Origin of the sequence: Rathayibacter sp. VKM Ac-2879, from assembly GCF_015351245.1 — a bacterium.
Taxonomy (GTDB): Bacteria; Actinomycetota; Actinomycetes; order Actinomycetales; family Microbacteriaceae; genus Rathayibacter.
Genome location: NZ_JADKSO010000005.1, coordinates 113917 through 171587 on the forward strand (window position 1 = coordinate 113917; position 57671 = coordinate 171587).

Here is a 57671-nt window from a genome sequence, read left to right on the forward strand (position 1 = left end):
GGGCTTTGGCCCGCGCCAAGCGCAAGCCGGTCGACGAGATGCGCATCGCGGTGCTCGACCGCCCGCGTCACGCCCAGCTCATCGAGGACATCCGCGCGGCGGGAGCCGGCACTCGCCTCTTGCTCGACGGCGACGTCGCGGGGGGCATTAACGCGGCGCGCCACGATTCGCGCCTCGACATGTGCGTGGGCGTCGGAGGCACGCCCGAGGGCATCATCACGGCCTGCGCCATCCGTGCGCTCGGCGGCGTGATCCAGGGGATCCTGCGCCCGAAGGACGACGATGAGCGCCAGCGTGCGCTCGACGCGGGCCACGACCTCGAGCGGGTGCTGCACGCGAACGATTTGGTGCGCAGCGACAACACCTACTTCGTGGCGACCGGTGTCACCAACGGAGGTCTCGTGAAGGGCGTGCGCAAGGAGGGACACGTCATCACGACGGAGTCGATCGTGTTGCGCTCCCGCTCGGGCACCATCCGCCGCGTGACCGCCCAGCACCTCGCCGAGAAGTGGATCTAGCGAGCGCTGTCGCGCGCGTCGCGGTGCCTGGCTGTCCATCGGAATCTGGCCGTTCACCGGGGTCGGGCCGTCTGCTCGGAGGCGTCGGGGGCGAGGAGTTCGACGGCCGTGAGGCGCCTCGGTGACGCGGTCACGCCTCCGACGGGCTGGAGGATCCGCGACTCGTCGAGGGCGTCGAACTGCCGCGCCGTGACGAGCACGCGGCTTTCGAGCGAGCCGGCGAAGGCGTTGTAGGAGTCGACGGTCTTCTCGATCGAGCGGCGCAGCCCGTCGGCGTGGTCGGCGAGTGTGCCGAGTCGCGAGTAGAGGGTCTTGCCGAGGTCGAGGAGCCGCTTGGCGTCGTCGGCAAGGACGTCCTGCTGCCACGTGTAGGCCACGGTCTTGAGCACCGACCACAGAGTGACCGGGGAGGCGAGGGCCACCCGCTTGCGGAACGCGTACTCGAGCAGGCTCGGGTCGGCGTCGAGAGCGCTCGCGAGGAGCGGCTCGCTCGGCACGAAGGCGATGACGAACTCGGGGCTCGCGGGTAGGCCGCTCCAGTAGGCGCGGGCGGCGAGGGCGTCGACGTGGCCGCGGAGGGCGCGGACGTGCGCGCGCAGCAGGCTCGCGCGGCGCGCCTCCTCGTCGGCGCCGGCCGTCGGGGGGATGGCGCTCGCCTCGAGGTAGGCGTCGAACGGCACCTTCGCGTCGACTGCGATCGCCTTGCCACCGGGCAGACGCACCACCATGTCGGCACGGCCGCGGCCCGCCTCGCCCTCGAGACCGAACTGCACGTCGAAGTCGACGCGCTGGAGGAGTCCGGCGGCCTCGACCACGTTGCGCAGCTGGGTCTCGCCCCAGGCGCCTCGACTCGTGGTGGAGCGCAGCGCGGAGGCGAGCGTCTCGGTGGTCGAGCGCAGTCGCTCGCCGGCCAGGCGCTGACCCTCGAGCTGCTCGGTGAGGGCGCCGAACTGGGCGGCGCGCTCGCTCTCGAGCCGACGCACCGACTCCTGCATGCCGCGGAGGCTCTCGGCGACGGGTGAGAGTGTCTGCAGGATCCGGGCGTCGTGGCGCTCGCGCTCGGCGACCGTGCGCAATTGCTCCTGGAGCTCGCGGATCTGCTCTCGTGCCGAGCCGAGGTGCTCGCGATGCTGCTCGAGCACGGCCTCGTGGCGCTGCTCGAGACCCTCGGCGCGGGCGCGGGCGGTCGCGAGATCGAGGGCGAGAGCCGCGTCAGGCGTGCGTGCGCGGGCGAGGAGGACGGCCACGACGGCCGTGACGAGCGCGCCGACGAGCAGGCCGAGGATGAAGCTGGGTTCCATGCAGCCGATGAGATCACGGACCTCCGACACTGGCGTCCGGAACACGCCATGACCCTCAGACGAGGGGTGCCGCGTCGCAGCGCGCTCGGTCAGCGCGCGAGACGAGGCCTATAGGCTTCGCGACCATGGGGAACTACCGCCGCTCGTCTCGCTTGCTCACCGCCGCTCTCATCGCCGCCGTCGGTCTCGGTGCCGGCCTCGTGCCGGTCGCCTCCGCGGCCGCGGACCCGGCCGCGCCCTCGACCCTCTCGGTCGAGACCGGAGCGCTCGATCCCACCCTCGACCGTGCCGATCAGGGCGCTCCCGGGCTGAGCACGCAGGCCTATGACGGCGACGAGACCAAGAGCTTCCGCGCCGGTTTCATCATCAGCGACGCGAACTTCTTCGACTCCGACGCCCTCTCGGCGTCCCAGGTGCAGTCGCTCTTGAACGACAAGGGCAGCGGCTGCTCGACGGGCGTCTCCGTCCCGTGTCTCAAGAACTTCTCGCAGCAGACCTCCTCGAAGCCCGCGGACGCGATGTGCAGTGCCTACGCCGGCGCCTCGAACGAGAGCGCGGCGACGATCTTCTCGCGCGTGGGACTCGCGTGCGGCATCAACCCGCTCGCGCTCGTCGTGCTCGTCCAGAAGGAGCGCAGCCTCGTCACGTCCACGTCGCCCACCGCGACCGACTACAACAAGGCCACGGGCTTCAACTGCCCGGACACCGCCCCCTGCGACCCCGGCTCGGCGGGCTTCTTCACCCAGGTCTACAGCGCGGCGCGGCAGTTCAAGAAGTACGCGAACCCGCCGGGATCGGGCGCGAACTTCACCGCCTACGCGCCCGGCACCACGCCGAACATCGCGTACTACCCCGACACGCGCTGCGGATCCTCGCCCGTGACGATCGGCAACCAGGCCACCGCCGACCTGTACTACTACACGCCGTACCAGCCCAACAGCTACGCCCTCACCGGCACGGGCGACTCCTCGTGCGCGACCTACGGCAACGTCAACTTCTGGTACCTCTTCAGCGACTGGAACCCCGCCGGCACTCTCGCCAACGCAGGGATCGCCCCAGACGGCTCGGTCGACACGCCCCGCATCTCGGGCACGACCCTCACCGCCTCCGGCTGGACCGTCGACCCGACGAGCCAGCAGCTCGCGCTCGCGACGACCGTCACGATCACGGCCCCCGACGGCTCGAAGACCGTGCGCACCCAGAACGCGGGAGGCGACCGCGGCGACATCCCGGGCGCCTACCCGGTGGCCGGCCGCAACCACGGCTTCTCGGTGACGGCACCCGTCTCGGCGATCGGCACCTACACCGTCTGCGCGAGCGCCGCCTCCGCCGACTGGAACCGCTGGGTCGGCACCGGCGACTCGCGGGGCCCGGGCTCGAAGGACCTCGGCTGCTCCAGCGTCTCGTACAAGGGTGCGATCGCCGTCACGCGGCTGGCCGGAATCGACCGCCAGGAGACCGCGGTGAAGGTCTCGCAAGCGACGTTCCAGCCCGGCGTGAACGTCGTCTACATCGCGAGCGGCCAGAACTTCCCCGACGCCCTCAGCGCCGCGCCCGCTGCGGCGAAGCAGGGCGGACCGCTGCTTCTGGTCGACCCCGACTCGATGTCGCAGCCGGTCCAGGACGAGCTCTCTCGGCTGAAGCCGAAGAAGATCGTCGTCGTCGGCTCGAATCTGAGCGTCAGCGATGCCCTGTACCAGCAGCTCGCCACCTACGTCGGCTCGAGCAACGCGATCCTCCGTCTCGGTGGCGTCGACCGCTACGACACCTCGAAGAAGATCATCAACTACGCCTTCCCGGGCACCTCGGCCAAGGCCTGGATGACCTCGGGCGAGCGCTTCCCCGACGCGCTCGGCGCCGGAGCGTCAGCGGGCTCGGCGAATGCGCCGGTCATCCTCGTGAACGGTGGCGCCGCGACCGCCGATCAGCAGACGATCGACCTCCTCACCCGACTGCAGGTCACGAAGCTCACGATCGCGGGCAGCACGCTCGCCGTGAGCGACGGCATCAAGAACTCCCTTCCGTCGTCCGTCGTCTCGACCCGCATCGGTGGCGTCGACCGCTACGACACCTCGGAGCAGATGAACCGCGCCGGTTTCCCCTCCGGTGCGAAGACGGTCTACCTCACGACGGGCGAGGCCTTCCCCGACGGCCTCTCGGGAGGCGCGGCGGCCGGTTACACCGACAGTCCGCTCTTCACGGTGCAGCCCACCTGCGTGCCGCAAGCGGTGCTGAACGACATCTCGGCCTGGGGAGTCACCAAGGTCAACGTCCTGGGCGGCCCGACCACGCTGTCCGACGCCGTGCTGAATCTCACCTCCTGCGGCTGAGCGTCGGGCGGCGGCTACCGTGGAGGGATGATCCGGGCAGCGTTCTCCGTGTCCGCCGCCCGACGTAGGAGGATCGGGGCAGTCGCCCTGCTCATCCTCCTCGTGGCGGGCGCGCTCGCGGGCGCGACGGACCCGAGCCGCCGGGCGGCGCCTCCGAGTGAGCCGCCGAGCATCACGATGTGGACCACGCTCTCGGGCGGGGTCGACGCATCCGATTTCGATCCGGGCGACATGATCTCGGACGCTGTCTTCTTCGACGGCGATGCACTCAGTCCCGTGACGATTCAGGCGTTCCTCGACGCACGGGTCCCGGAGTGCGAGGGCGTCGATGTGCCGTGCCTCCGCGACTACACCGAAGACACGGCCGACATCCCTGCCGACGAGGAGTGCCGAGCCTCGCCGGGAGGCGACGGGCGCACGGCCGCCGAGATCATCGGCGCCGTGGCCGTGGCGTGCGGGGTGAGCCCCGCGGTCGTGCTCACGCTGCTCCAGAAAGAACAGTCGCTCGTCACCGATCCGGCTCCGAGCGAGCGACAGTTCCGCAGCGCGACCGGGTACGGCTGCCCGGACACGGCCGACTGCGACAGCGACTCGTTCGGCTTCGCGGCGCAGGTGTATGGAGCGGCTTGGCAGTTCCAGCGCTACCGGGCGCCCGGAAGCAGCTTCGACTGGTATCCGGTGGGAGAGGTCAGCTCGATCGCCTTCTCGCCTGACCCCGCGTGCGGCTCGGCGGACGTGATGATCGAGAACGCGGCGACCGCCGGGCTGTACTACTACACGCCGTACCAGCCCAACGCGGCCGCGCTCGCGAACCTCGAGGGCTCGGGCGACGACTGCTCGGCGTACGGCAACCGCAACTTCTGGCGCATCTTCAGCACGTGGTTCGGCGATCCGCGCGCGGGCGGGTAGAGCGGCTCAGGCTGCGGCGTCCACCTTCGGACGTAGCCGCTTGAGTCCCACTCCCGCGAGTTCGCCGAGCTCGGCCATGCTGGTCGCGCCGTGGCGGCGGGCGGCGTGCACGACGATCGCGGCACACGCCTCCGCATCGGCCGACGCGTCGTGGTGACGGAACTCGTCGAAGCCGGCCGCCAGTGCGACCGCGGGGAGGCGGTACGAGTCGAGCTCGTAGGTCTTGCGGGCGAGCTGGAGCGAGCACAGGTAGTCGTACTCCGGATGCTCGAGCGCGGTCGCGGCACAGGCCGCGCGGATCACTCCCATGTCGAAGCCCGCATTGTGCGCGACGAAGACGTCGCCGTCGGCGAAGGCCACGAGGTCGGCGAACTGCTCGACCCAGGAGGCGGCGCCGCGCACGTCGTGGTGGCGGATGCCGTGGATGCGGGTGTTCCACTCGAGGAACTCGTCGAACCCCAGCGGCGGCCGGATGAGCCAGCCGGCGCGGTCGACGACGCGGCCGTTGCGGACTTTCACCAGACCGACCGAGCACGCAGACGCTCCGTGGGAATTGGCGGTCTCGAAGTCGATGGCGGTGAAGTCGATGGGCACGCTCCACCCTCTCACGCGCCTCCGACACGACCCGCCAGGCGTCCGGTGTGGGCCGATGTCCGGTGCCGCTTCCCGTCCTCGGGGCGCGAAGCGTCACGCCGTAAGATGGATGCCCGTGGCTCTCACTCTCGCAATCGTCGGTCTCCCCAACGTCGGCAAGTCGACGCTCTTCAACGCGCTGACCAAGAACACGGTCCTCGCGGCGAACTACCCGTTCGCGACCATCGAGCCCAACGTCGGAGTCGTGAACCTGCCCGACCCGCGCCTCGAGGTGCTCGCCGGTCTCTTCGGCTCGGAGCGCATCCTTCCTGCCCCCGTCTCCTTCGTCGACATCGCCGGCATCGTGCGCGGCGCGTCCGAGGGGGAGGGGCTCGGCAACAAGTTCCTCGCGAACATCCGCGAGGCCGACGCCATCGCCCAGGTGATCCGCGGATTCACGGACGCGGACGTCGTGCACGTCGACGGCAAGGTCGATGCCGCGAACGACATGGAGACGATCAACACGGAGCTCGTGCTCGCCGATCTTCAGACACTCGAGAAGGCCGAGGCGCGGTACGAGAAGGAGGTGAAGGGTCGCAAGATCGAGCCCATCGTGCTCGAGACCGCGAAGAAGGCGCGCGAGTTCCTCGACTCCGGCCGGCCGTTGTCGGCGTCCTCCCTTGACCTCGACCCGATCCGCGAGCTGGGGCTGCTGACGGCAAAGCCCTTCATCTATGTCTTCAACGTCGACGAGGCGGTGCTGACCGACACTGCTCGCAAGGCAGAGCTTGCGGCGCTTGTGGCCCCCGCGCAGGCGATCTTCCTCGACGCGAAGATCGAGTCGGAGCTGATCGACCTCGACGAGGCCGACGCCGCCGAGATGCTCGAGTCGACGGGCCAGACGGAGTCGGGCCTCAACCAGCTGGCGCGCATCGGCTTCGACACGCTCGGGCTGCAGACCTACCTCACGGCCGGCCCGAAGGAGACGCGCGCCTGGACCATCGGGAAGGGGTGGACGGCTCCGCAGGCAGCGGGCGTCATCCACACCGATTTCCAGAAGGGGTTCATCAAGGCCGAGATCATCTCGTTCGACGACCTCGTCGAGACCGGCTCGATCGCGGAGGCGCGCGCCAAGGGCAAGGCGCGCATCGAAGGCAAGGACTACGTGATGCAGGACGGCGACGTCGTGGAGTTCCGCTTCAACGTGTAGAACGCCCCTTCTACCCCCGCCGTTACTGGGATGCGCGCTCGTCAGTCCGCAGAGAGTCCGCAGGAGCGGCGCTCGCCGCCTTCATCAGGCCGGCTGCAGCGGTCCTGGTACGGTCCTCGGCGGTGGGCCATAGGTGCGAGTAGGTCTCGAGCGTGGTGGTCGCCTTCGCGTGTCCGAGGGCGCGCTGGACGGTGACGACGTCGCAGCCGTCGGCGATGAGGCCGGAGGCATAGAAGTGGCGGAGGTCGTGCAGCCGGAAGGCGCTGACGCCCGCGCGGGCGATGGTGCTGCGCCACCAGTAGCCGACGGTGTTCTGGTGCGGAGGCCGGCCGCCTCCGCCGACGAAGAGCCAGCCCTCGTCGCCGCGGACGCCGATCTGCTCGACGTGCCGACCGAGGAGGAGCACTAGCTCGTCGGGGAGGTAGACGACGCGCTCGGACCCGTACTTCGGAGGAGTGACCTCGACGCCGCCGGCCGAGACGCGCTGCACCTGGCGCTGAACGTGGAGCTGCCGGCGTAGGAAGTCGACGTCGGAGAGCTGCGCCCCGGCGGCCTCGCCGAGGCGCAGGCCCGCGAACGCGCAGAGCGCGACGAACGGTCGGAACCACTCCTCGGCCGCCTCGAGCACGGCGCCGACTTCCTCGGGCGTTGGCACGCGCATCGCATGCTCCGCCTTCCGGCCTCGCGGGAGCGTGACGCCCTCTGAGGGGTCGGTCCCGATGACCCGATCGCGGAGAGCGCCGCGGAGGACGGCGCGGACGTTGTTCGTGCGCGTCCTGATGGTGCCGGCGGCGAGACCCTCGGCGCTCATGCTCTTGATCCACGTCTCGACGTGGGAGCGGCGGAGCTTGCCGAGCTCGACGTCGGCGAAGGTGCAGCGCCGAACCGCAAGGCTCATCGCTGTCGCGGTTCCTCGTGCCCAGACCTGGCGGGTCGACCACTCTGCGAAGTAGCTGGCGAGCGTGACCCGGCCGGCGCGCGGGTCGACGTAGGTGCCGAAGATGACGGTAGCGGTTACGCCGTCGAGCCACCGCTGAGCGTCAATCTTGCGGTCGAAGTGCCGCGCATGCTCCTTGCCCTCAGCGTCGCGGTAGCGTGCGCGCCATGCACCGTCAGCTCTCTTCTTGATGCTCGCCATCTGCCTCCGCCTCCCGGCGCATCGTCTCTCGATCGACCATTTCTCGGTGCAGCAGCTGTAGGTACACAGTTCCGCCGAGCACGACGTCCTCAGCCTGTCCCCAGGCTTCCAGCTGCGGGAGTGAATCCCGGAGAGAGCCGGCGACCCGTTCGATCTCGCCGGTGAACGCCTGGTTGATGATGCTCAGTGCCGTCTCGAATGCTCGCCACTCCGGATGGATGGAAAGCAGGTGGCGAACGGTCTCGTCGTTCTCTTTGTCGAGCGGTCGTAGGCCATCCGCGACCTTCGCGAGGTCGTACTGGGCGGCCGCGTACTCGCGACTCGCATCGTCGACGAGGCGAGATGCTCGAGCCATTCGATCGATCCGCGTCTGCAGGAGACGCCGCTCCGAGCCCGGGAGTTGTCTCGCAAGGTCGCCCAGGTCCAAGCCGAGCTCGACCGACAGCGCGACCGCCTCGGAGAGCTTCGCCGGTCGGCCGCCTCCCTCGATCCGCGAGAGAGCGGACGGGTCGAGCGCATGCCCGTACTTCGTCATCCGCTCGGCGAGAGATCTCTGACTGAGCCCTCGACGCTCTCGCGCCTCTGAGACGCGACGGCCGAATGTTGAGTCGAGATGGCCATCGTCGTCTGATGTTGGATTCTGCACACAGCACATCGTATGTGTTGACAGCATCGATGTCACGACGTACGTTCATGCACAGATCGCATGAGATGTGATCCTGACGAGAGAGGCGATCCCGTGACAGCAACAGAAAAGCTCGCGGTGGTGTCCATCCTGCTGACTCTGCCCGAGACGGCGGAGATGCTGCGGAAGTCCGAGGCGCAGCTCCGCTGGATGATCCAGACGAAGACGGCCCCGCGCTCAGCGGTGATCGGGGGTCGACGCATGTTCCGGCGCGCCGACGTGGACGACTTCATCACGAAGGCGTTCGAGGACGCCTCGTGAGTAAGAAGAAAGCCCCCGGCGCTGCGCCAACAGCAACCGAGGGCAAGACCTCCACCAGAACCATGGAAGAACCAGAAGGAGTCTCAATGACTGAGAGCAACACTACTGCGGCGCTCGCCGTGTCCGCACCCCCCTCGTCCGAGCGCCACGACGGGCGGGACAGCCGGCTGGCGATCATCGAGGCGGCCTGGTCGGAGGGTGATCGGTCGGCGCTGGTCGACATCCCCTCGCCGTGGTGGGCGCATTCGGGAACGGTGGAGACGGGTCTGTCGGACCGGGAGTTCATCGTTACGTGGGTCTACGACGATCCGGAGGGTCGCGAGCGGCTGGCGACGGTCTCCCAGTTCGAGTCGGTCGACCGAGACACCGGTGAGTGGGCGTCGGAGCCGCCGGCGATTCACGTCCTGTCGAACGGTACGCACTCGATAGAGGGGACGACGGAGTCGCCGGAAGAGGCGCGACGAGTGGCGGCCGATCTGGACCGTGCTGCGTCCTGCTTGGAGGTGGCGTCTGGTTCGCGGCTGGTCGCCGGAGGCCCTCGCGGAGCCCTGACGCCGGTCGGGCATATCGTGATGCTGCGCCGGATGGCCGGGATGAGCCGGAAGGCGCTGGCGCGCGAGGCCGGCTACAGCAAGCGGACCCTGCGCCTCATCGAGAGCGGCGCCGTCCCTCTTCTGCGGGTCGATGCGCACTTGCTGACCGCCGCCATCGCGCGCCGCCTCGCCGAGGGTGCCGCCTCCGAGGAGCTCGGAGCGTGAGTCTGGTCACCACCTACGTCGTCTACTGGCCGGAGTTCGGGGTGCTCAAGATCGGCCGCGCGAAGCGGTGGGCGCGCTACCTCGACCTGCTCGAGCCGGAGAACGGCGGCCGTCTGCTGCTGATGTACGACAAGACCCCGCCGGAGTTCGAGACGTTCGCGCTGCGCGAGCTGCGGGAGCACTTCGCGCGTGCGTTCTCGTCGGATCGGGACGAGCTGGCGCTGCGGTTGCTGCCGCGGGCGCGCGGCTTCACGGAGTGCTTCTCGGTCCCGCGCGGCAAGGCGCGCGAGGCCATGGATTGGATTTTCGAGGGATTCGGGAGGGCGCTTCGTGCGGCAGAGGACTCTGCAGCCGGCGCTGGTGTTCGAGGACGAGTACCTGCGGGAGCTTCCCGCGGCGATGCGGTTCACGGCGATGGCGTTGCACTGGATGGCGGACGATCAGGGGCGCCTGGCGGCGTCCCCGCGGAAGATCTGGGCGGAGCTGTACCTCGAGGACGAGTCGACATCGGAGAGCGACGTGGAGACACATCTGCTGCGCCTGGCCGAGATCGGGTATCTGTGCCTGTTCGAGGTGGCGGGCCGGCCGTACTTGGCGCTGGCGAAGCTGTCGACGATCACGCACCCGAACCGGTCGGAGCTGCCCGACCCGCCCCCGCAACCCTGGGAGGCACCTGCTCATGCGCTGGGCAGAACCTTTCATGCGGGACGCATGGCTATAGGGGGAGGGGGGGAACAGGGGGAGGGAACCGGGGGAGCCAGTCCGAACACGCTCCCCGACAGCGACCTCGAGAACCTGCCGTCCCCGTTCTGCGACGAGCACCAGCCGAGGGGAGCGGGCAAGGGCGTGAAGTGCCAGGCCTGCGGGGATGCCCGGATGTACCACCGCACGCTCTCCGACGAGAGAGCCGCCCGACTCCACCAGCCCGACTGACAAGGGTCGACCATCAACAGCCCAGCGCCACCCGATCGGAGGACCGACCATGCCGAACCACATCGACACCGGAGAGCGCTGCGAGCGCCACGTCGGGGAGGCGTTCCCACCCCGCTGCTACGACTGCGCGGCGCTCGCCGCTGGGGCCGCCGCGCCCCCTGCCGTCAAGCCCGCGGCCGCCCCTTTCGTCGGCTGCTACGCCGCCATCGAGTGCGAGCGTCATCCCGGGTACTTCCTGCCGTGTGATCGCTGCTGGCGGGATGCTCACGCGGTCGATGCGGCGTCGGTCGTCGCCGCGTGACGGGCGGGGCGACCTGTTATCGCGGGTGCGTGCGCCGGGGGACGGAGTCGGACGAGGAGCCGGAGCTGCTGGGCGCCCGTCATGGGGCGTTCTGCGATCGGTGCTTCCTGCGGACGCGCGACGCGCTGCGGACGGTGGCTCAGGTGGCTGCGCACGTGGCGACGATGGTGGGCATGAAGTCGGGGGACCCGGGGGGCTCGGGCGTGCGCGCGGCGCGGAAGGAGGCGCCGCTGCCCCTGAACGTGCAGGCGTTCGACGATCTGAACCTGATGTACGAGACGCTGGTGCAGTTCTCGGGCCTCTTCGCCGCGCATCTGCGATTGCGCCGTCCGCCGGCGGCCCTGTTCGCGTGGCGGAACGCGACCGGCCGGGTGAAGGGCTTCCCTGCTGGGGTGTCGTCGTGGTCGGCGGAGCACGAGACGCAGCTGCAGGCGCAGTGGCTCGGCCACTACCTCGACGCGATCTTCGTCTCGGCGAGCGCCGACGAGTTCGTCGACGTCCTCGATTTCATGATCGACGAGGTCGCGCACTTCCGGTCGATCGCTGCGCGCTGGCCGCAGACCTGGGGAGCTCGGTACTCGCGGATGCCCCATCAGCGGATCGGGAATCGCGAGCTGACGGTCGAGGAGACGATCGCGTTTCATCGAGGCGGCGTCATGCCGGACACCGCGGAGGGGATCGTCTCGTGCTGGCGGGGACCGAATCGGCAGGCGATTGCCGTCTGTCCGCCGACGCAGGAAGGTGCGCCGATGCGCATTCACTGCGAGGTGTGCGGGCACGAGTGGTCGGAGAGCGAGTACGAGGCCGATCTGCTGCGGTTCGACGACATGCAGCGCGAGCTGGACAGCTCGAGCGCCGTAACCGATCACCTCGTGCGGAAGTACCGCGACCTGCTCGACCTGATCGCCAAGTGACGGCGCTCGCCGGGGTGCGTGACCGTGACCCGTCGTCGTCGGCCGCGCGGTACGCCTTTCGGGCGCGCGGGGTGTCGGTACTGCCGACACCCTCAGTACCGCTTAGCCCACCGTCAGGGGTGCGCAGCAGTTCGTACCCTCTGGTGGCCCGATGAGCGCGGCGGATGAGCGGCGGGCGTGGTCGCTGGCGCTGGGCGCGGATCCGCTGCTGACGCCGACTGCGCGATTCGTGCTGGTGTACCTCGGGCACGTGGCGGAGTACGGGCGGGCGGTGTCGAGCGTCCCGGCGATCGCGAAGGCGCTCGGCCTGTCATCGTTCGCGATCGAGGGTGGCGTCCGAGAGCTGATCGCCAAGGGTGTAATCGCTCGCCGGGGGCTCGGCACTCGTGGGCGACGTGAGTATCGGATCCTCGGGAAGGGGGAGGCATGAGGGCAGGTCACGGTGAGGTGTCTCTCTCCGAGGAGGCGGCGCGGTGGCGGCGATCGTTCCGGGCGGAGCAGCGGCGCCATGAGGCGACGGCTGACGCTCTGCGCACCGCGAACCGGATGCTGCTCGGCCTATGGCTGCGGGGGAGGCTCCGCGACCCGTCCGACTTCGACCACAGCATCGGGCTCGACACGGTAACGGACGAACTGGGCCGGATCGACTGGCGCCTCGTGTCGTCGCGCATCGACCAGCTGATCGACGCGAAGCCGCACTACGCCGCGCCGGCCGGAGATGCCTCGTCGCCGGCGGGGACTCGTGCCATAGAGTGGTTCTCGATCGATCAGGTGTGAGCCAGGGGCCGCCGAATCGGTCACGGAGCCCAGGGGGCAGCGCGGAAGAGGCCAGGGGCCGCCGCGGGACCTTGATCCCTCTTGGAGCTCCCAGTGACTCGCTCACTCCACTCGATGCACCACGCTGCGGCCGGCCCGCGCGCGTCGGAGCGCATCAACCAGGCATTCATCTCCACCCGCCTCCACCCGGCGCCGCGCGCGGCCGCGGCGCCGGTGACGCGCAAGGACTTCACAGACCGGCTCGGACTGCCGGAGACGGCCACGAACGCCGAGGTGCTCGACGCCGTCGACAAGGCGGCCGCAAAGCGCGGCGCGTCGCGTCCGGCGTCGGAGGAGGATGCGCTCTACGCGCTCGCCTTCGGCGGCAGCGACGCGCAGACCGCCCGCTCGCAGCCGTCCGGCCAGTCGGCCGATGACGAGCTCTACGCACTTGCGTTCGGCCGATGAGCGGCCCGAACGGCTACATCCTCGGCCGCGCCCGGTTCGAGGTCGTCGCGCCCTGCGTCGTGGTGGCGCTCGCCGATGGCGGGCAGAAGTACGTGTACCGCGGCGTGCCCGTGCCCCTGGACGCGCTGCCGTCGCATGTGGCTCACCTGCTCGATATCGGCGCGATCCGCTCGGTGAACGGAGCGGCAGCATGAATTGGACCGACCTGCACCGCTTCGCCCTGAGCTGCCGCTCCGCGGGGGTTGAGGCGCCGGCCGCTGTCGAACGCGGCCTGGCGCTCGTCGCGGCCATCAACGCCCACGAGCGGGCCGACACCGGCCCGCTGCTCAGCCTGACGGAGGACGAGGTCAAGGATCGCGTGACGCAGCTGTCGATCCGCGAGCACGACCGCGATGGCCGCGCCTCCCTGCGAGGCATGCAGCCCGGTATCGATCACGTGACCAAGCAGCTGGCCGGCGAGGTGCGAGCGGCTGCTCTGCCGGACCTCGAGGAGATCATCGCCACGCTGCGCCCGCGTTTCGATGAGCACGCCGCGCACTTGGTGGAGGCCGCGACGGTCTACGGCTTCACCTACGACACCACCTCCGATGAGGTGATCGACCTCGCCGACGAGCGGGCAAGCGCCGCCTGGCGTGCCGTCCCGAAGGCGTGGGGCGCGCTCGCGCCGATCGTGTCGCTGCGCATCGCCATGTCGACCCTGTTCGATGTCAGCCCCAACAAGGCGGAAGTGCGCGCGGCCTCGTTCCCGCGCACGCCGCGCAGCGAACCGACCAACTACTCGGTGTGCTTCGCGGCCGGCGACAACTGGTCACTAGACCGCGGCTACTACGTCGAAGGAAAGACGGTCGGTCACCTCGACTGGCTCGCGCTCGCCGGGGGAGGGCTGCGACTCAACAGCCCCGACGAGGTCCGGGCCAAGCTCGACGCGCGCGGAATCGGTGCGCTGCCGGCGCCCGGGCTGCCTCAGGAGCCGGCCGACCCGCTCGACGTCGTCTACCCCTCGTTCCCGCCGTCCTGACGCAGCACCCCGATCGCCAGAAGATCCAGGCGATCGGGGTGCTGCCCACCTCCCGCGCCGGTCCTGGCGCTTCTCTCTCCACGCGAATCCGGCCCTCACGCGAATTGATTCACGCGAAATCACTCCAATTGAACGGATCAGTCACCGATGTCTCGACGACGCAAGCCCTGCGGCACCTACGCCGCCTACCGCAGGCACCTGCAGGACGGATCGCCTGTCGACGCAGCCTGCCAACGCGCGCAGCGCGACCACGACGCAGGCGTCCGAAACAGGCCGTTCGAGCACGCGCAGCGGCGCCAGCTCGGACCGACGACAGCGACGCCTCCCACGCCGCCCCCCGCAGCGCCGGCCGCGGGTGGATCAGGGGTGCAAACCTCGCACATCCCCACGCCCGCGCCGGTCTCTGACCTTGCACTCCTCGCGCGGGGCGGGTGGGACGAGATGAGTCCGCCAGAGCGCTACGCGCGCTGTCTAGTCGATATGAGCATCTTCGTGCACCGCGAAGATCTTTTCGCTGTCGTCGACCTCGCCTGGGAGCTCGACGACATCCTCGACGACTGGTGCCACGCCGTGGCCGACCAGATGCGAGCGGGCGGGCTTGAGGTGCCGGACTGGTTGGTCGAGCGCCTTGGGGAGGCGGACGCACGCGAGCCGCGGTCAGACTGAGGCGGCTCGGCAGCGTAATCGTCAGTTCGAGCTCGCGGCTAGAACGCGCGCTGTGTCGGAAGTGCTCGCTAGCATGCGCGGATGGGGAATCAGTGGCGCTCGCCGTTGGAGTCGCGATGCACGACGCCGCGGGCCGAGCCGATGACATGGCTCGACTACGTCGACGACGGCGCGCCATCGGTCGCCGCCTTCGCGTCCTGGTTGTCTCAGCTGCACCCCTCCGTTCGGCGCGACCTCGTCGTCAAGATCGACGCGCTCAGGGCGCTCGCGGCAGCCGGCGACATCGTCATCTCCGGAGACGACGCAGTCGACCAGCTCGCCGCCATCCGTGCCGACCCGGATCTCTACGAGCTGCGGTGGACGCTGCTGACGAAAGTGGTGAGGCAGTACCACGGCGAACCACCCGAGGACGGCGACCTGCTGGTCGCGCTGCACATGCACATCAAGGGAGACACGACGCTGCTGCGCCGTGGAGGCCAGCGCCGAATAAGCAACCAGCCGGCCGAAATCGCTCGCGCTGTTCGCCGCTACCGCGACGGCCACGAGTCAGCATGGACCACTGACAGGGGGTGAGACAACCCGTACACAACCCCATGGTTGTGCCCCTATCATCCATACATGCCTAGCCTCAGCGAGCTTTTTGCCGACGTCCGACGCTCCGCCGGGTACCGCAGCGCCAGAGAGATGGCAGACGGCGACTACCGCCTGATCTTCGACCTCGTAAAGGTCCGCAAGCGACGAGGCCTGCGGCAGCGCGACGTCGCCGAGGCGCTCGGCGTCTCCCAGCAGGCCGTCTCGAAGATCGAGCACTACGACTCGGATCCGCGCCTCTCCACCATCCGCATGTACGCCACCGCCATCGGCGCCGTCGTCAGCCATGATGTGCGCATGGACGTCGACCAGCCCGTCGCTGTGCCGTCGACGACGGTCGATCACCGCGACCGGTTCACGTTTGTGGGTTTCGCCTTCGACTCTCATGACCGTTCGACGCCGTTCCTCCCCGGCGTCTACCTCACCAATGGTCTTGATGGCCGTCCCGAGTGGGCTCGCGAGAGCGACGCCGAACGCGAGCTGGTTGGCTGATGGATCGTCGCTTCGCTGTCGACAACGTCGACGTAATCCAAGTGCGCGCATCGATTGGCGGCAGCGAGCCGCACCTGCAGTACAACGTGACCTACGAGCCCAAGTCCCGCCCCTCGGAGCTGGGTAGCTTCTATCCCGTGGTCGCGTCCCTGCACGCTGCCGATGAGGACGGCTGGGGAGATGTGAGTATCGGGGCCTTTCTCTTGCCGCTCGGAGAGGTGCCAGACGGCATCCCGCTCAGCGAGGTGCTTGCTGACGACGCAGCGATCGAGACTCTTTACGACATCGCACGCACGCACTTGCGACACGTCCTTGCCACGGTTGGTTGCCTCACCCAGTTGCCGAAGCAGGCTCCCGAGGCTGAATTCTCGGAGCAGGACGGCGTCGTACAGGAAACCGAGCCTGACGAACCGACGAGCTGACAGAACGAGGTCTCGACCGGCGGCGAGCGCATCGAAGAGGAAGCGCAGAACCTGCCCTCGCGCGTGGCGGCCCGAACGACCTTCCTAGCTACGGTGTGCCCGTGAGCTCGAGCATTGAAGACATCATCCGGAAAGTCGTGCGCGAGGAAATCCAGCGCACCGTGCCTGCGATCGTCGCGGGCGTGGTGGCGCGCGTGCAAGATCTTCAACCGCCTCCGCCCTCGCCAGTTTCTATCCCGCTCCATCTCACGGTCAACGACGCGGCCCCGATCGCTCTCCGACACCCGGAGACGATCAGAGGCGCCCTCCGGGACGGCAGCCTGCACGGCGCTCAACCCTCGAGGAGAGCGCCTTGGCGCATTCGGCGTGACTGCCTCGTTAGCTGGATCGAAGGACGCCCCTGCCAGCATCAGGAGGCGGAGAAGTCAGCACGACGCCGACCCGAGAGACGGAGCCGAGCGTGATGCCGACGCGAGAGGAGTGCATCAAGCGAGCGGCCGGCATCCTCGCGCGCGCGGCGCTGCGGATAGAACAGGAAGCGTCAGACGCGCGCATAGCCGCTCAGTCCGCAGCCAGTCCGCAAGAAGTCCGCAACGGGGCGATTCCCGGCAACATCAGCCAACAACTGGATCCGCGTAATGACGCGGATCTCAGCTGTTGACAGGACAGGTCAACACCAGGGCCAACGTTCCGCTTCAACGTGTAGGTACCGCGCCAAGCACGATGCCTCCGTCGCCGTCATCACAGGGTGCCAGTGCCGCGAGACAGAGGCTGTGCGGGCCGCGAGCGATCGTCGGGCAGGGTGAGGTGATCCGGGGTCTCGGCAGCGAGGGTGATCCGAGCCAGGATTCGGGCGATGGCGGCGAAGAGGACCCCGGCGAAGAGGACCCCGGCGAAGAGGACCCCGGCGAAGAGGACCCGGGCGCAGAGGACCCGGGCTGGGACCCTGACGAGGAGTGAGCGGCGGCAGCGAGCATGCACGCTGACCGGGCGGTGCGCGGCTTAGAGCGCCGGGTCGGTGCTCGCCGTGTCCTCGGGGGCGACGGCGGCCTGACGCTCGCCCGCCGCCGCGCCGGCGAAGGGTGCGCGCACCGCACTGCCGCCCGACGTGGCCGCGTCGGGAGCGAGCGCGAGCGCCTCCTGGAGCAGCCCCCGGACGTGCCTGGCGAGGCCGATGTTGATGGGAGCGGGATCCTCGAGGAGGTCCACCAGGCGGCGGAGCACGGCACAGCTCGTCGGGCGCGGCATGGCCACCACGCTAGGGCGCAAGCGCCCGGCTGCGGAAGTGCCGATACGCGCCAGCGTGGCGCCTCCGCTCGCCACCTGACTCGACTCGATGGCGCCCGTCGTCGGAGCCTCGAGAGGGCCGAGACGCTCGCTCACCGACAGCCTGGAGGCTCGAGGCGCGCGGACGGTGCGATCCGGCCGCGATCGGATCGCCCTCGGCGAGGCTTCGCCCGTCGTCGAGCTGCGGGGCGAGGAGGCACCTCGGCGTCTCGGCGACGGGTTCGGGCATCGCCGGGTCGCCTCGATGGTGTCGCGGTCGAGGGCGGAGTTGTCGTGTTTGGCTGATGCGAGCCCTCCGGCCATCCGTCGTTCACCACCGCGTCGCCTCGCCGCACTAGCGTCACCGCGTGCCCGCCACTCCCGACTCCGTCCCCACCTCTGAGCTGCTGCGCACCCTCACGCCCGACGACGCCCGAGATCTGGTCGTCGTCGACGAGGATGACGACGACCCCGTGCTGCTGCGACCCGACGGCAGCGTGATCGACACGTGGCGCGAGGGCTACCCGTACGACGAGCGCATGTCGCGCGACGAGTACGAGGCGGGCAAGCGCCTCCTCCAGATCGAGCTGCTCAAGCTGCAGAACTGGATCAAGAAGCACGGTCGACGCTTGGTCGTCGTCTTCGAGGGACGCGACGCCGCGGGCAAAGGCGGCACGATCAAGCGCTTCACCGAGCACCTCAACCCGCGCGGGGCGCGCGTCGTCGCCCTTGAGAAGCCGACCGAGCGGGAGGCGGGGCAGTGGTACTTCCAGCGCTACGTCTCACACCTGCCCGCGGCGGGTGAGATCGTGCTCTTTGACCGCTCGTGGTACAACCGCGCCGGGGTCGAGCAGGTGATGGGGTTCTGCACCCCGGAGCAATACGACGAGTTCATCCGACAGACGCCGCTGTTCGAGCGGATGCTCGTCGGCGACGGCATCGACCTCGTGAAACTGTGGTTCTCGGTGTCGGCCGAGGAACAGCGGACCCGCTTCACGATCCGCATGATCGATCCGGTTCGCCAGTGGAAGCTCTCGCCGATGGACCTCGCCTCGCTCGACAAATGGGACGACTACACGGCGGCGAAGGAGGCGATGCTCGCGGCGACCGACACCGATGACGCGCCGTGGACCATCGTGAAGAGCAACGACAAGAAGCGCGCCCGGCTCGAGGCCATGCGTCACGTGCTGAGCCTGTACGCCTACGACGGCCGGGACGACGAGGTGGTCGGGACGACAGGGGCCGACCCGTTGATCGTCGGGTCGGCCGCCGAGGTCTACGAGCGCGGCGAGCACACGCCACACTGACGCGGCAGGCCGACACGGACAGAACGAGGGAGAGCAGCATGGACCGCGATCTGCCGGGAGTGCACTTGCGCTGGCTGGCGCTCGAGGAGCAGACCCTCGACGCCGTGCGACTCCTGCCGCTGCTCACGCCGCTCGAGCGCACGCGGTTCGCGGCTACCGCCTCCGCCGCCACGGCCGAGCGCTTCGTCTTCGGCCGCGTGCTGCTGAGGATGCTGGCCGGCGAGCTGACCGGTCGGCCGGCCCGCGAGATCCGGGTCGTCGCCACCTGCCCGCGGTGCGGCGGAGCGCACGGGCGCCCGCACCTGGAAGGCGACGATGCCCTCGGAGAGCTCTCGGTGAGCATCGCCCACTGCGCAGGCGCCGTGGTCGCCGCGGTCAGTAGCGCCGGAGCCGTCGGCATCGACATCGAGCCCGTCGACGGGCCGCCCGGACGCGGCGACGACATTACCCGGATCGCGGGCGCCCCCTTCTCGACCGGGGGGACGCGTCTGGCTGACCCGATCCTGCACTGGACCCGGGTGGAGGCAGCGCTCAAAGCCGACGGTCGCGGGCTCGACGTCGACCCGCGACGCGTCCACGTGCACGAGTCGCGCCTCGCGGCCGAGGCTCGGATCGACGGCATGCGCTTCCGGCTTGCCGAGCCGCACCTCGACCCCGCCTTCCGCGTCAGCGTGGCTCTCGGTCCCCTCGAGGGAACGGCCGCTGGGCCCATCATCGGCTGGCGGCGTGAGCACGGCGACGCGTTGACCGACTCCGTGCTCTCGGTGAGCGGCGCCTCAGCGAGCGGGCGGTAGCGGAGGCAGCTCCTCATCGAGCAGCCACGCGTCGAGCAGCTCGTCGACCCGGTCGCCCGCGAGCTCCGTGCAGAGCTCGCGGAACTCTTCGTCGGTCACGGCGGCGAAGGCGTGGCGCGCTGTCCACGTGCGCAGCAGCCCGAAGAACGGCTCGTCGCCCATGCTGAGCCGCAGCGCGTGCAGGGTGAGCGCCCCGCGCTTGTAGACGCGGTCGTCGAACAGGGCGACGGGGCCAGGATCGCCGACGACGAGGTCTTGCGGCTGCCGACGCAGAAGCGCGTAGTGGCGGCGGGCGCACGCGTCTGCGGAGGCCCGGCCCGACTCCTCCGACCACAGCCACTCGGCGTAGCAGGCGAAGCCCTCATTGAGCCAGATGTGTCGCCAGTGGGCGATGCCCACGCTGTTGCCGAACCACTGGTGCGCGAGCTCGTGCGCGATGAGCCGCTCCGAACCGCCGGCGCCGTCGGCGTGATTGGCGCCGAACACGGCCATGCCCTGTGCCTCGAGCGGAATCTCGAGCGTGTCGGAGGTGACGACGACGCTGTACTGCTCGAAGGGGTACGGGCCGAAGAGGCGCACGAACAGCGCGATCATCGAGGCGAGCGGGGCGAAGTCGCGGGCGACCCGCGCGGCGAGCTCGGCCGGTCGCGCGAGGGTGACCGAGACTCCCGAGAGCTGCCGGTGCTCGAGGGCATAGCGGCCGATCTGCACCGAGGCGAGGTACGTCGACGTCGGCTCGCTCTGCTCGTACACCCAGGTGCGACGACCCGATCGCGCCGCCGACTCGATCAGCACGCCGTTCGCGAGGACGCTATAGCCCTCCTCCGCGGTGATGCGGAAGCGGAACGGCGCCTTGTCGGCGACATCGTCGTTGCAGGGGAACCAGGTCGATGCTCCCGACGGTTGCGAGGCGACGAGAACGCCGTCGGCAAGCTCCTCCCAGCCCAGCTCACCCCAGTGGCTCGCGCGGGGGGCGGGATGCCCGCCGTACTCGATCTCGACGACGACCGAGGAGCCGGCAGCGAGCGGCTCGGCCGGGGTGACCCGCAGCTTGTGGGCGGTCTGCTCGACCCGCGCCCGACGCCCCTCCACTTTCACCCGTGAGACGCGCAGCCGCGACAGGTCGAGCGAGAACCGCCGCAGCGGTTGCAGAGCGGTGATGCGGAGGCTCGCGTGCGCCGCGAGGCGATTGGTCGCCACGCGGTAGTCGAGGTCGAGGTCGTACGACTCGACCCGATAGCCGGTGTTGCCGATCTCGGGGAGGTAGGGGTCGCCCGCGGTCTCGAGTCCCGTCTGCGTCGGGCTCACGCGACGGGGGCGTGGTAGTCGGCGATCCGCACGTCGCGCCACGGTCCGATCGGGTTGCCGCTCCACCGGCTGCCGGCGGGCACGAGCTCGCCGCGCATCACGAGGGAGGCGGGTCCGACGGTGCCGTGCTGCGCGATGCGCGCGGCGGGAAGGATGACGCTGTGCGGCCCGAGGGTCGCTCCCGCATCGAGGCTCACGAGGTCCATGCTCATGATTCGATCATGGAACAGGTGGGTCTGCACGACGCACCCGCGATTGACCGCCGCTCCGTCGCCCAGGACCACCAGATCGGCCTCGGGGAGCCAATAGCTCTCGCACCACACGCCTCGGCCGATCCGTGCGCCGAGACTGCGCAGCCACCACACGAGTGCGGGAGTGCCGGCGGCCGCATGCGCGAACCAGGGGGCCGCGACCATCTCGGTGAAGGTGTCGGCGAGCTCGCTACGCCACACGAACGACGACCACAGCGGCTGCTCGCTGGGCCGCACCCGCTGGATTAGGATCCACTTCGCCGCCGTGGAGGCCGCCGCCGCGACGGCCCCGGCCACGAGGAGGACGACCCCACCCAGAAGCACGGCGACGAGGGCGCCGAACGTCTCCTCGAGCGCGAGCAGGCTCACCGCGACGCCCAGGCCGAGTGCGACCGAGACCACGACAGGCACGAAGCGACCGAGCTCCCAGGCGATGCGGGCGGCGCGCAGGCGGGTGGGTGGGCGGAAAGTGAGCGACGCCTCCGACTCGATCACGGTCCGCCGCAGGCGGACGGGCGGCGACCCGAGCCACGACGACCCCGGCTTCGACGTGCGCGGGGCCGAGGAGAGCACCGCCACGAGGCCGCCGCTCGGCACGGTATGGCCCGGCGCTGCCATGCCCGAATTGCCGAGGAACGCGCGCTCGCCGATCTCCGCGCGGGCGAGCCGCATCCAGCCGCCGCCGAGGGCGTAGGAGGCGACGAGGGTGTCGTCGGCGAGGAACGCTCCGTCGCGGATCGTGGTCATCGCCGGGAGCAGCAGCACCGTTGAGGCTTCGACATCGCGTCCGACGCGCGCGCCGAGCATCCGCAGCCAGACGGGAGTGAACAGGCCGGAGTAGAGGGGGAAGAGCAGAGTGCGCGCCTGATCGAGCAGACGCTCGGTCGACCAGACCTGCCAGCCGATCCGCCCCCGCACCGGGTGGGTGCCGGGTTCGACGCCGAGCCCGAGGAGGCGTACCAGCGCGACGACCATCGCCGCGAGCACGATCCCCGTGACGGCCACGGCCGGCACGAGAGCCGCGAACGCGCGTGGGACGGCCTCGCCGAGGTCGACCGAGCCTTGCGTCGCGATGGCGACGACTCCCGTCCCCGCGCCGAAGGCGAGTACGGGCACGGCGGCCAGCCCCACCGCCGAGAGGCCGTATGCCCACACCCATGCCGTGCGCCGGGGAGGACGCTCGGACGGGAACCCGAAACTCGCCTTGCCGAGGCGCTGTGCGGGTGAGCCTCCCCAGCGCTGCCCCGCGGGGACTCGGCCGAACACCGCGGAGCCCGGCTCGATCTGGGCGTTCTTGCCGATGCGCGTGCCGGGCAACAGCGTGCTCCGTGCGCCGACCGTGCTGCCGGCCCCGACGCGGACGGCGCCGACCCGCACGATGTCTCCGTCGATCCAGTAGCCGGAGAGGTCGACCTCGGGCTCGATCGCCGCGCCGCGCCCGAGCGTGAGCATGCCGGTGAGCGGAGGGAGCGAGTGCAGGTCGACGTCGTCGGCGATGCGAGCGCCGAGAGCGCGGGCGTAGTAGGCGACCCACGGTGCACCGGCCAGGCTGACCGCTCCGAGCTGGAACGCGATCTGCTCGGCGAGCCAGAGCCGCAGGTGCACCCCGCCGCCGCGGGGATGGTCGCCCGCGCGCACACCCCGGAGCAACGAGCGCGCGGCGAGAACGGTGAAGCCCATCCTCCCGAACGGCGTGCAGAACAGGGCGAAGGCGGGTATGAGCGCGAGCAGTGGCGCGGTCGGCAGCCAGTCGAAGCCGGGCAGGAGGTCGAGGAGGGCCGTCACAGTGAGGAGGGCCGTGAGCCAGCGAGCGCTGCCGAGCACGAGCAGGGGGGCGCCGAGGAGCGTCTGCAGCACCTGCATGCGGCGTGGGACGGGCGGGATCACGTGCCCGGACGCCTCCACGGTGCTCGTCGCCCGGCTCGCGATCTCGGCCGAGAGGGAGGCGAGCCGCGGGTGCGCGTAAACGTCGGCGACCGTGAACTCGGGGTCGCGCTCACGGATGCGGGCGACGAGCTGCGCCGCGGCGAGCGAGCCTCCACCGAGGTCGAAGAAGTTGGCGCGCTCGTCGACAGGGACGCCGAGAACCTCGCGCCAGAGCCCGGCCAGCCACGCGGTCTCGGGGTCGAGCGTCGGATCCTCCGCTGCCGTCTCGGCCAGAGGCCAGGGCAGCGCGGCCCGGTCGACCTTGCCGGAGGTGCGGGTGGGCAGCTCGTCGACGACGGCGAGCAGGGGGACGAGCGCGGCCGGCAGCTCCTCGCGCAGGCGCGCCAGAGCGGCGTCGCGGTCGAGCTCGCGACCGTCGGCGAGCGCGAGATAGCCGACGAGGACCTGGTTGCCGGCGCCCGTGGTGCGCACGGCGGCGGCGGCCCCAGAGACTCCCGGGAGCCCCTGGAGGGCTGCCTCGACCTCGCCGAGCTCGATCCGCCGGCCGCCGAGCTTCACCTGGTCGTCGGCACGGCCCTGGAACACCAGGCCGGCACTCTCGAAGCGCACCAGGTCGCCCGAGCGGTAGGCCCGCTCCCAGCCCAGCTGCGGAGCCGGCGCGTACTTCTCGGCGTCCTTCGCCGCGTCGAGATACCGCGCGAGTCCGACGCCGCCGATCACCAGCTCGCCCACCTCGCCCTCTGCGACGCGCTGCCCCTCGGCGTCGACCACGGCGAGACGCCAACCGTCGAGCGGCAGCCCGATACGGACGGGAGGCGGTCCGCCGAGGGGAGCGGCGCACGCGACGACGGTGGCCTCGGTGGGGCCGTAGGTGTTCCACACCTCGCGGCCCTCGACCGCGAGTCGTTCACCGAGCTCGGGCGGGCACGCCTCGCCGCCGAAGATGAGCAGGCGCACGTTCTCGAGCGACTCCGCGGGCCAGAGCGCAGCGAGCGTGGGCACCGTCGAGACGACGGTGATGCCGTGCGTGATCAGCCACGGCCCGAGGTCCATGCCGCTACGCACGAGCGAGCGGGGGGCCGGCACGAGGCAGGCGCCGTGCCGCCACGCGAGCCACATCTCCTCGCAGGAGGCGTCAAACGCGACCGAGAGCCCGGCGAGCACGCGGTCGCCCGGCCCGAGCGGCTCGTCCTGGAGGAACAGTCGCGCTTCCGCGTCGACGAACGCGGCCGCCGAGCGGTGGCTGACGGCGACGCCCTTCGGGGTGCCGGTCGAGCCGGAGGTGAAGATGATCCAGGCGTCGTCCTCGAGCGACGGCGGCTGCACGAGCGGGATCGACGCGGTACTGGGGTGCGGCGCCGAGCCCGAGAAGAGACGGGCGGGAGCGGCGTCGCCGTCACTGCGCTCGAAGCGGCCGGACCCGGTGATCACTCCCCGCACGGCCGCCTCCCCGAACACCAGCTGCGCGCGCTCCTCGGGATCGTCGGCGTCGACGGGCACGTAGGCGGCGCCGGCGGCGAGGATGGCGAGGATCGCGATGTAGAGCTCGCGCGAGCCGCTCGCCATCCGCACGCCCACCCGGTCGCCGCGAGAGACTCCCGCCGCGGTGAGCTCGCCCGCGGCGCCGACGACGCGTGCGAGGAGCTCCCGATAGCTGAGGGCGCCGGCCGGATCCTCGAGTGCGGAGGCGTCGGGATGCTGCGCGGCGCTCGCGCGGAGGACGTCGATGAGGGTCCGAGGAGGCGTCGCGAGCGCGCCCGCATCGAGGACGTCCTGCGGATGCGTGCTCTTGCCGGGGGCCGTCGCCGTCACGTCTCGTCTCCGTCCCGATCGCGCGAGGGGGAGTGCCGCGACCGGGGCGACACCGTAGGGCGCTGCGGTGACGCGGAGGTGAACAGCGGGTGCCGAGCGCTCAGTGCCCTGCGGGCACGGGCGCATCGGATTCCGCGGGCCGCCGGACGAAGAAGCCCGCGACGATGGCGGCCGTCGCGATGACCGCACCGCAGAGGAACGCCGCGTGGATGCCTCCGGCCGCCGCGGTGATCTGGTCGGCGCCCTCGCCCGCGAGCGATGCCGAGCGGAGGGAGAGGACCGTGACGAACAGGGCCGTGCCGGCGGCGCCTCCGAGCTGCTGCACCGTGCCGATCACGGCGCTGCCATGCGAGTAGAGAGCGGGGCGGACCGAGCCGAGCCCCGCGGTGAACAGCGGGGTGAACATGAACGCGAGGCCCAGGCTCAGCACCACGTGCAGCGCGAGCACGAACCACGAGGAGGAGGACCCGTCGAGCGTCGTGAGTCCCCACAGTGCCGCGGCGACGACGACCGAGCCCGGCACGAGCAACACTCGCGGACCGAAGCGGTCGTAGGCGCGGCCGACGAACGGCGCGAGCAGACCCATCAGCAGGCCTCCGGGGAGGAGTAGCAGGCCCGTCTGCAACGGCGTGAGCCCGAGCACGGTCTGCGTGTACAGCGGCAGGAGGATGAGCGTGCCGAAGAGCGCGGCCATGCTGACCGCCATCATCACGATGACGACGGTGAAGTTGGCTGAGGCGAAGGTGCGCAGATCGAGCAGGGCGCGATCGGTTCGCTGCAGCACGAGCTGGCGCGTGATGAAGCCGCCGAGACCGAGCGCCGCGACGACGAACGGCACCCACGGCGCCACGACTGCCGCGCCGCCCTCGCCGAGGCTGCTGAGACCGTAGACGAGGCCGCCGAAGCCGAACACCGAGAGGACGACCGAGAGGGAGTCGATCGGGATCGACCGCGGCTCGGTCACGTTCTCGACCCGTCGAAGGCCGAGGGCGAGCGCGGCGAGGGCGATGGGCAGCACGATCCAGAACATCCAGCGCCAGCCGAGCACGTCGAGGATCACGCCCGAGATCGTCGGGCCGACTGCCGGGGCCACCGAGATGACGATCGAGATGTTGCCCATCATCCGCCCGCGGATGGCCGGGGGAACGAGGGTCATCACCGTCGTCATGAGCAGCGGCATCATGATCGCGGTGCCGCCCGCCTGCACGACGCGCGCGGCGAGGAGCACGGGGAAGGTGGGTGCGAGCGCCGCCGTGAGGGTTCCCACGCTGAAGAGCGTCATCGCGGCGGCGAAGAGCGTGCGGGTGTGCAGGCGTTGGATCAGGTAGCCCGTGATCGGGATCACCACCGCCATCGTCAGCATGAACGCCGTCGAGAGCCACTGGCCGACGTGCGCCTCGACCCCGAAGTCGCGCATGAGATCGGGCAACGCCACGCTCATGATCGTCTCGTTGAGGATCACGACGAACGCCGACACCAGCAGAAGGCTGATGACGAGGCGGCTGCGCGGCTCGAGGCTCTCGGCGCTCTCTGCGGCGCGGGCCGGGCGGGTCTCGGGAAGGGTGCGCTCGGTCACAGGTCGTCTCCGGTCAGGGCGAGGGCGGGCAAGGCCGCGGGCAGGAACAGCGGGGGCTGGCGGGAACCAGGGTGAGCGGCTGGGACAGCCGAGTGCACAGCAGCGGACGAATCACGAACGCTTCGGACATCAGAACCATGCCACCCACCTCCGACATTCCCGATCGGCGAGGATCGGCTGCGCGGATCTTCAGGCCAGGACGGCTGCGAACGCCTCGGCGGCGGCGCGCGCCTCCTCGAGGGTGGACCCCTCGCCGAAGCTGAAGCGCACGGCCGTCTGCGCCAGCTCCGGCGCCAGACCCAGCGCGAGGAGGGTCGGCGACGGTTCGTCGCGCCCCGCCGCGCACGCCGAGCCGCTCGACACCACGATCCCGCGCTCCTCCAGGGCGAGCAGCACCGACTCCCCGCTGCGCCCCGGCACCACGAAGGCGGCGATCGAGGGAAGGCGGTGCTCGAGGGACCCCACAGCCATCGCTCGAGGCGTCAGCGCGGCCACTCGCGCGCAGAACTCGTCGCGCACGGCTCCCACTCGTGCGGCGCGCGCCGGCTCGACGAGCCCGACCGCCACCCCCAGCGCTACCGCGAACGCCACGTTCTCGGTGCCCGAGCGCCTCTCTCGCTCCTGCCCGCCGCCGTGCACGAGCGGCTCGAAGGGCAGGCGCCGTCGCAGGAGCAGCGCTCCGACCCCCTTGGGCGCCCCGAGCTTGTGACCCGAGATCGAGACTGCGTCGGCCGCGAACGCGCTCGCGTCGATCCAGCCCGCCGCCTGGACCGCGTCGACATGCAGGGGCACGCCGCGCTCACGGCAGAGCACGGCGATCGCCGGGATGTCTTGCACTGTGCCGATCTCGTTGTTCGCTGCCATCACCGAGACGAGCGTCGTGTCTGCCCGCACGAGCGCAGAGAGCTCCTCTGCATCGACTCGCCCGTGTGCGTCGACGGGCGCGACCGAGACGGTGAAGCCGTGCAGTCGTCGCAAGTGGTCGGCCGACTCCACCGTCGCCTCGTGCTCGATCGCCGAGATCACGAGATGGCGCCCGCGCGGCGCGCCCAGCGCGAGGCCCTTCACCGCCGTGTTGATCGACTCCGTGCCGCCCGAGGTGAAGAGGGTCTCGGAGGCACGCCCGCCGAGAAAGCGCGCCACTCGCTCGCGCGCCTGGTCGAGAGCGCGAGACGCGGAGCCTCCCAGCGCATGGCTGCTCGACGGGTTGCCGTACTCCTGCGTGAGGAACGGCCACATCGCCTCCAGCACCTCGCGGCGCACCGGAGACGTCGCTGCGTGGTCGAGGTAGATCACGCGACCGCGATGTCCAGGCCCAGGTCGAGCGAGCGCACGCTGTGGGTGAGCGCACCGACCGAGATCACGTCGACCCCCGCTTCGGCGATCGCGCGGACCGTGTCGAGGTTCACGCCTCCGCTCGCCTCGACGACGGCGCGCCCGCCGATCAGAGCGACGCCGTGCGCGAGCTGCTCGGGCGTGAAATTGTCGAGCATGATCGTGTCGGCGCCGCCCGCGAGCGCCTGCTCGATCTGTTCCAGCCGATCCACCTCGACCTCGATGTGGGTGGTGTGCGGCACGGAGGCGCGAGCGGCCAGGAGGGCGGCCGTCAGGTCGACCCCGCGCTGGGCGAGGATGGCGAGGTGGTTGTCCTTGGCGAGGATCGCGTCCGAGAGCGAGAAACGGTGGTTGTGCCCGCCGCCGCTGCGCACCGCGTGTCGTTCGAGTGCGCGCAGGCCCGGCGTGGTCTTACGGGTGTCGACGATGCGGGCCCGCGTGCCCGCTACCGCGGCGACGTAGCGCGAGGTGAGGGTGGCGATGCCGCTCATCCGCTGCACGAGGTTGAGGGCGACGCGTTCGCCGCGCAGCACGCCTCCGGCCGGCCCGTCGATGCGGGCGAGGGTGGCTCCCGCCTCGAAGCCGGTGCCGTCCTCGACGAGGACGGTGCAGCGGATGCGGGAGTCGGCCTGGAGCATCGTGCCGACCAGGACCGCTCCTCCGCTGAAGACTCCCGGCTCGCGGGCGACGAGGGCCGCTGAGGCGGTGGCGTCGGCGGGGATCAAAGTGTCCGAGGTGACGTCGCCCCAGGGCGCGTCTTCCTCCAGCGCGAGGGTGACGATGCGTTCGATGGTCTGGCGGGTCAGCACTGCAGGGCTGCCTTTCTGCTGTCGGTGGCGCGGGCGGCGCTCGCCGAGGGGTGGTCGGAGGCATCGCTGCGGTAGTGGGCGCCGCGTGAGGAGGTGCGGGCGAGGGCGGCGTCGACGAGGGCGAGGCCGCAGGCGAGCAGATTCGCATCCTCGAGCGTCCGCAGATCCAGCGGCGCGGGAGTCGCGGAGGCGGTCAGCGCGTCCCGCAGGCCCACGAGCCCCGCTGCGTCCCGCGAGAGCCCTGCACCCGCCCACATCTGCTCCTGCAGTTCTCGGCGGTCGAGCGCGACCGGCGCGACCCGGTGCCGACTCCCGCCCCGGATGCCACCGCGACGTGCCTCCTTAGGCGTGGCGCGTGCCAGGGCGGCCTCGCGCGTCAGCATGTCCAGGGCGGTGGCGGCTCGCCGAGCGAAGACGACGCCCTCGAGGAGGCTGTTCGAGGCCAGGCGGTTCGCGCCGTGCACTCCCGTCCGCGCGACCTCGCCGACGGCGAGAAGGCCGGGGAGGCTCGTACGGCCGTCGAGGTCGGTCGCGATCCCGCCCATCCAGTAGTGCGCCGCAGGGGTCACCGGCAGCAGATCGTCGGCGAGCGAGAGTCCGTTGGCCCGGCACACCGCCGAGATCGTCGGGAAACGGCGCGCAAGCACGTCGGGTGCGAGGGCGCGCGCGTCGAGGTGCACCGGCAGTCCGCCCTGGAGGCGCATCCGATCGGCGATCGCCCGCGCGACCACATCCCGTGGGGCGAGCTCGGCATCGGGGTGCAGCCCGAGCAGGAACCGTTCGCCCGCGGCGTCCCGCAGCACCGCGCCCTCGCCGCGCACCGCCTCGGACACGAGGAAGCCGCCGGGCAGAGCCAGCGTCGTCGGATGGAACTGGTAGAACTCCAGATCGGCCACCTCGGCACCGGCGCGGAGCGCCGCGGCGAGCCCGTCTCCCGTGGAGACCGTGGGATTCGTGGTGTGCCGGTAGAGCTGCCCCGCACCTCCCGTCGCGAGGACGACCGCGTCGGCCGTCAGCCGTTCGACACGCCCGGCGTGGAGCACCTCCGCTCCCGTGACGATGTCGCCCGAGAGTACGAGGTCGACGAGCGCGGTCTGCTCGCGCACCTCCACCGAGCCGGAGGCGTCGCGCACCGCCGCCACGAGCGCCTCCTCGATCGCGGCTCCCGTCGCGTCACCGCCCGCGTGCAGGATGCGGGGTCGCGAGTGCGCGCCCTCGAGTCCGCGCGCGAGCTCCTCGCCCTCGCGGTCGAACGCGACGCCCCACTCCTGCAGGGCGGCGACTGCGGTCGGCCCCTCGGCGCACAGCACCTCGACCGCCTCCCGCACGGCGAGTCCGGCGCCGGCGGTCAGCGTGTCCTCGACGTGCAGAGCCACGGAGTCGGACGGCGCGGTCACCGCCGCGATCCCGCCCTGGGCCGCGCGGGTGGACGATTCGGCGAGCATGCCCTTGGTCACGAGCACCACCTCGTGCCGGCGCGAGGCGACGAGTGCGGTCACGAGGCCGGCGATCCCGCTGCCGACGACGACGATGCGCGCCATCTCAGCCGGCCGCCGGAGCGACGGGTCCGGCGGGCGGCACCGCGGCGAGCATCCGTTCGAGGGCGATGCGCGCCTCGGCCTGCACCGACTCGTCGACGGCGATGCGGTTGAGCACGGTGCCCTCGAGGAGCCCCTCGAGCACCCACGCGAGGTATCCCGGGTGGATGCGGTACATGGTCGAGCAGGGGCACACCACGTCGTCGAGGCAGAAGATCGTGTGCTGCGGGTACTGCGCCGCGAGGCGCTGCACCAGGTTGATCTCCGTGCCGATCGCGAACGTCGACCCCGCGGGCGCCGCCTGGATCGCCTTGACGATGTAGTCGGTGGAGCCGTACTCATCGGCCGCGTCGACGACCGCCATCGGGCACTCCGGGTGGACGATCACGCGCACGTCGGGGTGCTCTGCCCGCGCGCGTTCGATCTGCGCGACCGTGAAGCGCTTGTGCACCGAGCAGAAGCCGTGCCAGAGGATCACCTGCGCATCGAGCAGCGTCGCGGTGTCGGAGCCGCCCCGGGGCTTCCGCGGATTCCACATCGGCATGCGCTCCAGCGGCACCCCCATCGCTTTCGCGGTGTTGCGGCCGAGATGCTGATCGGGGAAGAAGAGCACCCGCTGGCCGCGCGCGAACGCGTCTTCGAGCACGGTCGCGGCGTTCGAGGAGGTGCACACGACTCCGCCGTTGCGCCCGCAGAACGCCTTCAGCGCGGCGGAGGAGTTCATGTAGGTGACCGGGACCAGCGGCACCCGGCCGTCGGCGTCCGGCTCGGTGCCGTACAACTCGGTGAGCTCGGCCCAGGCGTCCTCGACCGAGTCGATGTCGGCCATGTCGGCCATCGAGCAGCCGGCGGCCAGGTTCGGGAGGATCACGGCCTGCTCCGGCGCCGAGAGGATGTCGGCGGTCTCGGCCATGAAGTGCACGCCACAGAAGACGATGGCCTCGGCGTCGGGGCGGCTCGTCGCCGCCTTGGCCAGTTGGAAGGAGTCGCCCACGTAGTCGGCGTATTGCACGACCTCGTCGCGCTGGTAGAAGTGGCCGAGCACGACGACTCGCTCGCCGAGGGTCTCCTTCGCCCGCAGGATGCGCTCGTGCAGCTCCTCGGCGCTCGCCGTCGTGTACTCCTCGGGCAGGCGGCCCTGCACGGGTGCCTCCGCGGGGATGGGGTCGGCCTGGGAGGCGCCCGGGCCGTAGGCGGGGAACCCGAGGTCGAACGCCCACGGCGCTTCGGCGAGCTCGGGGGCGCAGGTGGCGCCGGGTGCGGATCCGCTTTCGATGAGTCGGATGGTGCTGTCGACGGATGTCACGGTGTCTCCTCGTGAAGGTGTCAGAAGGTCGGGACGCTCAGACGGGGAGCGGGCCGTTGTCGACGAGGGCGGTGGACTCGTCGTAGCGATAGAGCCGGGGCGGCCGGTGGCGGGTGCCGGTTAGGCGCTCTCCGGTGGGGACCACGGCGCGCGAGCCCTCGATCATCCGGCGGAAGTTCGCGGGGTCGAGCGGCTTTTGCAGCACCGCTTCGTGCACCTCGCGCAGCTGGGCGAGGGTGAAGGTCTCGCCGAGGAACGCTTGCGCGATGCGGGAGTACTCCATCTTGTTGCGCAGACGCCAGAGGGCGTAGTCGACGATCAGCCCGTGGTCGAAGGCCAGATCGAGGGGCAGGTCGGTGCAGAGCCAGGTCACGTTCTCGCCGACGATCGCCTCGTCGGCTTCGGAGGTGCGCACGAGGGCCCAGTAGACGATCGAGACGACGCGGCGGGCGCCGGGGGAGCGGTCGATGCCTCCTACCGCGTAGAGCTGCTCGAGGTAGCGGGGTGCGAGGCCGGTCGTCTCGCGGAGTGTGCGCCTGGCGGCCTCCGCGAGGTCTTCGTCGGCGCGCAGCGGGCCGCCCGGGAGTGCCCACAGTCCGTAGAACGGCTCGCGGATGCGACGGACGACGGGGATCCACACCGTGCTCGCGCCGGTCTGGGGGTGTGGGCGCAGCGCGAAGATGACCGTCGAGACCGCGAGCTGCGGCTGGTCGTCTCTCTCCACGTGGTGCATCCCTACTAAAAGTCGCGCTGACTCTAAGCGCTGCGCCGAGCTTAGTGTCACCCTGACCCTCACACCAAACCCACCCGTGCTCCGCCCCCCCCGCGAGATGCCACCTCTGCGCACGACACGCCGAGGGAGGCGCACACAACTGGCATCTCGCGGGGCCGCCCGCCTCGCCGGGTAGGGTGGGCGCACAACCGAACACCGGGCCGCAATACGCGACGCGGGAGAGCCGACTCCGGTCGGCACCGAAGGAGCAAGCCTCCCCGCCAATCTCTCAGGTCTTGTACCGCGTCGAACTGGCCACTCTGGAAAGCGATCGGTTCCGATCCGCCCATGGTGAAAGCGCTCGAGCGCGAATCTCTCAGGCTCCACGACAGAGGGGGAGTTCCCACGGCACTGCTGTGCGGTGCCGCCGTGTGCGGCGCGCCACGAGCACTGCGACGATCTGGAGAACTCATGTCCGAAACCCCGTCGATCCCGGCGACCAGTCCCGAGCCCCGCTATTCGCCCCTGCACGAGGTGCACGTGGCGGCCGGCGCCTCCTTCACCGACTTCGCCGGCTGGCAGATGCCGGTGCGCTACTCCGGCGACCTCGCCGAGCATCACGCCGTGCGGACCGCCGCCGGCCTCTTCGACCTCTCGCACATGGCCGAGATCCTCGTGGTGGGCCCGGAGGCGGTGGACGCCCTCGACTACGCGCTCGCCGGCAACATCTCGGCTGTGGCCGTCGGCCGCGCCAAATACAGCCTTCTGCTCGAGCGCACGGGAGGAGTCATCGACGACCTCGTCGTGTACCGCACGGGCGAGGACCGCTTCCTCATCGTCGCGAACGCCTCCAACCGACACGTCGTCGCCGAGCAGCTGCGGGACCGCACCGCGATGTTCGACTGCGAGCTGTTCGACGAGAGCGACGACCTCGCGCTGATCGCCCTCCAGGGTCCGCGAGCACTCGAGATCCTGCAGAACGTGCAAGGGCTCGCGGTCGAGACCGAGCGCGGAGAGGAGTCGGTGCTCGACACCGACGACGCCGCGCGCTTGCTCGCCGAACTGCGCTACTACCGTGCGGTCCCTGGCACCTTCGAGGCGCACCCCATCCTTCTCGCGCGCACGGGCTACACCGGCGAGGACGGCTTCGAGATCTACGTCTCGCCCGAGGCCGCCCCCTCGCTGTGGGAGGCGCTCGCCGAGACCGGCGCGGGAGCGGGCCTCGTCCCCGCGGGCCTCGCCGCGCGCGACACTCTCCGCCTCGAAGCCGGCATGCCGCTCTACGGCCACGAGCTCTCGCGCGCGGTGTTCCCCGCCCAGGCGGGACTGGGACGCGTCGTCGCCTTCGACAAGCCGATCGACTTCGTCGGTCGCGCGGCGAGCGAGGAGGGTCCGGCCGGCGACGCTCCTGTCCTCGTGGGCCTGCTCGGAGAGGGGCGCCGCGCCGCGCGCGCCGACTACCGCGTCTTCGCCGGCGACGAGCCGGTCGGAGTCGTCACGAGCGGCGTCCTGTCGCCCACCCTCGGCGTCCCCATCGCGATGGCCTACGTCGCGCCCGCCTCCGCGCAGCCCGGCACGACGCTCTCCGTCGACGTCCGCGGCAGTCGCCTCCCGATGACCGTCACCGAGCTCCCCTTCTACTCGAGAAAGAAGAACTGACATGGCCCTTCCGAGCGAGCTGCAGTACACCTCCGACCACGAGTGGATCCTCGTCGAGGGCGACACGGCGACGGTGGGCATCACCGCGTACGCCGCCGACAAGCTGGGCGACGTCGTCTTCGTCGAGCTCCCCGACGCGGGCGCCCGCGTCGAGGGCGGCACCGTCGTCGGCGAGATCGAGTCGACCAAGTCGGTCGGCGAGCTCTTCGCGCCGGTCGACGGTGAGGTCCTCGAGACCAACTCCGCCGTGGTCGACGCCCCCGAGCTGGTCAACTCCGACCCGTTCGGCGAGGGCTGGCTCATCAAGGTGCGCTTCGAGACGCTCCCTGACGGCCTCCTCGACGCCGCCGCCTATTCCGAGCTGGTCGGCGAGTAGATGGCGGCCCCCAGGATCCCTGGCGAGTTCGAGTCCCGCCACATCGGCACCGACGCCGGCGCCCAGCGCACCATGCTGGCGACCCTCGGCTACGACTCCGTCGAGGAACTCGTCACCGCGGCTGTGCCCGAGTCGATCCGCATGGCCGAGCTCGAGCCGGTGCTTCCGGCGCCCGCGAGCGAGACGGAGGCGCTCGCCGAGCTGCGCGCGCTCGCTGCGCGCAACACGGTGCGGCGCCCACTGATCGGCCTCGGCTACTACGGCACGCACACGCCGGCCATCATCACGCGCAACGTCCTCGAGAACCCCAGCTGGTACACGGCGTACACGCCGTATCAGCCCGAGATCTCGCAGGGGCGTCTGGAGGCGCTCCTCAACTTCCAGACGATGGTCGCCGATCTGACCGGGCTCGAGACCGCTGGAGCGTCGATGCTCGACGAGGGCACCGCCGTCGTCGAGGCGATGTTGCTCGCCCGCCGCGCCTCGAAGGTGCGCAGCGACGCCTTCATCGTCGACTCCGATGCCTTCCCGCAGACGCTCGCGCTGCTGCGGGGCCGAGCGGATGCGGTGGGCATCCGGCTCGTCGAACTCCCGCTCTCGCGCACCGAGCCGGAGGCGTTGCCGGAGGCGTTCGGCGTCCTCGTGCAATACCCCGGCACCTCCGGACACCTGTGGGACCCGTCGGCCGTCCTCGGCGCCGTCACTGGACGCGGCGGCCTCGCGGTCGTCGCCGCCGACCTGCTCGCCCTCACCCTCGTGCGCTCGCCGGGCGAGCTCGGTGCCGACGTCGCCGTCGGCACGACGCAGCGCTTCGGCGTGCCGCTCGGCTTCGGCGGACCGCATGCCGGCTACCTCGCCGTGCGCCGCGGCCTCGAGCGCCAGTTGCCGGGTCGCCTCGTCGGTGTCAGCCAGGATGCGGCGGGCCACCCCGCGTACCGTCTCTCGCTGCAGGCCCGGGAGCAGCACATCCGTCGCGAGAAGGCGACCTCCAACATCTGTACAGCGCAGGTCCTTCTCGCTGTCATGGCGGCGATGTACGCCGTGTACCACGGGCCGGACGGCCTCGCGGCGATCGCCGAGCGCGTGCACGCGCGGGCGGCGCTCCTGGCCCGCCTCCTGCTCGATCGCGGCCACTCCCTCCGTCACGCCGACTTCTTCGACACCCTCGCCGTCGTCGTGCCCCAGGGCGCGGAGGCGGCCGTCGCTCGGGCGCGCGACGCCGGCTTCGACCTGCGGCTCATCGACGCCGACACCGTGGGCGTCTCGATCGACGAGACGGTCACCGACCTCGAGGTCGTCGCCGTCGCGATCGCGATCGGCGACCTCGACCACTCCTTCGGCTTCGTCGGGGGAGCCGCGCGCAGCATCCCCGCGGCACTCGAGCGCACGACGCCGTTCCTCGGGCATCCCGTCTTCACCACCCACCGCAGCGAGACGTCGATGATGCGCTATCTCAAGCGCCTCGCCGACGCGGACTACGCGCTCGACCGGGGCATGATCCCGCTCGGGTCTTGCACGATGAAGCTCAACGCCGCGAGCGAGATGGAGGCGGTCAGCTGGCCGGAGTTCGCTGGCCTGCACCCGTTCGCCCCCGAGGCCGACGTCGAGGGCTCGCTCGAGCTGATCGATCAGCTCGAGCAGTGGCTCGCCCACCTGACCGGCTACGACTCCGTCTCCCTCCAGCCCAACGCGGGATCGCAGGGCGAGCTCGCGGGCCTGCTGGCGATCCGTGGCTACCACCGCTCCCGTGGCGAGGAGGCGCGTACGGTCTGCCTCATCCCCTCCAGCGCCCACGGCACCAACGCCGCGAGCGCCGTGCTCGCCGGGATGCGGGTCGTGGTCGTCGCGTGCGACGAGCTCGGCAACGTCGATCTGGACGACCTGCGCACGAAGATCGCCGAGCATGCCTCTGCCCTCGCCGCGCTGATGATCACGTATCCGTCGACGCACGGCGTGTACGAGCACGAGGTCGCCGAGATCTGTCGGCTGGTGCACGAGGCGGGCGGCCAGGTCTACGTCGACGGCGCGAACCTCAACGCCCTGCTCGGTTTCGCGCGCTTCGGCGACTTCGGCGGCGACGTCTCGCACCTCAACCTGCACAAGACGTTCTGCATCCCGCACGGCGGAGGCGGCCCGGGGGTCGGCCCCGTCGCCGCGAAGGCGCACCTCGCGCCGTTCCTGCCGGGGCACCCGCTCGCGCAACGCCTCGAGCACGCCGTCGGCGGCGAGCGTGTGGTGCACGGAGGCGCTCCTGTCTCGGCCGCGCCCTACGGCAGCCCCGGCATCCTCCCGATCTCCTGGGCGTACGCGCGCATGATGGGCGAGGAGGGGCTGCGGGCGGCGACCGGCGCGGCCGTCCTCGCCGCGAACTACGTGGCCGCGCGCCTGAACGAGCACTTCCCGGTGCTGTATGCGGGCGACAACGGACTGGTCGCGCACGAGTGCATCCTCGACATCCGTCCGCTCACGGCGTCGACGGGAGTCACGGTCGATGATGTCGCGAAGCGCCTCGTCGACTACGGGTTCCATGCGCCGACCATGAGCTTCCCCGTCGCGGGAACGCTGATGGTCGAGCCGACCGAGAGCGAGGACCTCGCCGAGATCGATCGCTTCATCGAGGCGATGATCGGGATCAAGGCGGAGGCCGATCGCGTGGGTGCGGGGGAGTGGCCGGTGGACGACAACCCGCTGCGCGGCGCCCCGCACACCGCCGAGTGCCTGGTGGCGGAGGAATGGACGCACCCGTACACCCGCGAGGAGGCCGTGTACCCGGTCCGCTCACTCGTGCGCGGCAAGTATTGGCCTCCGGTCCGCCGCGTCGACCAGGCCTACGGCGACCGCAACCTCGTGTGCGCGTGCCCGCCGATCGAGGCGTTCGCCTGAGCTGCACCTGACCGCACGGGATCGGTCGGGCTCGCTCAGCGCGTCGGTGTCGGTGTCGGCGTGGCCACCGAGGTCGGTGCGCTGAAGAGTTCCGGCCACAGGGCGACCGCGAGCGGATATCCGACGAACGAGACGATGTCGATGATCGAGTGCGCGATCACGAGCGGCAGCGTGCGTCCGAATCGCTGGTAGAACAGCCCGAAGACCAGTCCCATCACGACGTTCCCGAGGAACGGGCCGATCCCCTGGTACAGGTGGTAGCTGCCGCGCAGTAGCGCGCTGGCCGCCAGGATCCGCCAGCGTCCCCAGCCCAGGTCGCCGAGCCGCGCGAAGAGGTAGCCGACGACGATGACCTCCTCTTGGATCCCCGCGCGGATCGCGGAGAGCACGAGGACGGGGATCGTCCACCACAGGTAGTCCTGAGGGGAGGCGTTGACGGCCACGGTGATGCCGAGGAGGCGTCCCAGCGCGTAGAACGCGATCCCCGGAGCGCCGATCAGGACCGCGAGCGCGGCGCCCGACCGGAGGTCGGCCCAGGGGCGCCGGAGGTCGAGGCCGAGACGTCCGAGCGGGCGTCCCGTGCTCTGCCACAGCAGGAACGCGCAGAGCGCTACGGGAACGACGTCGAAGAAGAGGGCGAGCAGTTGGTAGATCAGGTCGAAGGTCGGCCTGTCGCTCAGCGAGCCGTTGATCGTCGCCGTCTGGTCGCCGAGCGCGATCGGCTGGGTGAGCTTGTTCGCGAGGGAGACGATCGAATACACCGCGGAGGCGCCGAGCGAGAGCCCCAGAACCAGGAGGATCTCCACGCGGAGGCGTCCTCGCGGCTCCACGCGTCCTGTCAACTCGGTGGGCACTCGTCGAGACTTCTCTGTAGGGGGGCTTTGTATCGATGTGTTGCGTCGAAGGGAGGTGCGGCGCAGCATCCGTGCGAAACGACGCAAAGATTCCACCTCCTGGTTACCGCTATGTAACGGTTCCCTCATGCTTTTGTGCAGATAGCGAGTCGATACATAGTCTCGTGACAGGCATCAGCGCGATGGCCACCAGTCTCGCGCGCCGACCCCGTCGCCACGCGCACGGCACACCACCGCGTCAGGGAGAAAGCTCCTCGCGCGCCCCCACACCACTGGAGGAATAGTGAACATCAGACGATTCGGCCTCGGAGCTCTGGCGCTCGTCGCTGCGAGCACGCTGGCTCTCGCGGGCTGCAGCAGCTCGGGCCCGTCGGGCGGGGGTGGGTCGGGCAACAGCTCGGCGATCATCACCACCAACGGCTCCGAGCCCCAGAACCCGCTGATCCCGACGAACACCAACGAGGTCGGCGGCGGCAAGATCCTGGACGAGATCTTCGCCGGCCTGGTCTACTACGACGCCAAGGGGGCGCCGCAGAACGACGTCGCCGACTCGATCGAGACCACCGACGCGCAGAACTACACGATCAAGATCAAGCCGGACCTGAAGTTCACGAACGGCGACCCGGTCACCTCCAGCTCGTTCGTCGATGCCTGGAACTACGGCGCGAAGCTCTCGAACAAGCAGCTCAACAGCTACTTCTTCGAGGACATCCAGGGCTTCAGCTACGACGAGGACAGCGAGCTCACCGGGCTGAAGGTCGTCGACGACACGACCTTCACCGTCGCGCTCAAGGACAAGAAGTCGGACTTCCCGCTGCGACTGGGCTACTCGGCCTACTACCCGCTGCCGGCCGCCGCGTTCAAGGACATGGACGCCTTCGGCCAGAACCCGATCGGCAACGGTCCGTACATGCTCTCCGGCAACGACGCGTGGAAGCACAACGTGCAGATCGACCTGGTCACGAACCCCGACTACGCCGGCGGACGCAAGCCCGTCAACGGTGGCGTCACGATCACGTTCTACGCGACGCAGGACGCGGCGTACTCCGATCTCCAGGGTGGCAACCTCGACGTCCTCGACGCGATCCCGGACTCGGCGTACGGCACGTACCAGACCGATCTCGGTGACCGCGCCGTGAACCAGCCCGCCGCGGTGTTCCAGTCGTTCACCATCCCGTCGCGCCTCGCGCACTTCAGCGGCGAAGAGGGCCAGCTGCGTCGCCAGGCCCTCTCGATGGCAATCGACCGCGACCAGATCACCAAGGTGATCTTCGAGGGAACCCGCACCCCGGCCTCCGACTTCACCTCTCCGGTGATCAACGGCTGGAGCGACTCGCTCACGGGCGCCGACGTGCTCAAGTTCGACGCCGACAAGGCCAAGCAGCTCTGGGCCCAGGCCGATGCCATCAGCCCCTGGAGCGGCACCTTCAAGATCGCCTACAACGCCGACGGCGGCCACCAGGGCTGGGTCGACGCCGTGTCGAACTCGATCAAGAACACGCTCGGGATCGACGCCGAAGGCGACGCCTATCCGACGTTCGCCGAGGCGCGCACCAAGATCACCAACCGTTCGATCGAGACCGCGTTCCGCACCGGTTGGCAGGCCGACTACCCGGGTCTGTACAACTTCCTCGGACCGCTGTACGCGACCAACGCCTCGTCGAACGACGGCGACTACTCCAACCCCGACTTCGACGCGCTCCTCGCCGAGGGTGCCGCCGACACCGACCTCAGTGCCGCGAACCAGAAGTTCCAGCAGGCGCAGGAGGTCCTCCTGAAGGACCTCCCGGCGATCCCGCTGTGGTACGCCAACGTGACCGGTGGATACGGGACGGACGTCTCGAACGTTCAGTTCGGCTGGAACTCGGTGCCGCTCTACTACGCGATCACCAAGAACTAAGCTGCCAGAAACAGGGGCGCTTCGCCCGTGTGGTCGACTGCGGTCGACGGCACGGGCGAAGCGCCCTGTTCAGGTCCGAATCGAATGAGGTCACCCACCATGCGACACCGGAATCGGCAGGGCTGACGTGCTCGCCTACATCGTCCGACGCATTCTTCAAGCCGTCCCCGTGCTCATCGGCACCACGTTCCTCATCTACTTCATGGTCTTCGCCATGCCGGGGAACCCCCTCCTCTCTCTCTTCGGCGACAAGACGCCGAACGCCGCGCTCCTGGCGCGGCTAGAGGAGCAGTACCACCTCAACCAGCCCTTCGTCGTCCAGTACCTCTACTACCTGGGAGGCGTGGTCCGCGGCGACTTCGGCGTCTCGTTCTCGGGGCAGTCGGTGAACGACATCCTCGCCCGCACGTTCCCCGTGACGCTCACGCTCGCCATGATGGCGATCGTCATCGAGATCGTCGTGGCGCTGACCGTCGGCCTCATCAGCGGGCTGCGCAAGGGCTCGTTCTTCGACGCGAGTGCCCTCGTGGTCAGCCTCCTGCTGGTCTCTGTGCCGATCTTCGTGCTGTGCTTCATCGCTCAGACGTTCTTCGCGGTGCAGTTGGGCTGGTTCCCGCCGACGGTGGGAGGTGATGCCTCCTTCCAGCGCCTGCTGCTTCCGGCCATCGTCCTCGCGCTCTTCGTGATCGCCTCGGCCATCCGCCTTACTCGCGGCTCGGTCATCGAGACGGCCGGCTCCGACTTCGTGCGCACGGCCTACGGCAAGGGACTCTCGCGACGCCGCGTGATCCCCGTGCACATCCTGCGCAACTCGCTCATCCCGGTCACGACGCAGTTCGGAGCCGACTTCGGTCTGCTCATCGTCGGCGCGACCGTCACCGAGGGCATCTTCAACGTTCCCGGAGTCGGGAACACCCTCTACCAGGCGATCATCCGCGGAGAGCGACCCACGGTCGTCTCCTTCGTCACGGTCATGGTGCTGTTCTACCTCGTGGTGAACATCCTCGTCGACCTGCTCTACGCCGTACTCGACCCGAGGATCCGCTATGCCAAATGAGACTCCCGGCGGCGCGCACGAGGCCCGCCGCATCGACCACTTCGTCGCCCCGCTCGACGAGACGCCGATCGCCTCGATCGATGCCGTCTCCCTCGACGAGAAGCCCAGCAACCTCTGGACCGACGCCTGGCAGGATCTGCGCAAGCGTCCGATGTTCTGGATCTCGAGCGTCCTGATCCTGCTGATCATCCTGGTGGCGCTCATCCCCAGCCTGTTCACCTCGGTCGATCCCCGCGCGTGCGACCTCGGTCTGAGCAATCAGGGACCGGGCGACGGCAGCGTGCTGGGCTACACCAAGCAGGGTTGCGACGTGTACTCGCGGATCGTCTACGGCACGTCGACCTCCCTCTCGGTGGGTCTCATCGTGGTCTTGATCACATCGGTCACCGGAGTCATCGGCGGCGCGCTCGCCGGCTTCTTCGGCGGCTGGGTCGACACCGTCATCATGCGTGCGGGCGACATCTTCTTCTCGATCCCCTACATCCTCGCCGCGGTCGTCATCATGTCGGTCTTCTCGGAGCACCGGAACGTGTTCGTCATCGCCCTCGCGATCGGCGCGTTCGCCTGGCCGACGACGGCCCGAGTGCTGCGCTCGGAGGTCTTGCGCGTCAAGCAGTCCGACTTCGTCGGCGCCGCGACCGCGACCGGACTCTCGCGCATGGCGATCCTGTTCCGTCACGTCATGCCCAACTCGATCGCTCCGGTCATCGTGGTCACGACCATCTCGCTCGGTGCGGCCATCACCGCGGAGGCGACTCTGTCGTTCCTCGGAGTCGGCCTGCCCGGCTCGGTGATGTCGTGGGGCAACGACATCAGTCAGGCCCAGCGCGACTTGCGGACCAACCCGCAGACCCTGATCTACCCGTCCGCCGCGCTGACCATCACCGTGCTGAGCTTCATCCTCCTGGGTGAGGCGCTGCGCGACGCGCTCGACCCGAAGGCGAGGGCTCTCCGATGAGCGCCACGACGAACACCCCGAGGGGCCCGCTGCTCGAGGTCACCGACCTCGAGGTCGGCTTCCAGACCGGAAGCGGCCTCGTCCCGGCCCTCCGGGGCGTGAGCCTCACCATCGAGCACGGCCAGACGGTCGCGATCGTGGGGGAGTCGGGCTCGGGCAAGTCGACGACCGCCGCGGCGATCATCGGCCTGCTGCCCGGCAGCGGCAAGGTGACCGGAGGCTCCGTGCTCTTCGATGGCAAGGACCTCGCGAAGGCGAGCCGGGCCGAGCTCGAGGACCTCCGCGGGCGTCGTATCGGCTATGTGCCGCAGGACCCGATGTCGAACCTGAACCCGGTCTGGTCGGTCGGTTTCCAGGTCGAGGAGACGATCAAGGCGAACGGCCTCGCGACCGGACGCAAAGAGATCCGCGCAAAGGCGATCGAGGTTCTGCAGAATGCCGGTCTCGCCGACGCCGAGAAGCGGCTCAAGCAGTTTCCGCACCAGTTCTCGGGAGGTATGCGCCAGCGCGTGCTCATCGGCATCGGCCTCGCGGCCGCGCCTCAGCTCCTGATCGCCGACGAGCCCACGTCGGCGCTCGACGTGACGGTGCAGCGGCGCATCCTCGACCACCTCGAGACCTTGACGAAGACCGACGGGACTGCCCTGCTCTTCATCACGCACGATCTGGGTCTCGCCGCGGAGCGCGCCGAGAAGCTCATCGTGATGTACAAGGGTCGCATCGTCGAGTCCGGCGCCTCCGTGGAGGTGCTGCAGAATCCGCAGCACCCCTACACTCAGCGCCTCATCGCTGCGGCGCCGAGCCTCGCCTCCCGTCGCATCCAGTCGACGGCGGGGCTGTCCGCGGAGGCCCTTCCTGGCGAGTCGGCGGCGGTCCGTGAGGTCGACCTGGTCGGTGCCGCGAGCCTCCACCAGAGTGCCGCGCCCGTCGCGGCGAAACCGATGATCGAGGTCGACGGACTCACGAAGGTCTTCAAGATCCGTCGCGGCGGGCTCAGGGCCGAGGACTTCACGGCGGTCGACGCCGTGTCGTTCTCGATCCCGAAGGGCACGACCACGGCGCTCGTCGGGGAGTCGGGCTCGGGCAAGTCGACGATCGCGCGCCTCGTCCTGGGTCTCGAGACGGCGACGAGCGGAGCCATCTCGATCGACGGTCGTCGCACCGAGAAGCTCAAGGGCAAGGAGATGCTCGCGCTGCGCCGCTCGATGCAGCCGGTGTTTCAAGATCCGTACGGCTCGCTCGACCCGCTCTACAACATCGGCAACACCATCTCGGAGCCGTTGCGCGTGCATGGAGTGGGCGACCGCACCTCGCAGCGCGAGCGGGTTCTCGAGCTGCTCGACCAGGTGTCGCTGCCGCGGGTGATCGCGAGCCGCTACCCCAACGAGCTCTCGGGCGGTCAGCGTCAGCGGGTCGCCATCGCCCGCGCGCTCGCGCTCAAGCCCGAGATCGTGGTCCTCGACGAGGCGGTGTCGGCGCTCGACGTGCTCGTGCAGGCGCAGATCCTCCGCCTCCTCGCCGACCTCCAGGCGGAACTCGGGCTCACCTATCTGTTCATCACGCACGACCTCGCGGTCGTCCGGGTGATCGCGGACGACGTCTGCGTGATGCAGAAGGGGCAGATCGTCGAGCACGCGTCGACCGACACCGTGTTCGACTCGCCGAAGCAGGAGTACACCCGGGAGTTGCTCGCCGCCATCCCGGGCGCGGGCATCGAGTTCGCGGTCTGACTCGGCTCGTCCCGCGAGGCCCCGGATCCCCGGGCGGACGTCCCTCCCCAGGGTGCTCCGCTCGAGAATCCGGGGCCTTCCTCGATCGCGCCACGTCCCTGCGGTACGATGGATGGTCCCCCTTTTGCACGAGAACACGAGACGAGTCCGTTCACATGGCAAGTGCCACCCGCTCCGACCTGCGCAACGTCGCGATCGTCGCCCACGTCGACCACGGCAAGACGACGCTCGTCGACGCCATGCTCAAGCAGACGAACTCCTTCGACGCGCACGCCCACGTGGACGAGCGCGCGATGGACTCGAACGAGCTCGAGCGCGAGAAGGGCATCACGATCCTCGCGAAGAACACCGCCGTCTCCTACAGCGGCAAGCATGCGAGCGACGGCCCCATCACCATCAACGTCATCGACACCCCGGGCCACGCCGACTTCGGCGGCGAGGTCGAGCGCGGTCTCTCGATGGTCGACGGAGTCTGCCTCTTGGTCGACGCGTCCGAGGGGCCGCTGCCGCAGACCCGCTTCGTGCTGCGCAAGGCCCTCGAGGCGAAGCTCCCCGTCATCCTCCTGGTCAACAAGACCGACCGTCCCGATGCGCGCATCGACGAGGTCGTCGCCGAGAGCCAGGACCTCCTGCTCGGCTTGGCCTCCGACCTCGCGGACGATGTCCCCGACCTCGACCTCGACGCGATCCTCGACGTCCCCGTCGTCTACGCCTCCGGCAAGGCCGGCCGCGCCTCGGCGAACAAGCCCGAGGACGGCTCGCTGCCCGACGCCGAGGACCTCGAGCCCCTGTTCGAGGCGATCCTCAAGCACATCCCCGCGCCGACGTACGACGACGAGGCGCCCCTCCAGGCCCACGTCACGAACCTCGATGCCTCCCCGTTCCTCGGCCGTCTCGCCCTTCTCCGCGTCTTCAACGGCACGATCAAGAAGGGGCAGACCGTCGCCTGGGTCCACCACGACGGCTCGCACACGAACGCCCGCATCACCGAGCTGCTCATCACGAAGGCGCTCGACCGCTACCCGGCCGAATCGGCCGGCCCCGGCGACATCGTCGCGATCGCGGGCTTCCCCGAGATCACCATCGGCGAGACCATCGCCGATCCTGAAGACATCCGTCCGCTGCCCGCCATCACGGTCGACGACCCGGCGATCTCGATGACGATCGGCACCAACACCTCGCCGCTCGTCGGCAAGGTCAAGGGCCACAAGCTGACCGCCCGCATGGTCAAGGACCGCCTCGACCGCGAGCTGATCGGAAATGTCTCGCTCAAGATCCTCGACATCGGGCGTCCCGATGCGTGGGAGGTCCAGGGCCGCGGCGAGCTCGCGCTCGCCATCCTCGTCGAGCAGATGCGCCGAGAGGGCTTCGAGCTCACGGTCGGCAAGCCCCAGGTGGTCACCCGCCAGGTCGACGGCAAGGTGCACGAGCCCTTCGAGCACCTCACCATCGACGCTCCGGAGGAGTACCTCGGCGCGATCACGCAGCTCCTCGCCGCGCGCAAGGGCCGTATGGAGGGCATGTCGAACCACGGCACCGGCTGGGTACGCATGGAATTCGTCGTCCCCTCCCGTGGTCTGATCGGCTTCCGCACCGAGTTCCTCACCACCACGCGCGGCACCGGCATCGCGAATGCGATCCTGCACGGTTACGAGCCGTGGGCAGGCTCCATCGTCACCCGCAACAACGGCTCGATCGTGGCCGACCGCTCGGGGGTCGTCACGCCCTTCGCCATCATCGCGCTTCAGGAGCGCATGACCTTCTTCGTGAACCCCACCGAAGAGGTGTACGAGGGCATGGTCATTGGCGAGAACTCGCGCAACGACGACATGGACGTCAACATCACCAAGGAAAAGAAGCTGACGAACATGCGTCAGTCGACCGCGGACAACTTCGAGTCGATGACGCCTTCGCGTCAGCTGACCCTCGAAGAGTGCCTCGAGTTCGCTCGCGAAGACGAGTGCGTCGAGGTGACCCCTGAGGTTGTCCGCATCCGCAAGGTCGAGCTCGACGCCAACGCCCGCGCCCGGATGACCAGCCGCCTCAAGAAGCAGGGCTGATCGACCTCTTCCGATCGTGCGCGCCGCACGGCGGCCGTCCCGAGCGCTGCACGATGTGCAGACCCGCTCGGACGGACGCCGTGCGGCGTCGTCGTTTAGCCCCCGGGAGTCGTCGTGGGGGGAGGAGCCGGAGCGTCGCCGGGCGGGGTGGCCGCGACGGTCGAGGTGATGAACGACTCGAAGGCGGATGCGTCGTCGGGCTTGCCCGTGTACTCCTGGCCGTCGACGAGAACCGTCGGAGTCGACTTCAGCTTCGCGAGCGAGGAGTTCGCGAGGGGCTGGGTGGTGGCGCGCTGGGTCGCCGCAGCGACCCAGGGTCTGAACTCGCCGCTCGTGATGCACGCCAGCACTTGATCGTCGGTCACGCCCGCGTCCGTGACGAGCGAGCGCAGCGAGTCGTCGTCGAGCCCGGTGGTCCCCTCCGCCGGTTGTTTCGCGAACAGGGCGGTGTTGACGGCGAGGAAGTGGTTGGGATCGTCGGCCGCGACGCATGCCGCAGCGTTCGCGGCACGACTGGAGTAGTCGGACCCGGCCGAGGAGGCGTCCAGGATCGCGATCGGGTGGATCTCGAGCGTGATCATGCCCTGCTTCAGCCACGATTGCAGCTGATCGCCGTTGGTCTTCTCGAACTGGCCGCAGTAGGGGCAGAGATAGTCGACGTAGAGATCGATCGTCGCGACCCCGTTCGCCCGGGGCGCCGACTCGTCGGTGGCGATCGGTTGGGCGTCGGGTTGCAGTGCCGGAGTCGTCAGTGCGGTGATCGCCGAGTCGCTTCCGGTGAAGACGATGCCGTCGCTCAGCATGTTCGCCGGGCCGATGCTCCCGACCTCCTGCTGTGACCACACGTTCCACGCGACCAGGGCGACGACGGCGAGGAGGCCGACCGCCGCGCCCGATTGCGCGAGGATCCGGTTGCGCCGGCGCCGTCTCCGTGCCTGTTCGCGTTGTTCGCGCGCCTGCGCCCGAGCGAGCTCTCGCCGCTCGCGCTTGGTCATCGTGCTCTTGCTGGTCCCGGACATTGTCGCGAGGCTAGTGAGAGGCCCTCGGGGCGGACCAGGAGGGCGCCAGGGAGGCGCTGGGAGCGGATGCGGATGCTCTCAGGCTCCGCGAGGGCATCAGGCGAACAGGCCCGATCCGACGAAGTCGTTCTCGTCGCGCACCCCCGGCGGCACGGCGAAGATCGCCGAGCCCACGTGCTTGATGTACTCGTTGAGCGCATCGTTCGCGAGTGAGCGCTGCACCGTGACGAACTGGTCGGGCGAACGCTGGAACGAGAGGAAGAACAGCCCCGCGTTCAGGCGTCCCAGCTCATCGTTGCCGTCGACGAAGTTGTAGCCGCGGCGCAGGAGGCGCGCGCCCTTGTTGACCGTCGGGTGCGCGAGTCGGACATGCGCCTCCTTGTCGATCAGCGGCGCGCCCGAGACTCCGGTCGCCGCGAGATCGGGCTCGGTGAACTCCGTTCCCCCCGACATCGGCGCTCCCGAGCCTTTGCTGCGTCCGATGACGCGCTCCTGCTCGCCGAGCTGGCTCCGATCCCAGGTCTCGACGATCATGCGGATCTTCCGCGCCACGAGAAAGCTGCCGCCCGTGAGCCACGCCGGACCGTCGGCCTCCTGCACCCAGACGAACTCGTCGACCGCGTCTGCCTCCTCCGACTTGATGTTGGCGGTGCCGTCCTTGAAGCCGAAGAGGTTGCGCGGAGTGACCTGGGCCGTCGAGGTCGAGGAGGTCCGCCCGAAGCCGAGCTGCGACCAGCGCAGCGAGGCGCGCCCGAAGGCGATGCGGCTGAGGTTGCGGATCGCGTGCACGGCGACCTGCGGATCGTCGGCGCACGCCTGGATGCAGAGGTCGCCTCCGCCGGCTGCCGGCACGAGGGCGTCGCCGCGGAAGCGGGGCAGCGTCTGGAGGGCGTCGGGGCGTCGGGAGGCGAGCCCGAACCGGTCGGTGCCGGACTCGTCGGTGAAGAGGCTGGGGCCGAATCCGAAGGTGAGCGTGAGCGAGGAGGCGTCGAGCCCGAGCGCCTCGCCCGTGTCGGCGGGAGGCGCCGTGTCGGGGCCGCCCACCGCGCCCTCCTCGGTCACCTCGAGGCCCTGGGTGAGGCGCGAGGCCGCGAGGGTCCAGTCCTGCAGCAGCTCGACGAGCTCGTCCCGGGTCGTGCCTGCGGCGACGTCGAAGGCAGCGAAGTGCAGGCGATCCTGGGCGGCTGTGGTCACGCCGGCCTGGTTCGCGCCGAAGAACGGGACCGTGGTGGACGCGCGGGTGCCGGTGGTCGTCGTCGCGGCGCCGACGGCGACGGTGCCCCCGACGCCGACCGCGAGACCCGCCGTCCCCGCCGAGACGAGGCCGAGCAGCCCGCGCCGCGAAAGGCGGCGGGGCTGCTCGGTGGCTGTCGCCGGCGGCTCGACGGGATCCGTGGCGACGGTCGTACCGTCGTGTCCCTGCTCCATCAGGCCGCCGGCTCTGCAACGCCCAGCACGGTGTGGGTGAGCTGCGAGAGCGGCTCCGAGAGGGCGTTCACCTGGTCCGAGAGCTCCTTCTTCTGCGCGTCCGTCAGCGTCGAGAACGCGACGAAGCCGGAGTCGATCGAGCCGTACTTGGCGAGCAGCGCGTCGAGCTCGGAGAAGCGCTGAGTGATCTGCGCGGTGAGCTGGGCGCCATCGCCGCCGGTCGCGGTCGCGAGGGGCTCGACGTTGCCGAACGCCACTTCCGCGCCCTGCACGTTCGCGGCGAAGTCGCTGAGGTCGGTGCTCGACCACCAGTCCTCCTCGCCGGTGATCTTGCCGGCGGCCACCTCGTCGAGCAGGCCGATCGCACCGTTCGAGATGTCCGCGACCGACACGGTGAAGGAGGGGGCGTTCACGAGATCGGACAGGCTCTTCACGTCATCGACGAGCTTCTGGCCGAACGTCGCGCGCTGTTCCGGCGTGGAGGGGGACCAGTCGAGCGTCGCGCTCGTGCCATCCGAGTTGAGGGCGCCCGGCGCCGGAGCCCACAGGTCCTTCTCGATGCGGTGGAAGCCCGTCCAGTCGAGGCCCTCGGCCACGGCGTCGACCTCGCGGTAGTCGATCTTCGGATCGAGGTCGCCGAAGGCTTCGGCGGTCGGCTCGATCCGCTCGTAGAAGACACGGGTCGAGGCGAACAGGCTGCGCGCCTTCTCGTCGTCGCCTGCCTCGTAGGCCTGGACGAACGCGGCGACCGCGGGAACGAGTTCGCCGACCTGGGACGTGATGTACGCGACGTAGTTCGTGACCGCTGCGTCGGTGGCCGCCTTCTCGTCAGAGGACTGCGCAGTGGCCTCACCGGTGACGGTGAACTCGCTCATCCCGACCGGAGCGCCGACCTGCTGGAACTTGCACGCCGTGTAGTACGTGCCCGGCTCGAGCTGCGCGACGTACGAGACGTTCTGCCCGGGGGCCACGTTCTCCTTCTCGCCGACGATCCGCAGCTTGTCCTCGGCCAGGATCTCGAACTCGTTCACGTCGGTGCCCGTGTTCTGCAGCGCGAAGCTGACGGCTCCGGCCTGGGCCGTCGAGGCAGAGACGTCGCAGGAGTCGTCCTTGATGGCCACCGACAGCGCCCCCGTCGAGGAGGCAGCCGTGTTGGGTACGCAGCCGGCGAGGATCATCGCGAGCACGCCGGCGCCGGCGAGGCTGACGGCACAGCGGGGGAGGCGGGCGAGACGAGCGCGCGAGGACATGGATCTCCTGTGGTTCGAGGCGGGACCGAGCGAGTCGGCGGCAGTCAGACGGTGGTGGTGGCGGGAGCTGTCGTCGGGGCGGCGCTGCCCCGTCGCGGCCGGCGGAGGCGGACCTGGCGGACGAAGAGGGCTCCCACGACGATCAGGTACAGCAGCCACGCGAGGAACTGCAGGGCGGTCGGCTCGGGCGTGTAGTTGAAGAGACCGCCGAGCAGGGCCGTCAGGGGAGCCGGGAGGATCGCGCCGAGGCTGAACAGCGGCGTGCCCGCGCCGGGGATCAGCGACGCCTCCTGGAGGTCGTGCACGCCGTAGCCGAGGACGCCGGCGGCCACGAGGATGAGGAACGCTCCCGTCCAGGTGAAGAAGCGGCGGAGGTCGATCCGCACGAATCCACGGAAGATCAGATACGAGACCACGACGGCGCTGAGGATGCCCAGGAGCGCGCCGAGGGTGCCGACCCACGCGCCGTCTCCGGAGGCGGCGCTGCTCGAGGAGACGCTGGCCCAGACGAAGAGGGCCGTCTCGATGCCTTCGCGGCCCACGCTGATGAAGCCAAGGATGACGATGCCGATGGCCGAGCCGGCGACGGCGCCGTCGAGCTTGGACTCGAGTTCGCCCTTCAGGCTCCGCGCGTTCGCGCCCATCCAGAAGATCATCCAGGTGACGAGCCCGACGGCGACGACCGACAGTCCCCCTCCGATGAGCTCTTGCGCCTGGAACGAGAGGGTCGAGGGGCCCCACGTGAGGATCGCGCCCGTGGTGAGCGAGATCGCGATCGCCGCCGCGATGCCGATCCAGAGGCGCGGCAGCACGTCGCGTCGTTCGAGCTTCGTCAGGTAGGCGACGAGGATGCCGACGACCAGTCCGGCTTCGAGGCCTTCGCGGAGGCCGATGAGGTAGTTTGCGAGCACGCGTGTTCTCTTTGTCGATTCGTGGACGAGGAGGGCGGCTCCGCCCTGATGCGTTCGGTCGAGTGCGTTCGGCGACGAGCCGAATTGTTCGGTAAGCCTTGCCTTACCGCAGTCGACAGTAGTGCGCGACTCCGGTCGTGTCCAGATGAGTTGCGGAACGAGACACGGGACATCCGTCTCCGGACGTGATGCGCGGCGGGCCGACCAGGCAGGAGAGGCGAAGAGTGGACGCGAGCCGGAGTGCAGCGGGGGAGCGGGTCGTCGCGGTGCACGCGCACCCCGACGACGAGACGATCACGATGGGCGGCACGCTCGCGCAGCTCGTGACGAACGGTGTCGCGGTGACTGTCGTCACTGCGACGCGCGGCGAGTGCGGAGAGGTGATACCGGACGATCTGGCCGGGCTCGAGGGCTCGGAGGAACTCGCCGCGCATCGCACCGCCGAACTTGTCGTCGCACTCACCGCCCTCGGCGTCGGCGATCACCGCTTCCTCGGCGAGGCCGGCGCACGCGCGCCGGGCCTGCCTCCGCGGGTCTACCGCGACTCCGGAATGCAGTGGGGCCCGGGGCGGGTGCCTGTCCCGCTCGAGCCGGTGCACCCCGCCGCCCTCACCGCCGCCGACGAGGACGAGGAGGTCGCCGACCTCGTCGCCGTCCTCCGCCAGGTGGACGCGGGAGTCGTGCTCTCGTACGACGCGGGAGGCGGATACGGCCATCCCGACCACGTGCGCACCGCGCGCGTCGCTCTGCTGGCCGCCGAGCAGCTCGGACTGCGCTATCTCGCCGTGCTGCCCGAGTCCTCGGCGCCCGCCCCGGGCGACGTCGTCGTCGAGCTGACTCCCGACGACCTCGCCCGCAAGCGTGCCGCCTTAGAGGCGCACGCGACCCAACTGGTCGTCGAGGGCGACCGGGCACGGCTCTCGAGTGGGCCGTCCTTCGCGATCGCAGCCGTCGAACGCTTTCGCCCGGCGGTCGCAGGCTCCCTGCCCGACCCCGTGGTCGTCGACCGACCGGGGCTCGGCTCCCGCCTCGTCTCGGGAGTCGTCTCGATCGCGATCGGCGCCGTCGTCGGCACGATCACGACCATCGCCCACCAGAGTGTCGTCACCGTGGGAGGCGTCGACCTGCCCGTCGGGCTCGTCGCCTCCCTCCTGGCCGTCCTCCTGGTGCTGCTCGGCCTCCGGATCGTGATGGCCGACCGCTTCGTCGCGCTCTGCGTCGCGATGGGTCTCCTCGGCGTCAACGGTCTGCTGGCGCTGCGCAGCGTCGGAGGCTCCGTGCTCGTCCCGGCGAACGGTCTCGGCGTCGCCTGGACGTTCTTGCCCGCGCTGATCGCGCTCGTCGTGATCGCCTGGCCCCGGGTCACGCGCCGGGAGGCGCGTCCGGCGGCCACGGGCGCGCCGCCCGCCCCCGTACGATAGAGACCACTGTTCGAAGGGATCTGGAGCGCCGTGACCTACGTGATCGCACTTCCGTGTGTCGATGTGAAGGATCGTGCTTGCATCGATGAGTGTCCGGTGGATTGCATTTATGAGGGGGAGCGTTCCCTCTATATCCATCCTGATGAGTGTGTCGATTGTGGGGCGTGCGAGCCGGTGTGTCCGGTGGAGGCGATCTATTACGAGGATGATCTGCCGGAGCAGTGGGCTGATTATTACAAGGCTAATGTCGAGTTCTTCGACGAGATCGGTTCTCCGGGAGGCGCCGCCAAGGTCGGCGTGATCGCCGCAGACCACCCCGTCATCGCCGCCCTGCCCCCGCAGAGCCACTGAGCGGCTCCGCCGTGGCCCTCGGAGCGCTGCCCGACTACCCGTGGGACCTCATGGTCCCTTTTTCGCGGCTGGCCGCCGAGCATCCCGACGGCCTGGTCGACCTCTCGATCGGTTCGCCCGTCGACCCCACTCCCGCGCCGATCCGCGAGGCTCTCGCCCGCGCGACCGACGCCCACGCCTACCCCACCACCGTCGGCACTCCGGCGCTACGGGAGGCGATCGCCGGCTGGTTCGCCCGTCGGCGGGCCGTCCACGGGCTCGGCCTCGACGAGATCCTGCCGACGATCGGCTCCAAGGAGCTCGTGGCCTGGCTGCCGTTCCTCCTCGGCCTCGGCGAAGGCGACGTAGTCGTCCACCCCACAGCGGCGTATCCCACCTATGCGATGGGCGCCGCGATCGCAGGCGCCCGGGTGCTCGCCTCCGATGACCCCGACGAGTGGCCAGAGTCGACGCGACTCGTCTGGCTCAACTCGCCGGGCAACCCTGACGGGGCCGTGCTCGATGTGCCCGCTCTGCGACGTGCGGTGGCACGAGCTCGTGAGCTGGGTGCCGTGATCGCGGGCGACGAGTGCTACGCCGAGCTCGGCTGGGACGGCCGCTGGGCGGAAGAGGCGATCCCGAGCATCCTCGACCCGCGGGTCGTCGGCCCCGATCGGCGGGGTGTGCTCGGTGTCTACTCGCTGAGCAAGCAGTCCAATCTCGCCGGGTATCGCGCCGCCTTCGTGGCAGGAGACCCGGCCCTCATTGCGCGGCTCGTCACGGTACGCAAGCACGCCGGAATGATCCTCCCGGCGCCGCTACAGGAGGCGATGGTGGTCGCGCTCGGCGACGACCTCCACGTGGTCGAGCAGAAGGAGCGCTACCGTGCGCGTCGTGACCGCCTCCGCCCGGCGCTCGAGGCCGCGGGCTTCCGGATCGACAGGAGCGAGGCCGGCCTCTACCTCTGGGCGACCGAGGGTCGGGCGGCGTGGGAGTCGATCGAGCGCCTTGCTCAGCACGGGATCCTCGCCGGCCCGGGGGTCTTCTACGGCGAGCATTTCCCGGAGCACGTCCGTCTCTCGCTGACCGCGACGGATGAGCGGATCGAGGCCGCCGCGCGCCGGCTCGAGGGTTGGGCCTGATCGAACCGGTCGGCACGGAGGGCTGCATCTGGAGGGAAGCGACAACGCTCGGCGCCCAGAGCTGGTCGGTGACGTACTGCCTCCGCTTTGCCCATAGGCTGTAGGAGGTTCGGTCGACGTCGCCACACACGGCCCCGGCCCAGCCACCATCCAGACCCGGCGCCGCCCGCTCCGTGCGAGCGCTTCCGGGTGCGACCGCGACGACCTGGGAGGCGTTGTGACCGAATCCGGCACACAGAGCGAGGGAACCGCGACGGTGGAGACACCCGAGGCGGTCGCGGCCCCGATCGACGCCGAGCCGTCGCTGCCCGAGAAGGTCACCCTCACCTTCGGCGACCGCACCGCGGAGTTCCCCGTGCTGCGCAGCGTCGACGGCTCCTCGAGCATCGACTTCTCGACGCTGTCGAAGCAGACCGGCTTCATGTCGCTCGACTATGGCTTTGTGAATACCGCCGCGACGAAGTCGCAGATCACCTACATCGACGGGGACAAGGGCGTCCTGCGCTACCGCGGCTACCCGATCGAGGAGGTCGCGACGAACTCGACCTACCTCGAGGCGGCCTGGCTCCTGATCTACGGCGAGTTGCCTACGGCGGACGAGCTCGCCGAGTTCGACGACCGCATCCGGCACCACACCCTGCTGCACGAAGACCTCAAGCGCTTCTTCGACGCCCTCCCGCACAGCGCGCACCCGATGTCGGTTCTCTCGGCGGGGGTCTCGGCGCTGTCCACCTACTACGAGGACAGCTCGAACCCGAAGGACCAGGAGGCGGTCGAGCTGACCACCATCCGCCTCCTCGCGAAGTTGCCCGTGATGGCCGCATACGCACACAAGAAGAGCATCGGCCAGGCGTTCCTCTACCCGGACAACTCGCTGAGCTTCGTCGACAACTTCCTCCGGCTCAACTTCGGCACGATGGCCGAGCCGTACGAGATCGACCCCGTCCTCTCGAAGGCGCTCGATCGCCTCCTGATCCTGCACGAGGACCACGAGCAGAACGCCTCCACCTCGACCGTTCGTCTCGTCGGCTCCACCGAGGCCAACCTCTACGCCTCCGTCTCGGCGGGCATCAATGCCCTCTTCGGCCCGCTGCACGGTGGCGCCAACGAGGCGGTGCTGACGATGCTCGGGCGCATTCGGGAGTCGGGCGAGAGCGTGTCGACCTTCGTCGAGCGGGTGAAGAACAAAGAGGAGGGCGTGCGCCTGATGGGCTTCGGTCATCGGGTGTACAAGAACTACGACCCGCGCGCGAAGCTCGTCAAGGAGAGCGCGTCCGAGGTGCTCCAGGCGCTCGGCGTCAAGGATCCGCTGCTCGACATCGCGATGGAGCTCGAGGCGCTCGCGCTCGAGGACGACTACTTCAAGGAGCGTCGCCTTTACCCCAACGTCGACTTCTACACGGGAGTCATCTACAAGGCGATGGGCTTCCCGAGCCGGATGTTCACGGTGCTGTTCGCCATCGGTCGCCTCCCGGGCTGGATCGCCCACTGGCGCGAGATGAACACGGACAAGCAGACCAAGATCGGCCGCCCGCAACAGCTCTACATCGGTTCGCCCGAGCGCCACTGGCCCGCCGGCCGCTGACACCGTTCACCGCCGGTCGGACGGCCGTCGTGCGGTGCCGCTCGACCGGCGGAGCGCTCAGGCGTGCAGAGCGGCGTTGAGCTCGATCCCGGCGCCGGCGCGGGCGAGCACCTCCACCGCTCCCGTCAACGAATTGCGGCGGAAGAGCAGGCGGGGCACTCCTGAGAGCTCGACGGCCTTGACGGTGTGCGGTCTCCCGTCGGGGAGCGGCGCGGCCCCGACGACGACGACCTTGGTGCCTGCGGTCACATAGAGGCCCGCTTCGACGACCGAGTCGTCTCCGATCGAGATCCCGATTCCGGAGTTGGCGCCCAGGAGCGCCCGGGCGCCGATCGACACCCGCTGGACGCCGCCACCCGAGAGCGTGCCCATGATCGAGGCTCCGCCGCCGATGTCGGAGCCGTCGCCGACGACGACGCCCTGCGAGACACGCCCCTCTACCATCGAGCTGCCGAGGGTGCCCGCGTTGAAGTTGACGAAGCCCTCGTGCATGACGGTGGTGCCCGGTGCGAGATGCGCGCCGAGGCGCACGCGGGAGGTGTCGGCGATGCGCACCTTCTCGGGGGTGACGTAGTCGGTGAGGCGCGGGAACTTGTCGATCCCGGTCGCCTGGATCCCGTGCCGGCGCAGTGAAGGACGCAGCCGGGTGAACGATTCTGGCGAGACGGGGCCGGCGTTCGTCCACACGACGTTCGGAAGGTGCGCGAAGATCCCGTCGAGGTTCACCGTGTTGGGCGCGGCCAGCAGGTGCGAGAGCAGGTGCAGGCGCAGGTAGGCGTCCGACGTCGAGGCGGGAGGCGCCTGCGTGTCGATCTGCAGCGTCACGACGTCGATGCGCACCTCGCGGCGCGGGTCTTCGCTCGCGAGCTCCTCGAACTCGGCGGGCACGATCCACGGATCGCGGCCGGCGGGGATCGCACCGAGCCGCGGCTCCGGGAACCAGGTGTCGAGGACCGTCCCGTCGGAGGCGATCGTGGCGAGGCCGTATCCCCAGGCGGAGGCGGGCGCGGCGGAGTCTGCGGGGTGCTCGGGGGTCATGCCGATCAGGGTAGCGCGCACGAACGGCCCAGTACCCTGGTCGCATGCTCGCTCCGACCGACGTCACCGCTCTCGATCTCCGCTCCGATCCGGTGGCCCTGACCCGGGTCCTCTGCGACATTCCTTCGGTCTCGGGCGACGAGCGCGCTCTCGCCGACGCCGTCGAGTTCGCCCTCTCGTCATACCCGCACCTCGAGGTCCTCCGCGACGGCGACACGGTCGTCGCGCGCACGAACCTGGGCCGAGCGAAGCGTGTCGTGATCGCGGGGCACCTGGACACGGTCCCGATCAACGACAACCTGCCGGTGCGCAGCACCGTCGTGGAGGGCGTCGAGTACCTCGTCGGTCGCGGAACGGTCGACATGAAGGCGGGCGTCGCGGTCCAGCTGGTCCTCGCGGCCGAGCTCTCCACGCCGGCCGTCGACATCACCTGGATGTGGTACGACAACGAAGAGGTGGCCTCCGAGCTCAACGGCCTCGCCCGCCTCGCCCGTCACCGTCCGGAGCTGTTCTCCGCCGACTTCGCCGTGCTGGGCGAGCCCACGGGCGGCGCGGTCGAGGGAGGATGCAACGGCACCCTGCGCGTCGACGTCATCACCCACGGGGTGCGCGCCCACTCCGCGCGGAGCTGGGTGGGCGAGAACGCGATCCATGCCGCCGCGCCGATCCTCCAGCGTCTCGCCGCCTACGAGCCACGCGAGGTCGAGGTGGAGGGCCTGGTCTACCGCGAGGGCGTCAACGCGGTCCGCATCTCGGGGGGAGTCGCAGGCAACGTGATCCCCGATCTCTGCACGGTGCACGTCAACTACCGGTTCGCTCCGAGCCGCAGCGGCGAGGAGGCTGTCGGGCACCTCCGCGAGCTCTTCGCCGGCTTCGAGGTCGAGGTCGTCGATCTCGCGGAGGGCGCGCGACCCGGTCTCGATGCGCCGCTCGCCCTCGACTTCCTCGACGCGCTCGGGGTGGAGGCGAAGCCTAAGTACGGCTGGACCGATGTCGCGCGCTTCTCGGCACTGGGCGTTCCCGCGGTCAACTATGGGCCGGGCGATCCCCTCCGCGCCCATGCCGACGACGAGCGCGTCGCCATCGACGAGATCACCGCATGTGCCGAGCGCCTGCGCCGGTGGCTGAACGGGTCCTCGTGACGACTCCGACGGTGCGGCTCTCCTCGCCGATGCGCGTGTGGCTGCGGCTGATCCCATGGTGGGCCCGGGTCCTCGTGATCTTCGTGCTGACCCGCGTGGTGACGACGATCATCCTGCTGCGGTTCGCCGCAGAGCAGGAGGCGAACTTCTGGACCGGGCCCGCGCCCTCGTACGTCGACTTCGCGACCATCTGGGACGGCCGCTGGTACCAGATCATTGCGATGGGAGGCTATCCGTCGGAGCTTCCGCTCACCGCGACGGGCAACGTCGGCGAGAACGCGTGGGCGTTCATGCCGCTCTATCCCGGGGTGGTGCGCCTCGTCATGATCGTGACCGGGCTGGGCTGGGCGACCGCCGCCGTCGCCATCTCTGTGCTCTGCGCCGCCGCCGCCTGCCTTGTGCTCTACCGGCTGTTCCGGCACTCGCTCACGGAGTCGCAGTCGCTCGTCGCGATCCTGTTCTTCTGCGTCGCGCCCACGTCGCCGTTGCTGCAGCTCGCCTACGCCGAGTCGATGGCGATGCTGCTCACGGCGATCGTGCTCCTGCTGCTCGTGCGACGCCGATGGCTCGCGGTGGCGCCGGTGGTTCTGCTGCTCGGGTTGACCCGCCCGAGCGGGCTCGCCTTCGCGGCCGCGATGGGGCTCTACGTCGTCTACCGCTTCCTCCGCCGCTCGCGCGAGCCGTTCCCTCGTGCCGACTGGCTCCCCGTCGTCGCACTGACCGCGTGGGGCCTCGTCGTCGGTCTGCTCTGGCCCGCGATCGCGTGGGCGGCGACCGGATCGG

The 57671-nt window shown here is 70.0% G+C and carries 53 protein-coding genes and 1 riboswitch (2 of these 54 only partly in view); of the genes, 34 read left to right on the plus strand and 19 right to left on the minus strand.

The annotated features are described in order from the left end of the window. Positions 1-518 carry the 3' portion of a class II fructose-bisphosphatase gene (glpX, locus tag ITJ45_RS12985; protein WP_194610834.1) on the plus strand. 415 nt of this gene lie to the left of the window's left edge, so 518 of the gene's 933 nt are visible here — the last part of the coding sequence; the start codon falls outside the window, past its left edge; the stop codon is at positions 516-518. 53 nt (positions 519-571) lie between these two features. Here the strand turns inward: glpX and ITJ45_RS12990 are convergent, their stop codons facing one another. Then, the gene (locus tag ITJ45_RS12990; protein WP_194610681.1) at positions 572-1819 is read right to left on the minus strand and encodes a DNA recombination protein RmuC; all 1248 of its coding nucleotides are present in this window, start codon (positions 1817-1819) and stop codon (positions 572-574) included. A gap of 125 nt (positions 1820-1944) precedes the next feature. Here ITJ45_RS12990 and ITJ45_RS12995 point away from each other — a divergent pair, with 125 nt between their 5' ends. Together ITJ45_RS12995 and ITJ45_RS13000 are read left to right on the plus strand one after the other, a co-directional pair. Beyond that, a complete protein-coding gene (locus ITJ45_RS12995; protein WP_194610679.1) occupies positions 1945-4149 on the plus strand; it encodes a cell wall-binding repeat-containing protein in 2205 nt (734 codons plus the stop codon). Positions 4150-4176: 27 nt separating this feature from the next. After that, positions 4177-5058 carry a hemagglutinin gene (locus ITJ45_RS13000; protein WP_194610677.1) on the plus strand — a complete coding sequence of 294 codons (882 nt, stop codon included), beginning with the start codon at positions 4177-4179 and terminating at the stop codon, positions 5056-5058. 6 nt (positions 5059-5064) lie between these two features. Here ITJ45_RS13000 and ITJ45_RS13005 read toward each other — a convergent pair whose 3' ends face one another. Further along, a complete protein-coding gene (locus tag ITJ45_RS13005; protein ID WP_194610675.1) occupies positions 5065-5652 on the minus strand; it encodes an exonuclease domain-containing protein in 588 nt (195 codons plus the stop codon). A 115-nt stretch (positions 5653-5767) separates the two neighbouring features. Here ITJ45_RS13005 and ychF point away from each other — a divergent pair, with 115 nt between their 5' ends. Continuing rightward, complete coding sequence (ychF, locus tag ITJ45_RS13010; RefSeq protein ID WP_194610673.1) at positions 5768-6841, plus strand: redox-regulated ATPase YchF; 1074 nt, start codon at positions 5768-5770, stop codon at positions 6839-6841. Between the two features lie 22 nt (positions 6842-6863). On the opposite strand, the gene ITJ45_RS13015 is transcribed toward ychF, so the two are convergent. Together ITJ45_RS13015 and ITJ45_RS13020 are read right to left on the minus strand one after the other, a co-directional pair. Then, entirely contained in the window at positions 6864-7979 is a 1116-nt protein-coding gene (locus ITJ45_RS13015) for a tyrosine-type recombinase/integrase (protein ID WP_194610671.1), read from the minus strand. Then, entirely contained in the window at positions 7954-8652 is a 699-nt protein-coding gene (locus tag ITJ45_RS13020; RefSeq protein WP_323744230.1) for a helix-turn-helix transcriptional regulator, read from the minus strand. The genes ITJ45_RS13015 and ITJ45_RS13020 overlap by 26 nt, the downstream gene beginning before the upstream one ends. A 66-nt stretch (positions 8653-8718) precedes the next feature. On the opposite strand from ITJ45_RS13020, the gene ITJ45_RS13025 reads away from it, so the two are divergent. The 14 genes from ITJ45_RS13025 (at position 8719) to ITJ45_RS13090 (ending at position 16244) form a co-directional block, all read left to right on the plus strand. Then, the gene (locus ITJ45_RS13025; protein WP_323743037.1) at positions 8719-8925 is read left to right on the plus strand and encodes a helix-turn-helix domain-containing protein; all 207 of its coding nucleotides are present in this window, start codon (positions 8719-8721) and stop codon (positions 8923-8925) included. Positions 8926-9011: 86 nt separating this feature from the next. Next, entirely contained in the window at positions 9012-9683 is a 672-nt protein-coding gene (locus ITJ45_RS13030; protein WP_194610667.1) for a helix-turn-helix domain-containing protein, read from the plus strand. 330 nt (positions 9684-10013) lie between these two features. Then, positions 10014-10616, plus strand: coding sequence for a hypothetical protein (locus ITJ45_RS13035; protein WP_194610666.1), 603 nt, complete (start codon positions 10014-10016; stop codon positions 10614-10616). Between the two features lie 49 nt (positions 10617-10665). Further along, complete coding sequence (locus ITJ45_RS13040) at positions 10666-10917, plus strand: hypothetical protein (RefSeq protein WP_194610665.1); 252 nt, start codon at positions 10666-10668, stop codon at positions 10915-10917. A gap of 29 nt (positions 10918-10946) precedes the next feature. Then, positions 10947-11831 (plus strand): hypothetical protein, encoded by an 885-nt coding sequence (locus tag ITJ45_RS13045; protein WP_194610664.1) that lies wholly within the window; start codon positions 10947-10949, stop codon positions 11829-11831. 151 nt (positions 11832-11982) lie between these two features. Further along, positions 11983-12261 carry a hypothetical protein gene (locus ITJ45_RS13050; protein ID WP_194610663.1) on the plus strand — a complete coding sequence of 93 codons (279 nt, stop codon included), beginning with the start codon at positions 11983-11985 and terminating at the stop codon, positions 12259-12261. Next, complete coding sequence (locus ITJ45_RS13055; protein WP_194610661.1) at positions 12258-12608, plus strand: hypothetical protein; 351 nt, start codon at positions 12258-12260, stop codon at positions 12606-12608. Before ITJ45_RS13050 ends, ITJ45_RS13055 begins: the two co-directional genes overlap by 4 nt. A gap of 93 nt (positions 12609-12701) precedes the next feature. Then, positions 12702-13055 carry a hypothetical protein gene (locus tag ITJ45_RS13060; protein ID WP_194610659.1) on the plus strand — a complete coding sequence of 118 codons (354 nt, stop codon included), beginning with the start codon at positions 12702-12704 and terminating at the stop codon, positions 13053-13055. After that, positions 13052-13249 (plus strand): hypothetical protein, encoded by a 198-nt coding sequence (locus tag ITJ45_RS13065; RefSeq protein ID WP_194610657.1) that lies wholly within the window; start codon positions 13052-13054, stop codon positions 13247-13249. Before ITJ45_RS13060 ends, ITJ45_RS13065 begins: the two co-directional genes overlap by 4 nt. Next, positions 13246-14073: a hypothetical protein gene (locus ITJ45_RS13070; protein WP_194610655.1), complete on the plus strand. Its 828-nt coding sequence runs from the start codon at positions 13246-13248 to the stop codon at positions 14071-14073. The genes ITJ45_RS13065 and ITJ45_RS13070 overlap by 4 nt, the downstream gene beginning before the upstream one ends. Positions 14074-14553: 480 nt before the next feature. Continuing rightward, positions 14554-14739, plus strand: a complete 186-nt coding sequence (locus tag ITJ45_RS13075; protein WP_194610653.1) for a hypothetical protein — start codon at positions 14554-14556, stop codon at positions 14737-14739. A gap of 81 nt (positions 14740-14820) precedes the next feature. Beyond that, complete coding sequence (locus ITJ45_RS13080) at positions 14821-15312, plus strand: hypothetical protein (protein WP_194610651.1); 492 nt, start codon at positions 14821-14823, stop codon at positions 15310-15312. Positions 15313-15357: 45 nt separating this feature from the next. Further along, positions 15358-15822 (plus strand): helix-turn-helix domain-containing protein, encoded by a 465-nt coding sequence (locus ITJ45_RS13085; protein WP_228493942.1) that lies wholly within the window; start codon positions 15358-15360, stop codon positions 15820-15822. Further along, on the plus strand, positions 15822-16244 hold the full coding sequence (locus ITJ45_RS13090) for a hypothetical protein (RefSeq protein ID WP_194610649.1): 423 nt from the start codon (positions 15822-15824) through the stop codon (positions 16242-16244). Before ITJ45_RS13085 ends, ITJ45_RS13090 begins: the two co-directional genes overlap by 1 nt. 1002 nt (positions 16245-17246) lie before the next feature. Here the strand turns inward: ITJ45_RS13090 and ITJ45_RS13100 are convergent. After that, complete coding sequence (locus ITJ45_RS13100; protein WP_194610647.1) at positions 17247-17492, minus strand: hypothetical protein; 246 nt, start codon at positions 17490-17492, stop codon at positions 17247-17249. Positions 17493-17914: 422 nt separating this feature from the next. Here ITJ45_RS13100 and ppk2 point away from each other — a divergent pair, with 422 nt between their 5' ends. Both ppk2 and ITJ45_RS13110 read left to right on the plus strand, forming a co-directional pair. Beyond that, positions 17915-18817 (plus strand): polyphosphate kinase 2, encoded by a 903-nt coding sequence (gene ppk2 / locus ITJ45_RS13105; protein WP_416365304.1) that lies wholly within the window; start codon positions 17915-17917, stop codon positions 18815-18817. Between the two features lie 38 nt (positions 18818-18855). Continuing rightward, a complete protein-coding gene (locus ITJ45_RS13110) occupies positions 18856-19611 on the plus strand; it encodes a 4'-phosphopantetheinyl transferase family protein (RefSeq protein WP_194610645.1) in 756 nt (251 codons plus the stop codon). On the opposite strand, the gene ITJ45_RS13115 is transcribed toward ITJ45_RS13110, so the two are convergent. The 8 genes from ITJ45_RS13115 to ITJ45_RS13150 form a co-directional block, all read right to left on the minus strand. After that, positions 19594-20919 carry a M1 family metallopeptidase gene (locus ITJ45_RS13115; RefSeq protein ID WP_323743036.1) on the minus strand — a complete coding sequence of 442 codons (1326 nt, stop codon included), beginning with the start codon at positions 20917-20919 and terminating at the stop codon, positions 19594-19596. The two genes, ITJ45_RS13110 and ITJ45_RS13115, sit on opposite strands and share 18 nt — an antisense overlap. Then, complete coding sequence (locus ITJ45_RS13120) at positions 20916-24869, minus strand: Pls/PosA family non-ribosomal peptide synthetase (RefSeq protein ID WP_416365302.1); 3954 nt, start codon at positions 24867-24869, stop codon at positions 20916-20918. Before ITJ45_RS13120 ends, ITJ45_RS13115 begins: the two co-directional genes overlap by 4 nt. Positions 24870-24969: 100 nt before the next feature. Beyond that, the gene (locus tag ITJ45_RS13125; RefSeq protein ID WP_194610638.1) at positions 24970-26445 is read right to left on the minus strand and encodes a DHA2 family efflux MFS transporter permease subunit; all 1476 of its coding nucleotides are present in this window, start codon (positions 26443-26445) and stop codon (positions 24970-24972) included. A 189-nt stretch (positions 26446-26634) separates the two neighbouring features. Next, a complete protein-coding gene (locus ITJ45_RS13130; RefSeq protein ID WP_194610636.1) occupies positions 26635-27741 on the minus strand; it encodes a cysteine desulfurase family protein in 1107 nt (368 codons plus the stop codon). Next, the gene (gene nadC, locus ITJ45_RS13135; protein WP_194610634.1) at positions 27738-28589 is read right to left on the minus strand and encodes a carboxylating nicotinate-nucleotide diphosphorylase; all 852 of its coding nucleotides are present in this window, start codon (positions 28587-28589) and stop codon (positions 27738-27740) included. Before nadC ends, ITJ45_RS13130 begins: the two co-directional genes overlap by 4 nt. Beyond that, entirely contained in the window at positions 28583-30130 is a 1548-nt protein-coding gene (gene nadB, locus ITJ45_RS13140) for an L-aspartate oxidase (RefSeq protein ID WP_194610632.1), read from the minus strand. The genes nadC and nadB overlap by 7 nt, the downstream gene beginning before the upstream one ends. 1 nt (position 30131) lies before the next feature. After that, positions 30132-31433, minus strand: a complete 1302-nt coding sequence (gene nadA, locus ITJ45_RS13145) for a quinolinate synthase NadA (protein WP_194610630.1) — start codon at positions 31431-31433, stop codon at positions 30132-30134. A 37-nt stretch (positions 31434-31470) separates the two neighbouring features. Further along, positions 31471-32157 (minus strand): NUDIX hydrolase, encoded by a 687-nt coding sequence (locus ITJ45_RS13150; protein ID WP_323743035.1) that lies wholly within the window; start codon positions 32155-32157, stop codon positions 31471-31473. 214 nt (positions 32158-32371) lie between these two features. Further along, a riboswitch (glycine riboswitch) is annotated at positions 32372-32459 on the plus strand. Between the two features lie 157 nt (positions 32460-32616). On the opposite strand from ITJ45_RS13150, the gene gcvT reads away from it, so the two are divergent. From gcvT to gcvP, 3 genes are read left to right on the plus strand one after another with little or no spacing between them, the layout of a single operon-like run. After that, positions 32617-33804: a glycine cleavage system aminomethyltransferase GcvT gene (gene gcvT / locus ITJ45_RS13155; protein WP_194610626.1), complete on the plus strand. Its 1188-nt coding sequence runs from the start codon at positions 32617-32619 to the stop codon at positions 33802-33804. 1 nt (position 33805) lies between these two features. Continuing rightward, positions 33806-34180 carry a glycine cleavage system protein GcvH gene (gene gcvH / locus ITJ45_RS13160; protein WP_194610624.1) on the plus strand — a complete coding sequence of 125 codons (375 nt, stop codon included), beginning with the start codon at positions 33806-33808 and terminating at the stop codon, positions 34178-34180. Continuing rightward, a complete protein-coding gene (gene gcvP, locus ITJ45_RS13165) occupies positions 34181-37063 on the plus strand; it encodes an aminomethyl-transferring glycine dehydrogenase (RefSeq protein WP_194610622.1) in 2883 nt (960 codons plus the stop codon). It abuts the gene before it with no gap. A gap of 35 nt (positions 37064-37098) precedes the next feature. Here gcvP and ITJ45_RS13170 read toward each other — a convergent pair whose 3' ends face one another. Beyond that, a complete protein-coding gene (locus ITJ45_RS13170) occupies positions 37099-37869 on the minus strand; it encodes a CPBP family intramembrane glutamic endopeptidase (protein WP_323743034.1) in 771 nt (256 codons plus the stop codon). A gap of 331 nt (positions 37870-38200) precedes the next feature. Between ITJ45_RS13170 and ITJ45_RS13175 the strand changes: the two genes are divergently transcribed. The 5 genes from ITJ45_RS13175 (at position 38201) to typA (ending at position 45622) form a co-directional block, all read left to right on the plus strand. After that, on the plus strand, positions 38201-39817 hold the full coding sequence (locus ITJ45_RS13175) for a peptide ABC transporter substrate-binding protein (protein ID WP_194610618.1): 1617 nt from the start codon (positions 38201-38203) through the stop codon (positions 39815-39817). Positions 39818-39944: 127 nt separating this feature from the next. Next, a complete protein-coding gene (locus tag ITJ45_RS13180; RefSeq protein WP_194610616.1) occupies positions 39945-40874 on the plus strand; it encodes an ABC transporter permease in 930 nt (309 codons plus the stop codon). After that, positions 40864-41832, plus strand: a complete 969-nt coding sequence (locus tag ITJ45_RS13185; protein WP_194610615.1) for an ABC transporter permease — start codon at positions 40864-40866, stop codon at positions 41830-41832. Before ITJ45_RS13180 ends, ITJ45_RS13185 begins: the two co-directional genes overlap by 11 nt. Beyond that, positions 41829-43562 carry a dipeptide ABC transporter ATP-binding protein gene (locus ITJ45_RS13190; protein ID WP_194610613.1) on the plus strand — a complete coding sequence of 578 codons (1734 nt, stop codon included), beginning with the start codon at positions 41829-41831 and terminating at the stop codon, positions 43560-43562. Before ITJ45_RS13185 ends, ITJ45_RS13190 begins: the two co-directional genes overlap by 4 nt. 155 nt (positions 43563-43717) lie before the next feature. Further along, entirely contained in the window at positions 43718-45622 is a 1905-nt protein-coding gene (gene typA / locus ITJ45_RS13195; protein WP_194610611.1) for a translational GTPase TypA, read from the plus strand. A gap of 95 nt (positions 45623-45717) precedes the next feature. On the opposite strand, the gene ITJ45_RS13200 is transcribed toward typA, so the two are convergent. The 4 genes from ITJ45_RS13200 to efeU form a co-directional block, all read right to left on the minus strand. Next, positions 45718-46641, minus strand: coding sequence for a DsbA family protein (locus tag ITJ45_RS13200; RefSeq protein WP_194610609.1), 924 nt, complete (start codon positions 46639-46641; stop codon positions 45718-45720). Positions 46642-46737: 96 nt separating this feature from the next. Beyond that, positions 46738-48069, minus strand: coding sequence for an iron uptake transporter deferrochelatase/peroxidase subunit (gene efeB / locus ITJ45_RS13205; protein WP_194610607.1), 1332 nt, complete (start codon positions 48067-48069; stop codon positions 46738-46740). Then, positions 48069-49319, minus strand: coding sequence for an iron uptake system protein EfeO (gene efeO / locus ITJ45_RS13210; protein ID WP_194610605.1), 1251 nt, complete (start codon positions 49317-49319; stop codon positions 48069-48071). Before efeO ends, efeB begins: the two co-directional genes overlap by 1 nt. A 44-nt stretch (positions 49320-49363) precedes the next feature. After that, positions 49364-50230 (minus strand): iron uptake transporter permease EfeU, encoded by an 867-nt coding sequence (gene efeU, locus ITJ45_RS13215; protein WP_194610603.1) that lies wholly within the window; start codon positions 50228-50230, stop codon positions 49364-49366. A gap of 224 nt (positions 50231-50454) precedes the next feature. Here efeU and ITJ45_RS13220 point away from each other — a divergent pair, with 224 nt between their 5' ends. The 4 genes from ITJ45_RS13220 to ITJ45_RS13235 all read left to right on the plus strand — a co-directional run bounded on the left by ITJ45_RS13220 (position 50455) and on the right by ITJ45_RS13235 (position 54708). Then, positions 50455-51651 carry a PIG-L family deacetylase gene (locus ITJ45_RS13220; protein ID WP_194610600.1) on the plus strand — a complete coding sequence of 399 codons (1197 nt, stop codon included), beginning with the start codon at positions 50455-50457 and terminating at the stop codon, positions 51649-51651. A 30-nt stretch (positions 51652-51681) separates the two neighbouring features. Next, the gene (gene fdxA, locus ITJ45_RS13225; RefSeq protein ID WP_194610598.1) at positions 51682-52002 is read left to right on the plus strand and encodes a ferredoxin; all 321 of its coding nucleotides are present in this window, start codon (positions 51682-51684) and stop codon (positions 52000-52002) included. An 11-nt stretch (positions 52003-52013) separates the two neighbouring features. Continuing rightward, positions 52014-53123, plus strand: coding sequence for a succinyldiaminopimelate transaminase (gene dapC / locus ITJ45_RS13230; RefSeq protein ID WP_194610596.1), 1110 nt, complete (start codon positions 52014-52016; stop codon positions 53121-53123). Positions 53124-53409: 286 nt separating this feature from the next. Continuing rightward, positions 53410-54708 (plus strand): citrate synthase, encoded by a 1299-nt coding sequence (locus tag ITJ45_RS13235; protein ID WP_194610831.1) that lies wholly within the window; start codon positions 53410-53412, stop codon positions 54706-54708. A 57-nt stretch (positions 54709-54765) separates the two neighbouring features. On the opposite strand, the gene dapD is transcribed toward ITJ45_RS13235, so the two are convergent. Then, positions 54766-55746 (minus strand): 2,3,4,5-tetrahydropyridine-2,6-dicarboxylate N-succinyltransferase, encoded by a 981-nt coding sequence (gene dapD, locus ITJ45_RS13240; protein ID WP_194610594.1) that lies wholly within the window; start codon positions 55744-55746, stop codon positions 54766-54768. 44 nt (positions 55747-55790) lie between these two features. Here dapD and dapE point away from each other — a divergent pair, with 44 nt between their 5' ends. Together dapE and ITJ45_RS13250 are read left to right on the plus strand one after the other, a co-directional pair. After that, entirely contained in the window at positions 55791-56888 is a 1098-nt protein-coding gene (gene dapE, locus ITJ45_RS13245; protein ID WP_194610592.1) for a succinyl-diaminopimelate desuccinylase, read from the plus strand. Next, on the plus strand, positions 56867-57671 hold the 5' portion of the coding sequence (locus ITJ45_RS13250; protein ID WP_323743033.1) for a hypothetical protein. The gene runs 437 nt beyond the window's last position; only the first 805 of its 1242 coding nucleotides appear in the window; it begins with the start codon at positions 56867-56869; the stop codon falls past the right edge of the window. Before dapE ends, ITJ45_RS13250 begins: the two co-directional genes overlap by 22 nt.

Bases quoted from the DNA above. Each gene is read 5' to 3' on its own strand.
- ITJ45_RS12990 (WP_194610681.1), bottom strand. From the start codon at position 1,819: ATGGAACCCAGCTTCATCCTCGGCCTGCTCGTCGGCGCGCTCGTCACG.
- ITJ45_RS12995 (WP_194610679.1), top strand. From the start codon at position 1,945: ATGGGGAACTACCGCCGCTCGTCTCGCTTGCTCACCGCCGCTCTCATC.
- ITJ45_RS13000 (WP_194610677.1), top strand. From the start codon at position 4,177: ATGATCCGGGCAGCGTTCTCCGTGTCCGCCGCCCGACGTAGGAGGATC.
- ITJ45_RS13015 (WP_194610671.1), bottom strand. From the start codon at position 7,979: ATGGCGAGCATCAAGAAGAGAGCTGACGGTGCATGGCGCGCACGCTAC.
- ITJ45_RS13020 (WP_323744230.1), bottom strand. From the start codon at position 8,652: ATGCTGTCAACACATACGATGTGCTGTGTGCAGAATCCAACATCAGAC.
- ITJ45_RS13030 (WP_194610667.1), top strand. From the start codon at position 9,012: ATGACTGAGAGCAACACTACTGCGGCGCTCGCCGTGTCCGCACCCCCC.
- ITJ45_RS13040 (WP_194610665.1), top strand. From the start codon at position 10,666: ATGCCGAACCACATCGACACCGGAGAGCGCTGCGAGCGCCACGTCGGG.
- ITJ45_RS13050 (WP_194610663.1), top strand. From the start codon at position 11,983: ATGAGCGCGGCGGATGAGCGGCGGGCGTGGTCGCTGGCGCTGGGCGCG.
- ITJ45_RS13055 (WP_194610661.1), top strand. From the start codon at position 12,258: ATGAGGGCAGGTCACGGTGAGGTGTCTCTCTCCGAGGAGGCGGCGCGG.
- ITJ45_RS13065 (WP_194610657.1), top strand. From the start codon at position 13,052: ATGAGCGGCCCGAACGGCTACATCCTCGGCCGCGCCCGGTTCGAGGTC.
- ITJ45_RS13070 (WP_194610655.1), top strand. From the start codon at position 13,246: ATGAATTGGACCGACCTGCACCGCTTCGCCCTGAGCTGCCGCTCCGCG.
- ITJ45_RS13075 (WP_194610653.1), top strand. From the start codon at position 14,554: ATGAGCATCTTCGTGCACCGCGAAGATCTTTTCGCTGTCGTCGACCTC.
- ITJ45_RS13080 (WP_194610651.1), top strand. From the start codon at position 14,821: ATGGGGAATCAGTGGCGCTCGCCGTTGGAGTCGCGATGCACGACGCCG.
- ITJ45_RS13085 (WP_228493942.1), top strand. From the start codon at position 15,358: ATGCCTAGCCTCAGCGAGCTTTTTGCCGACGTCCGACGCTCCGCCGGG.
- ITJ45_RS13090 (WP_194610649.1), top strand. From the start codon at position 15,822: ATGGATCGTCGCTTCGCTGTCGACAACGTCGACGTAATCCAAGTGCGC.
- ITJ45_RS13100 (WP_194610647.1), bottom strand. From the start codon at position 17,492: ATGCCGCGCCCGACGAGCTGTGCCGTGCTCCGCCGCCTGGTGGACCTC.
- ITJ45_RS13110 (WP_194610645.1), top strand. From the start codon at position 18,856: ATGGACCGCGATCTGCCGGGAGTGCACTTGCGCTGGCTGGCGCTCGAG.
- nadB (WP_194610632.1), bottom strand. From the start codon at position 30,130: ATGGCGCGCATCGTCGTCGTCGGCAGCGGGATCGCCGGCCTCGTGACC.
- gcvT (WP_194610626.1), top strand. From the start codon at position 32,617: ATGTCCGAAACCCCGTCGATCCCGGCGACCAGTCCCGAGCCCCGCTAT.
- gcvH (WP_194610624.1), top strand. From the start codon at position 33,806: ATGGCCCTTCCGAGCGAGCTGCAGTACACCTCCGACCACGAGTGGATC.
- gcvP (WP_194610622.1), top strand. From the start codon at position 34,181: ATGGCGGCCCCCAGGATCCCTGGCGAGTTCGAGTCCCGCCACATCGGC.
- ITJ45_RS13185 (WP_194610615.1), top strand. From the start codon at position 40,864: ATGCCAAATGAGACTCCCGGCGGCGCGCACGAGGCCCGCCGCATCGAC.
- ITJ45_RS13190 (WP_194610613.1), top strand. From the start codon at position 41,829: ATGAGCGCCACGACGAACACCCCGAGGGGCCCGCTGCTCGAGGTCACC.
- typA (WP_194610611.1), top strand. From the start codon at position 43,718: ATGGCAAGTGCCACCCGCTCCGACCTGCGCAACGTCGCGATCGTCGCC.
- ITJ45_RS13200 (WP_194610609.1), bottom strand. From the start codon at position 46,641: ATGTCCGGGACCAGCAAGAGCACGATGACCAAGCGCGAGCGGCGAGAG.
- efeB (WP_194610607.1), bottom strand. From the start codon at position 48,069: ATGGAGCAGGGACACGACGGTACGACCGTCGCCACGGATCCCGTCGAG.
- efeO (WP_194610605.1), bottom strand. From the start codon at position 49,319: ATGTCCTCGCGCGCTCGTCTCGCCCGCCTCCCCCGCTGTGCCGTCAGC.
- dapD (WP_194610594.1), bottom strand. From the start codon at position 55,746: ATGACCCCCGAGCACCCCGCAGACTCCGCCGCGCCCGCCTCCGCCTGG.
- dapE (WP_194610592.1), top strand. From the start codon at position 55,791: ATGCTCGCTCCGACCGACGTCACCGCTCTCGATCTCCGCTCCGATCCG.